This window comes from Uliginosibacterium sp. TH139 (assembly GCF_002855595.1).
In the GTDB taxonomy this organism is placed as follows: Bacteria; Pseudomonadota; Gammaproteobacteria; order Burkholderiales; family Rhodocyclaceae; genus Uliginosibacterium; species Uliginosibacterium aquaticum.
In genome coordinates this window covers 680,119-736,532 of the sequence record NZ_PKRR01000001.1, presented here as the reverse complement: position 1 = coordinate 736,532, position 56,414 = coordinate 680,119, and the positions used below count along the sequence as shown (strand labels likewise).

Annotated in this window: 54 protein-coding genes, 1 other RNA gene and 2 riboswitches (1 of these 57 running past the window's edge); of the genes, 40 read left to right on the top strand and 15 right to left on the bottom strand. The window is 63.2% G+C overall.

Translation table 11 applies throughout. The features are described from left to right. Nucleotides 1-656: the 3' portion of a single-stranded DNA-binding protein gene (locus tag C0V76_RS03420; protein ID WP_101940927.1), read on the top strand. 61 nt of this gene lie to the left of the window's left edge; the window shows 656 of its 717 coding nt (coding positions 62-717); its start codon lies beyond the left edge, outside the window; the stop codon is at nt 654-656. Between the two features lie 6 nt (nt 657-662). On the opposite strand, the gene C0V76_RS03415 is transcribed toward C0V76_RS03420, so the two are convergent. Beyond that, nucleotides 663-854, bottom strand: a complete 192-nt coding sequence (locus tag C0V76_RS03415; protein WP_101940926.1) for a hypothetical protein — start codon at nt 852-854, stop codon at nt 663-665. A 186-nt stretch (nt 855-1,040) separates the two neighbouring features. Here C0V76_RS03415 and C0V76_RS03410 point away from each other — a divergent pair, with 186 nt between their 5' ends. From C0V76_RS03410 to C0V76_RS03400, 3 genes are all read left to right on the top strand, one after another. Next, entirely contained in the window at nt 1,041-2,135 is a 1,095-nt protein-coding gene (locus C0V76_RS03410) for a PleD family two-component system response regulator (RefSeq protein ID WP_101940925.1), read from the top strand. Nucleotides 2,136-2,337: 202 nt separating this feature from the next. Further along, a complete protein-coding gene (locus C0V76_RS03405; protein ID WP_143707337.1) occupies nt 2,338-3,789 on the top strand; it encodes a hypothetical protein in 1,452 nt (483 codons plus the stop codon). An 81-nt stretch (nt 3,790-3,870) separates the two neighbouring features. Then, nucleotides 3,871-5,493, top strand: a complete 1,623-nt coding sequence (locus C0V76_RS03400; protein ID WP_101940923.1) for a methyl-accepting chemotaxis protein — start codon at nt 3,871-3,873, stop codon at nt 5,491-5,493. A gap of 124 nt (nt 5,494-5,617) precedes the next feature. On the opposite strand, the gene thiC is transcribed toward C0V76_RS03400, so the two are convergent. Continuing rightward, entirely contained in the window at nt 5,618-7,543 is a 1,926-nt protein-coding gene (gene thiC / locus C0V76_RS03395) for a phosphomethylpyrimidine synthase ThiC (RefSeq protein ID WP_101940922.1), read from the bottom strand. A 42-nt stretch (nt 7,544-7,585) separates the two neighbouring features. After that, nucleotides 7,586-7,687, bottom strand: a riboswitch (TPP riboswitch). Nucleotides 7,688-7,854: 167 nt separating this feature from the next. Here thiC and C0V76_RS03390 point away from each other — a divergent pair. Further along, nucleotides 7,855-8,361 (top strand): hypothetical protein, encoded by a 507-nt coding sequence (locus tag C0V76_RS03390; protein WP_101940921.1) that lies wholly within the window; start codon nt 7,855-7,857, stop codon nt 8,359-8,361. A 77-nt stretch (nt 8,362-8,438) separates the two neighbouring features. Then, nucleotides 8,439-8,933 carry a flavin reductase family protein gene (locus C0V76_RS03385; RefSeq protein ID WP_101940920.1) on the top strand — a complete coding sequence of 165 codons (495 nt, stop codon included), beginning with the start codon at nt 8,439-8,441 and terminating at the stop codon, nt 8,931-8,933. A 180-nt stretch (nt 8,934-9,113) separates the two neighbouring features. Here C0V76_RS03385 and C0V76_RS03380 read toward each other — a convergent pair whose 3' ends face one another. The 3 genes from C0V76_RS03380 to C0V76_RS19475 all read right to left on the bottom strand — a co-directional run bounded on the left by C0V76_RS03380 (nt 9,114) and on the right by C0V76_RS19475 (nt 11,770). Then, nucleotides 9,114-9,929: a mechanosensitive ion channel family protein gene (locus C0V76_RS03380; RefSeq protein ID WP_101941043.1), complete on the bottom strand. Its 816-nt coding sequence runs from the start codon at nt 9,927-9,929 to the stop codon at nt 9,114-9,116. Nucleotides 9,930-10,061: 132 nt separating this feature from the next. After that, nucleotides 10,062-10,565, bottom strand: a complete 504-nt coding sequence (locus C0V76_RS03375) for a putative toxin-antitoxin system toxin component, PIN family (protein ID WP_101940919.1) — start codon at nt 10,563-10,565, stop codon at nt 10,062-10,064. Nucleotides 10,566-10,603: 38 nt separating this feature from the next. Further along, nucleotides 10,604-11,770: a glycosyltransferase gene (locus tag C0V76_RS19475; protein WP_158239131.1), complete on the bottom strand. Its 1,167-nt coding sequence runs from the start codon at nt 11,768-11,770 to the stop codon at nt 10,604-10,606. 309 nt (nt 11,771-12,079) lie between these two features. On the opposite strand from C0V76_RS19475, the gene C0V76_RS03365 reads away from it, so the two are divergent. From C0V76_RS03365 to C0V76_RS03355, 3 genes are all read left to right on the top strand, one after another. Continuing rightward, a complete protein-coding gene (locus C0V76_RS03365) occupies nt 12,080-13,615 on the top strand; it encodes an ATP-binding protein (RefSeq protein ID WP_158239130.1) in 1,536 nt (511 codons plus the stop codon). Beyond that, nucleotides 13,612-15,165 carry a response regulator gene (locus C0V76_RS03360; RefSeq protein WP_101940917.1) on the top strand — a complete coding sequence of 518 codons (1,554 nt, stop codon included), beginning with the start codon at nt 13,612-13,614 and terminating at the stop codon, nt 15,163-15,165. Before C0V76_RS03365 ends, C0V76_RS03360 begins: the two co-directional genes overlap by 4 nt. A 61-nt stretch (nt 15,166-15,226) precedes the next feature. Beyond that, nucleotides 15,227-15,673: a ribonuclease HI family protein gene (locus tag C0V76_RS03355; RefSeq protein ID WP_101940916.1), complete on the top strand. Its 447-nt coding sequence runs from the start codon at nt 15,227-15,229 to the stop codon at nt 15,671-15,673. Here C0V76_RS03355 and glmU read toward each other — a convergent pair whose 3' ends face one another. Continuing rightward, the gene (glmU, locus tag C0V76_RS03350; RefSeq protein ID WP_101941042.1) at nt 15,674-17,038 is read right to left on the bottom strand and encodes a bifunctional UDP-N-acetylglucosamine diphosphorylase/glucosamine-1-phosphate N-acetyltransferase GlmU; all 1,365 of its coding nucleotides are present in this window, start codon (nt 17,036-17,038) and stop codon (nt 15,674-15,676) included. Nucleotides 17,039-17,207: 169 nt separating this feature from the next. Between glmU and C0V76_RS03345 the strand changes: the two genes are divergently transcribed. The 3 genes from C0V76_RS03345 to C0V76_RS03335 all read left to right on the top strand — a co-directional run bounded on the left by C0V76_RS03345 (nt 17,208) and on the right by C0V76_RS03335 (nt 20,975). Continuing rightward, a complete protein-coding gene (locus C0V76_RS03345; RefSeq protein WP_101940915.1) occupies nt 17,208-18,626 on the top strand; it encodes a bifunctional enoyl-CoA hydratase/phosphate acetyltransferase in 1,419 nt (472 codons plus the stop codon). Nucleotides 18,627-18,642: 16 nt separating this feature from the next. Then, entirely contained in the window at nt 18,643-19,836 is a 1,194-nt protein-coding gene (locus tag C0V76_RS03340) for an acetate/propionate family kinase (RefSeq protein ID WP_101940914.1), read from the top strand. Nucleotides 19,837-19,931: 95 nt separating this feature from the next. Further along, the gene (locus C0V76_RS03335; RefSeq protein WP_101940913.1) at nt 19,932-20,975 is read left to right on the top strand and encodes a sugar kinase; all 1,044 of its coding nucleotides are present in this window, start codon (nt 19,932-19,934) and stop codon (nt 20,973-20,975) included. A 67-nt stretch (nt 20,976-21,042) separates the two neighbouring features. Here C0V76_RS03335 and C0V76_RS03330 read toward each other — a convergent pair whose 3' ends face one another. Beyond that, a complete protein-coding gene (locus C0V76_RS03330) occupies nt 21,043-21,456 on the bottom strand; it encodes a hemerythrin domain-containing protein (RefSeq protein WP_101940912.1) in 414 nt (137 codons plus the stop codon). Nucleotides 21,457-21,657: 201 nt separating this feature from the next. Between C0V76_RS03330 and pepN the strand changes: the two genes are divergently transcribed. Continuing rightward, nucleotides 21,658-24,336, top strand: coding sequence for an aminopeptidase N (pepN, locus tag C0V76_RS03325; protein ID WP_101940911.1), 2,679 nt, complete (start codon nt 21,658-21,660; stop codon nt 24,334-24,336). 11 nt (nt 24,337-24,347) lie between these two features. Continuing rightward, nucleotides 24,348-24,596 (top strand): lipoprotein, encoded by a 249-nt coding sequence (locus C0V76_RS03320; RefSeq protein ID WP_101940910.1) that lies wholly within the window; start codon nt 24,348-24,350, stop codon nt 24,594-24,596. A 13-nt stretch (nt 24,597-24,609) separates the two neighbouring features. On the opposite strand, the gene C0V76_RS03315 is transcribed toward C0V76_RS03320, so the two are convergent. Both C0V76_RS03315 and C0V76_RS03310 read right to left on the bottom strand, forming a co-directional pair. Further along, complete coding sequence (locus C0V76_RS03315; protein WP_101940909.1) at nt 24,610-27,246, bottom strand: EAL domain-containing protein; 2,637 nt, start codon at nt 27,244-27,246, stop codon at nt 24,610-24,612. A gap of 106 nt (nt 27,247-27,352) precedes the next feature. Continuing rightward, nucleotides 27,353-28,276, bottom strand: coding sequence for a LysR family transcriptional regulator (locus C0V76_RS03310; protein ID WP_101940908.1), 924 nt, complete (start codon nt 28,274-28,276; stop codon nt 27,353-27,355). A gap of 293 nt (nt 28,277-28,569) precedes the next feature. Here C0V76_RS03310 and C0V76_RS19845 point away from each other — a divergent pair, with 293 nt between their 5' ends. From C0V76_RS19845 to C0V76_RS03290, 5 genes are all read left to right on the top strand, one after another. After that, on the top strand, nt 28,570-28,725 hold the full coding sequence (locus tag C0V76_RS19845; protein ID WP_158239129.1) for a hypothetical protein: 156 nt from the start codon (nt 28,570-28,572) through the stop codon (nt 28,723-28,725). Nucleotides 28,726-28,913: 188 nt separating this feature from the next. Then, on the top strand, nt 28,914-29,681 hold the full coding sequence (locus C0V76_RS03305) for an ABC transporter substrate-binding protein (protein WP_101940907.1): 768 nt from the start codon (nt 28,914-28,916) through the stop codon (nt 29,679-29,681). Between the two features lie 62 nt (nt 29,682-29,743). After that, the gene (locus C0V76_RS03300; RefSeq protein ID WP_101940906.1) at nt 29,744-30,499 is read left to right on the top strand and encodes an amino acid ABC transporter permease; all 756 of its coding nucleotides are present in this window, start codon (nt 29,744-29,746) and stop codon (nt 30,497-30,499) included. 5 nt (nt 30,500-30,504) lie between these two features. Further along, entirely contained in the window at nt 30,505-31,257 is a 753-nt protein-coding gene (locus C0V76_RS03295; RefSeq protein ID WP_101940905.1) for an amino acid ABC transporter ATP-binding protein, read from the top strand. A 40-nt stretch (nt 31,258-31,297) separates the two neighbouring features. Continuing rightward, complete coding sequence (locus C0V76_RS03290) at nt 31,298-32,602, top strand: DcaP family trimeric outer membrane transporter (RefSeq protein WP_101940904.1); 1,305 nt, start codon at nt 31,298-31,300, stop codon at nt 32,600-32,602. A 131-nt stretch (nt 32,603-32,733) separates the two neighbouring features. Here C0V76_RS03290 and C0V76_RS03285 read toward each other — a convergent pair whose 3' ends face one another. The 5 genes from C0V76_RS03285 to C0V76_RS03265 all read right to left on the bottom strand — a co-directional run bounded on the left by C0V76_RS03285 (nt 32,734) and on the right by C0V76_RS03265 (nt 35,004). Next, on the bottom strand, nt 32,734-32,937 hold the full coding sequence (locus C0V76_RS03285; protein WP_101940903.1) for a hypothetical protein: 204 nt from the start codon (nt 32,935-32,937) through the stop codon (nt 32,734-32,736). A gap of 661 nt (nt 32,938-33,598) precedes the next feature. Further along, a complete protein-coding gene (locus C0V76_RS03280; RefSeq protein ID WP_101940902.1) occupies nt 33,599-34,066 on the bottom strand; it encodes an EVE domain-containing protein in 468 nt (155 codons plus the stop codon). 122 nt (nt 34,067-34,188) lie between these two features. Then, nucleotides 34,189-34,371: non-coding RNA, 6S RNA (ssrS, locus tag C0V76_RS03275), on the bottom strand. Between the two features lie 97 nt (nt 34,372-34,468). Continuing rightward, nucleotides 34,469-34,756 carry a cell division protein ZapA gene (locus C0V76_RS03270; RefSeq protein WP_158239128.1) on the bottom strand — a complete coding sequence of 96 codons (288 nt, stop codon included), beginning with the start codon at nt 34,754-34,756 and terminating at the stop codon, nt 34,469-34,471. A gap of 8 nt (nt 34,757-34,764) precedes the next feature. After that, a complete protein-coding gene (locus C0V76_RS03265; protein WP_216821635.1) occupies nt 34,765-35,004 on the bottom strand; it encodes a hypothetical protein in 240 nt (79 codons plus the stop codon). Nucleotides 35,005-35,027: 23 nt separating this feature from the next. After that, nucleotides 35,028-35,253, top strand: a riboswitch (cobalamin riboswitch). A 109-nt stretch (nt 35,254-35,362) separates the two neighbouring features. On the opposite strand from C0V76_RS03265, the gene btuB reads away from it, so the two are divergent. The 16 genes from btuB to C0V76_RS03185 all read left to right on the top strand — a co-directional run bounded on the left by btuB (nt 35,363) and on the right by C0V76_RS03185 (nt 51,045). After that, on the top strand, nt 35,363-37,180 hold the full coding sequence (btuB, locus tag C0V76_RS03260) for a TonB-dependent vitamin B12 receptor (RefSeq protein ID WP_101940900.1): 1,818 nt from the start codon (nt 35,363-35,365) through the stop codon (nt 37,178-37,180). A gap of 48 nt (nt 37,181-37,228) precedes the next feature. Then, nucleotides 37,229-37,843 (top strand): cob(I)yrinic acid a,c-diamide adenosyltransferase, encoded by a 615-nt coding sequence (gene cobO / locus C0V76_RS03255; protein ID WP_101940899.1) that lies wholly within the window; start codon nt 37,229-37,231, stop codon nt 37,841-37,843. 28 nt (nt 37,844-37,871) lie between these two features. Further along, a complete protein-coding gene (locus C0V76_RS03250; RefSeq protein WP_101940898.1) occupies nt 37,872-39,170 on the top strand; it encodes a cobyrinate a,c-diamide synthase in 1,299 nt (432 codons plus the stop codon). After that, nucleotides 39,167-39,964, top strand: coding sequence for a cobalamin-binding protein (locus C0V76_RS03245; protein WP_101940897.1), 798 nt, complete (start codon nt 39,167-39,169; stop codon nt 39,962-39,964). The genes C0V76_RS03250 and C0V76_RS03245 overlap by 4 nt, the downstream gene beginning before the upstream one ends. Further along, nucleotides 39,961-40,869, top strand: a complete 909-nt coding sequence (cbiB, locus tag C0V76_RS03240) for an adenosylcobinamide-phosphate synthase CbiB (RefSeq protein WP_101940896.1) — start codon at nt 39,961-39,963, stop codon at nt 40,867-40,869. The genes C0V76_RS03245 and cbiB overlap by 4 nt, the downstream gene beginning before the upstream one ends. Continuing rightward, entirely contained in the window at nt 40,853-41,845 is a 993-nt protein-coding gene (gene cobD / locus C0V76_RS03235; RefSeq protein WP_254048179.1) for a threonine-phosphate decarboxylase CobD, read from the top strand. Before cbiB ends, cobD begins: the two co-directional genes overlap by 17 nt. Further along, on the top strand, nt 41,842-42,510 hold the full coding sequence (locus C0V76_RS03230) for an HAD family hydrolase (protein WP_101940894.1): 669 nt from the start codon (nt 41,842-41,844) through the stop codon (nt 42,508-42,510). The genes cobD and C0V76_RS03230 overlap by 4 nt, the downstream gene beginning before the upstream one ends. After that, a complete protein-coding gene (locus tag C0V76_RS03225; RefSeq protein WP_101940893.1) occupies nt 42,497-44,053 on the top strand; it encodes a cobyric acid synthase in 1,557 nt (518 codons plus the stop codon). The genes C0V76_RS03230 and C0V76_RS03225 overlap by 14 nt, the downstream gene beginning before the upstream one ends. Further along, a complete protein-coding gene (locus C0V76_RS03220) occupies nt 44,050-45,024 on the top strand; it encodes an iron ABC transporter permease (RefSeq protein ID WP_101940892.1) in 975 nt (324 codons plus the stop codon). Before C0V76_RS03225 ends, C0V76_RS03220 begins: the two co-directional genes overlap by 4 nt. Next, complete coding sequence (locus C0V76_RS03215) at nt 45,021-45,803, top strand: ABC transporter ATP-binding protein (protein WP_101940891.1); 783 nt, start codon at nt 45,021-45,023, stop codon at nt 45,801-45,803. Before C0V76_RS03220 ends, C0V76_RS03215 begins: the two co-directional genes overlap by 4 nt. 98 nt (nt 45,804-45,901) lie before the next feature. Next, nucleotides 45,902-46,828, top strand: coding sequence for a cobalamin-binding protein (locus C0V76_RS03210; protein ID WP_101940890.1), 927 nt, complete (start codon nt 45,902-45,904; stop codon nt 46,826-46,828). Further along, on the top strand, nt 46,825-47,400 hold the full coding sequence (gene cobU, locus C0V76_RS03205) for a bifunctional adenosylcobinamide kinase/adenosylcobinamide-phosphate guanylyltransferase (RefSeq protein WP_101940889.1): 576 nt from the start codon (nt 46,825-46,827) through the stop codon (nt 47,398-47,400). The genes C0V76_RS03210 and cobU overlap by 4 nt, the downstream gene beginning before the upstream one ends. A 5-nt stretch (nt 47,401-47,405) precedes the next feature. After that, complete coding sequence (locus C0V76_RS03200) at nt 47,406-48,566, top strand: GNAT family N-acetyltransferase (protein WP_143707334.1); 1,161 nt, start codon at nt 47,406-47,408, stop codon at nt 48,564-48,566. A gap of 7 nt (nt 48,567-48,573) precedes the next feature. After that, nucleotides 48,574-49,629: a nicotinate-nucleotide--dimethylbenzimidazole phosphoribosyltransferase gene (gene cobT, locus C0V76_RS03195; RefSeq protein ID WP_254048178.1), complete on the top strand. Its 1,056-nt coding sequence runs from the start codon at nt 48,574-48,576 to the stop codon at nt 49,627-49,629. Nucleotides 49,630-49,684: 55 nt separating this feature from the next. Then, nucleotides 49,685-50,455 carry an adenosylcobinamide-GDP ribazoletransferase gene (locus C0V76_RS03190; RefSeq protein WP_101940886.1) on the top strand — a complete coding sequence of 257 codons (771 nt, stop codon included), beginning with the start codon at nt 49,685-49,687 and terminating at the stop codon, nt 50,453-50,455. Between the two features lie 20 nt (nt 50,456-50,475). After that, the gene (locus tag C0V76_RS03185; RefSeq protein ID WP_101940885.1) at nt 50,476-51,045 is read left to right on the top strand and encodes a histidine phosphatase family protein; all 570 of its coding nucleotides are present in this window, start codon (nt 50,476-50,478) and stop codon (nt 51,043-51,045) included. On the opposite strand, the gene C0V76_RS03180 is transcribed toward C0V76_RS03185, so the two are convergent. Further along, nucleotides 51,046-51,471, bottom strand: coding sequence for a hemerythrin domain-containing protein (locus C0V76_RS03180; protein WP_101940884.1), 426 nt, complete (start codon nt 51,469-51,471; stop codon nt 51,046-51,048). 131 nt (nt 51,472-51,602) lie between these two features. Between C0V76_RS03180 and rfaQ the strand changes: the two genes are divergently transcribed. The 5 genes from rfaQ (at nt 51,603) to C0V76_RS19840 (ending at nt 56,373) form a co-directional block, all read left to right on the top strand. Further along, entirely contained in the window at nt 51,603-52,703 is a 1,101-nt protein-coding gene (gene rfaQ, locus C0V76_RS03175) for a putative lipopolysaccharide heptosyltransferase III (RefSeq protein WP_101941040.1), read from the top strand. After that, complete coding sequence (locus C0V76_RS03170; RefSeq protein ID WP_101940883.1) at nt 52,703-53,890, top strand: glycosyltransferase family 4 protein; 1,188 nt, start codon at nt 52,703-52,705, stop codon at nt 53,888-53,890. Before rfaQ ends, C0V76_RS03170 begins: the two co-directional genes overlap by 1 nt. A gap of 34 nt (nt 53,891-53,924) precedes the next feature. After that, entirely contained in the window at nt 53,925-55,055 is a 1,131-nt protein-coding gene (locus C0V76_RS03165; RefSeq protein ID WP_101940882.1) for a glycosyltransferase family 4 protein, read from the top strand. Beyond that, nucleotides 55,052-56,158 (top strand): glycosyltransferase family 9 protein, encoded by a 1,107-nt coding sequence (locus tag C0V76_RS03160; protein ID WP_101940881.1) that lies wholly within the window; start codon nt 55,052-55,054, stop codon nt 56,156-56,158. Before C0V76_RS03165 ends, C0V76_RS03160 begins: the two co-directional genes overlap by 4 nt. A 68-nt stretch (nt 56,159-56,226) precedes the next feature. Next, entirely contained in the window at nt 56,227-56,373 is a 147-nt protein-coding gene (locus tag C0V76_RS19840) for a hypothetical protein (RefSeq protein WP_158239127.1), read from the top strand. Nucleotides 56,374-56,414: the final 41 nt, after the last annotated feature.

The following is a 56,414-nucleotide window of genomic DNA, read 5'->3' as shown; positions in this document are numbered from 1 at the left end:
ACTTCGCCGCGCCGATCACCCACACCTACAACCCGCTGGACTATGCCTGGGCGCCGCATGAGGAATACCTGCGCAAGTTTGGCGCGGGCAAGAAGAAGATCATCTTCGTCGGCATGAATCCCGGCCCCTTCGGCATGGTGCAAATTGGCGTCCCCTTCGGCGAGATCGCCGCTGCACGTGACTGGATGGGCATTTCCGCTCCAGTCGAAAAACCTGCTGAAGAGACACCGGCCCGACCCATCGAAGGCTGGGAATGTGCGCGCTCAGAAGTCTCAGGCCGCCGCCTGTGGGGTCTCTTCGCCGAGCGCTTCGGCACGGCCGAAGCTTTCTTCAAGGATCACTTCGTCGCCAACTACTGCCCGCTGGCCTTCTTCGAGGGCAAGCGCAACGTCACGCCGGACAAGCTCCCGGCCGCCGAGCAAGTCCCTTTGCTCACCGCCTGCGATGCGCACCTGCGCGCGCTGGTCGAGGCAACTGACGCCGAGTGGGTGATCGGCATCGGCGCCTGGAGCGAGCTGCGCGCTCGCGAAGCCTGTGCTGGCATGGCCGTGCAGTTCGGCCGCGTGCTGCACCCCAGCCCGGCCAGCCCGGCCGCCAATCGCGGCTGGTCTGAAGCCGCAACAAAGCAGCTCACGGCGCTTGGGGTATGGGCCTGAGCCGGCTCAGCCGATAGAGATTTCGCCATGCTCCGGTGGCAACACCGCCGTCTTCGGAGGATGGGGCAAACAGCCCGGTGCATGGGGTACCTCACCGTAGCGCAAACCTTCCGGATTGCTCTCGGTGGCAAACGCATCGTCCTGCCCGAAATCGCCGATCACCTGCGGTACGGGAACTGCCTTGTCGGTCTTGGCCATGATTCACCTCCATCGCCCGCACAAACGCGCCGGCCATGCTGTGTGATAGACCGTAAACGGCGCGCCCTGCCATCAGGGGAAACAAACCCCGGAGGGTCCCATACCCCTTTGCCCGCCAGCGGAGCGCTACAGGACCTCCTTGGCCTGCCGTAAACAGGTTCTGACCATGGTTATCGGAGCGCAGCGATGGACGCCTATGAGGAGCACCGGGCCAGCAGTCAGACCCCTTATGTGCTGGTCGTCGACGATGTAGCGACGACGCGTGCCATGCATTCCCTGATGCTCTCCCGTCAGTTCGAGGTCAAGAATGCCGCTTCAGGCCAGGAGACGCTGCAGCTGTGCACCGAACGCCTGCCTGATCTTGTACTGCTGGATGTTGAGATGCCCGGGCTCAACGGCTTCGATACATGCCGGGCACTGCGCCGGCACTACGACATCCCGATCATCTTTGCCACCTCGCATGAATCACTCGACGAGCATCTCAAAGCCTTTGATGCGGGCGCAAGCGATCTCTGCGTGAAGCCTGTATCGGCGGAGATCCTGCTTCGCAAGGTCCGGCTTGCCATCACGCAGTGGCGCGAACGCGCTGTCCTGCGTGCCGAAAAAGACGCCCTGCAGACCAAGGCCGAGCAGTACCAGTCCAGCATGAGTGAGCGCCGCCTGCTGCTGCAATTTGTCCGCACCAGTCTGAACTGTGAAAACCCTGCCCAGCTTGCCCAGAACTTCCTGCAAGCCTGCCGGCATCTCGGTGTGCAGTGCTGCATCGCCATTCGCCACGAAGGAGGCGAGTCGGCCTGGAGTCTTGAAGGTGAAGCTTCGGCCCTTGAGCGTGCGGTGCTCGCGCGGGTAGCCGGCATGGGGCAACTGGTCCAGTTCAAGAACCGCCTCGCCCTCAGTCATGAACGGCTCAGCGTTGTCGTAAGCAACATGCCGGATGAAGCATCGGAAGAAGCCACCCGCATTCGCGAGAACATGTCTGCTCTTGTGGAGATGGCTGCAGCACTGGCCGACCATCTCGCCCAGCGCAGTGAGCGGCCAGCCGCATCTACTGCAGAGCCGCTGGAGCCCCCCATGGAAGCCCTGCCAGGCAAAATGGCGGCAGACATCCGTCTGCTCCTGCAGGAAATCCTCGACCGCCTCGAATCAGCCTTCGACCTGATGTCCACCGATCACCATCAGGAGGAACGCATCATGCATGCCGTGCGCGATCCGCTCGAACGCATCCTCGTATTGCTGAATCAGTGCAGCGACCAGAGTAGCGCTCCCGTATTGCGCCCCTAGGGCGACTGAGTCCCCGCATAACCTCGATTCAGCCCCCTTCAGGCGCAGCGGCCGGACCATTCATCCTGCATGGCCGCCCGCCCGGCCAGCGACCCCGGCATTCAGCCGCGACCAACGGCGCATCCGCACAGAGCACTCAGCTCATTCGTCACAATTCCGGCCTGATCGCTGCGATACGGCAGCCTTTTACCGGAACAAGACCATGCCTGCCTCTGCTTACCTCCGCGCCCTCGATGTGCGCAACGGTGCCACACTGCTTGTAGCCCTTCTGCTCGCCGCCTGCGGCGGCGGTGGAGGTTCCGGCGCCGGCAACTCAGGCAGCAGCACCAGCGTTACATCCGTCAGCAGCGCCTCGACCGCCAGCTCCGTACGCAGCAGCACCGCCAGCAGCGCTACCCAAAGCAGCTCGACCAGCAAGGCCACCAGCACCAGCAGTCTTTCAAGCAGCAGCACCAGCCAGGCCAGCAGCGGGGCAAGCTGCACAGCACTGTCCGAGCGCATCCGCACCACCCAACCCACCCTGCCGACCCTCTCGGCCCCCAGCGATGAATACACGCCCGTGGTGCTCGCCCCCTATGGTAGCAATGGCAGCCTGATCGCCTGGAAAGAAAAAAATGCCAGCCAGATCCGTGTCGGCACCCTCGCCAGCGACGACAAACAGTTCAGCCCCCTGCTCACCACCGCGGGTGACGAAGTACACAGCATGGTCGGCCACAGCAGTGGCGGCGCCCTGCTGATGGTGGCGGACGACCCGGACATCTACAGCAGCAAGTACTGCAAGAGCGCTGCCACGCCCAGCAACGCGGCCTGCCAGAAAATGTCCCTGCTGCGCTTCGATGGCAAAGGCAGCGTGCTCTCTAGCACCACACTCACCGACAAGGCCAATGTCGATAGCGAAGGCGCACTCTTCATCTGGTGGTACGGCCACACCGGCCGCCTGGCCTGGGACGGCAGCCGCTATGCCGCCTACTTCCGCTCTGCCGGCTCCTACGCCCGCCCCAATGTAGCCGGAGAAATCGATATCCACGCCGGCGATACCCTGCGCATGCTCGACGCCAACGGCAATCGCCTCAGCGGTGGCTGGCAGTGGGGCTGCAGCCATAGCTGGTCCGTGCGCCTGGCCGGCAACAGCAGCGGCTGGAGCGCCTTCTGCCATGGCGACGCCTATCCTAATGCCCTGCGCCTGCAACAGCTCAGCACTACGGGCGTCAGCACAAAAACCACTGAATGGCTCAGCGGCACGAATGCCGACACCCGTGCTCTCGGCGGCGTAGTGGCCGATACCGACGGCTACTGGCTCAGCTACCTGGAAACCACCGGCAGCCTGCGCCTGCATCTGGCCCGCTTTAACAACAACGGCACACAGATCAGCGACCAGATCATCAGCAGCGCCACCGGCATCGACGCCCAATACCCTTTCCGCGCCTATCTGGGCAAGCTCGGCAGCCAACTCCTGCTCGGCTGGAAAAGCGGCGGCAAGCTCATCCTGCAGGCTACCGACGCCAGCGGCACGCTGCTCGGCACGCCTGTCACAAGCGCCGCCGGGGTCTCGAATTTCGACGAATTCGTCAGCCTGGGCAATGGCGATCTGGCCTTCGCCAACGCGACCAGTAGCGGGGCGGTATCGGTCACACGCGTGGCGGCCTGCAACTGAGCAAATAGCCGTGGTGTTCAAGAAAGCAGGATGCCCGTCGTAAACACTTAGACGAGCATCCGCCCCTTCCGAAAGAACTCCATGAAAACAACCATCGCCTTCCGCCTGCTCCTGATCGTCATCTTCTCAGCCATCACCGCACTGACGGTCGGTCTGGTCGGCATGCTGGCCACGGGTTCGCTGACGGACTCCTTGCGCAAGGTCCAGTCGGTCACCGTGCCACAAGTGGACGCCCTGCATCGGATCATCGGCCAGTCGCTGCGCGTGCGCGTTCACGTGTACAACCATGCCCGGGCCGAAACCACCGAGGAGATGGACAAGATCGAGAAGGCCATGACCAAAAGCATGGCTGTGCTGTGGGAAGAGGTGGAAAAGTACGAGAAGCTCGTCTCCGACCCGAAGGACCGGGAGATGCTGGAGGTCGACAAGGAGAGCCTCAAGGTCTTCGAAACCTCTCTGGCTCCGGCCGTTGCACAGAACCGCAAGAACATCCCGAGCGACCCCGACTCAGTAAAACTGATCAATGCCGTCGTGAAAACCTCGGCCGATGCCGCTCGCAGCCTCAACGCTCACTATGAGCAGTTGAAGAAAGACATCGAAGCGGATCGCACCGCAGCCGAAGCTGCGGCGAGCCGCCACCGTAACATCTCGTGGGCCGTCATCATCATCGGCGTGGGCCTGATTGCCACCTTTGGCCTGCTGCTGGTGCGTAGCATTCGCAGCACACTGGAGGGCGTGCAAGGCGCCATCACCCGTATCGAACGCGAGCGCGATTTCCGCATCCGCGTACCGGAAAGCGGTCAGGATGAGCTGAGCCAGATGGGTGCCAGTCTGAATCGTCTGATCGGCTCCATGCAGAACAACCTCCAGCACATCGGCCAGAACGCTGAGGATGTGGCCAGCAAATCACGCCACATGGCGGGCACCGCCCAGCAGGTATCCATGTCCTCCGGCCAGCAGAGCGAATCCGCCTCGGCCATGGCTGCCGCCATCGAAGAGCTGACGGTCAGCATCGGTCACATCGGCGACCGTGCCTCCGAAGCCAACCAGCTCTCGCAGGAATCCGGCCGACATGCTCAGGAAGGGGGCCAGATCATCGGCCAGACCGTGCAGGACATCCACGAGATCGCCAGCACCGTGAATGAAACCAGCTCGCGCATCCGTATCGTCGAAGCCGAGAGCGACAAGATCTCTTCGGTCGTGGCGGTGATCCGCGAAGTGGCCGATCAGACCAATCTGCTCGCCCTGAACGCAGCCATTGAAGCCGCTCGTGCTGGCGAACAAGGCCGCGGTTTCGCGGTTGTGGCTGACGAAGTGCGCAAGCTCGCCGAACGCACCGCCAACTCCACCCGCGAAATCACCACCATGATCGATGGCGTGCGCAACGGCGCCAAGGACGCGGTCAACAGCATGGCGATTGCAGTGGATCGCGTCAGCGTTGGCGTGACCCGCGCTGAAGGCGCCAGCCAGGCCATCGCTCGCATCAGTGAAACCAGCGGCCAGGCAGTGGAGATGGTGCGCGAGATCACCGACGCCATCCGTGAGCAAAGTGCGGCCAGCCACAGCATCGCGCAGCAGGTCGAGCGCATCGCCCAGATGGCTGAAGTCGGCAACGAAGGCGCCGCCCTCAGCGCCAATGCAGCCCACGAGCTCGATGCACTGTCCGCCTCGATGCAGCAGATCGTGCAAACCTACAAGCTCTGACGAGAACGCGCTTCAAAAAAAAGGGCCGCCCAAGTGATTCAGGCGGCCCATTTTATTTCAGCAAAATCCCAGCACCAATGCGGCCAAGACTCAATCGACAAAGTCGGCCCCGCTGGAGCCGGAATCAGAGCTTGTGATAGACCTCAGCGCCCTTCTTCACGAACTCCACCGACTTGGTTTCCATGCCCTTCTTCAAGGCGTCGATCTCGCTGATGCCTTGAGCGGCGGCGAAATCGCGCACATCCTGGGTGATCTTCATCGAGCAGAAGTGCGGGCCGCACATGGAGCAGAAGTGGGCGACCTTGGCGCCTTCGGCGGGCAGGGTTTCGTCGTGGTAGCTGCGCGCGGTGTCCGGGTCGAGGCCGAGATTGAACTGGTCTTCCCAGCGGAATTCGAAGCGCGCCTTGCTCATCGCGTTGTCGCGGATCTGGCTGGCCGGGTGGCCCTTGGCCAAGTCTGCGGCGTGGGCGGCGATCTTGTAGGCAATGATGCCGGCTTTCACGTCGTCCTTGTCCGGCAGGCCGAGGTGTTCCTTCGGCGTCACGTAGCAAAGCATCGCGCAGCCGTACCAACCGATCTGCGCCGCGCCGATGGCGCTGGTGATGTGGTCGTAGCCGGGAGCAATGTCGGTGGTCAGCGGGCCGAGCGTGTAGAACGGGGCTTCGTCGCACCATTTCAGTTGCAGGTCCATGTTCTCTTTGATCAGCTGCTGCGGCACGTGGCCGGGGCCTTCGATCATCACCTGCACGTCGTGCTTCCAGGCGATTTGCGTCAGCTCGCCAAGGGTCTTCAATTCGCCGAGCTGGGCTTCGTCGTTGGCATCCCAGATCGAGCCGGGGCGCAGGCCGTCACCCAGCGAGAAGGCAACGTCGTAGGCCTTCATGATTTCGCAAATCTCTTCGAAGTGCGTGTAGGTGAAGTTTTCCTTGTGGTGCGCGAGGCACCACTTGGCCATGATCGAACCGCCACGCGAGACAATGCCGGTCATGCGGTTCGCGGTCATCGGCACGTATTTGAGTAACACACCGGCATGGATGGTGAAGTAGTCCACGCCTTGCTCGGCTTGCTCGATCAGCGTGTCGCGGAAGATTTCCCAGGTGAGGTCTTCGGCCTTGCCGTTCACCTTTTCCAGCGCCTGATAAATCGGCACGGTGCCGATTGGCACGGGCGAGTTACGCAGAATCCATTCGCGGGTTTCGTGAATGTTTTTGCCGGTGGAGAGATCCATCACCGTGTCGCCGCCCCAGCGGATGCTCCACGTGAGCTTGTCGACCTCTTCCTGAATGCTCGACGACACGGCGCTGTTGCCGATGTTGGCGTTGATCTTGGTGAGGAAGTTGCGGCCGATGATCATCGGCTCGCTCTCGGGGTGGTTGATGTTGTTCGGGATGATGGCGCGGCCACGGGCCACTTCATCACGCACGAACTCGGGCGTGATCACCTCCGGAATCGCCGCACCGAAGCTCTGGCCGGGATGACGGCGGCCCATGAAGGCGGCCATCTTCTCGCCGGTCGGGCCGGTGGCTTTCAAGGATTCGATGTAGGCGGCGCGGTTCAGATTCTCGCGGATCGCGATGTATTCCATCTCCGGCGTGATGATGCCTTTGCGCGCGTAGTGCATCTGGCTCACGTTATGGCCGGGTTTGGCGCGGCGGGGCTTCCTCTGCAGGTTGAAGCGCAGCTCGTCGAGCTTGGGGTCGGCTTCGCGGGCGCGGCCGTATTCGCTCGTCATTCCGTCGAGCTGCTCGGTGTCGTTGCGCTCTTCGATCCATTTGGCGCGCAGCGCGGCGAGGCCCGAACGCACGTCGATCTTGGCGGCGGGGTCGGTGTAGGGGCCGGAGCAGTCGTACACATAGATCGGCGGGTTCTTCTCGCTGGCACCACTGCCGCTATGGCTCATGGAGGTGTCGCTCTGGGTAATCTCGCGCATGGGCACGCGGATGTCTTCACGCGATCCAGTGAAGTAGACCTTGCGGGAATTCGGCAGCGGGGCAATCGCGGCTTCGTCAACCTGAGCCGATGCGGCGACGAATTGTTCTTTGGCGTTCATGGTGCTTCCTCTCAATGGGCAAGGCGAGGAAGCGGGCGCAGCGGGGCGCTGCACTCGCCTTCCCTACGCCGGCATGACCCGGATCAGGTTCCAAGGGTGTTTCTCACCGTCCGCAAAGCATTGGACGGACCCCCGGCGAATCCGGCCACCTTACTGAAAAGGCGCGCGCAGGGCAACCCGGCAGCGCACCGGGGCATTCAAGCCCTCTGGCAACAGCCCCGGCCGGCACCGCCGTTCATCCTGCCGCTTCAAGGCTTTCACCCTGGCTGCCGTTAGCACTGGCTGGACCTGTATATCCGTGAGGACCGGGCATGGCCCCGTTTCGCCTTTCCTGCTCTCTGCTATGTTTGCCTGCCTTGGCCGCTTGCAGCCTGCTGGCCGACAAACCCGAGCCGCCGCCGGCGCCTCCCCCTGCGCCCGCCCCGCAAGTAATCGTCGAGCCGCCCCCACCGCCACCTCCGCCTGCACCCACCAAGCCAGTCACCAAAGCCAAGCCTGCCCCCAAAAGCAGCAAGGTCAGCAGCAAACCGTCAACGCCTGAGGCCGCACCGAGTGCGGTAGCGCCCGCCACCAGCGCCAAAGCCGTCACGCGCAAAGCTGCCGCGCCGATTCAGGGCCCAGACTGGCTGCAATACTGCAGCGCCCGCCAGCAAAGCCCTACCGGAATCCTGTGCGATGCCAACACCCTGCTCGCTCAGCCCTCAGCCAAGGTTCAGGTCTACGTTCGCGAAGCTGCGCTGGTACGCGATACACCTAGCGGCAGGATCCAGCTACGCGAGGGGCTACCGCGCCTGTATCGCTTCTTCGTGATTCCTTGAGAGTCACGCCTCGGTTTGCTTCCGCCCCCAAGTAACGGATAATTCGCGCCCATCTCCGCTGTACCCGGCCTGATCTGATGACTTCTCCCGCCCTTGCTTTCGACTCAAGCACCTTCCGCCGCACCCTGGGCATGTTCGCTACAGGGATCACGGTCATCACCGCACAGGCCAAAGATGGCAGCCTGGTAGGGCTGACCGCAAACTCCTTCAATTCGGTGTCGCTGACCCCGCCCATGATCGTGTGGAGCCTGGGCAACAACAGCGGCGTGCGCGAGGTGCTGGAGCACTGTGAGTATTACGCGGTAAATGTGCTCGCCGACGATCAGGAAGCTTTATCAAATCTCTTCGCCAGCAAGGCGGCAGACCGTTTCGCTGGCGTGGACTGGGAGCCGGGGCTGGGCGGAGCACCAGTACTGGCCGGCTGCGCAGCCGTGTTCGAAGTACGCAACAGCCTGCGCTACCCGGGCGGAGACCATGTGATCTTCATTGGCGAGGTGGCGCGTTGCGATCGTTCTGAGCGGGAGCCCCTGCTGTTCTTCAACGGCCGCTATCGCAAACTTGCTGCGTTGTAGAAGTCAGCCAGCGGCAAAGCAAAGAGCCAGCCCCCTGATGGAAGCTGGCTCTTGTCGTATGAAGTGAGCGGCTTTTCGCACGGGGCTCCTGGCATCGCCGCCTGGCCGGCCCCGCACAGCCGCTCTCATGCTTTTACGGCCCGGATCGGCCCGGCTTGAGGGCAAACCCCGATCAAGCACTCATTTCTGGATCAGTACCTGATGCGGCACTGCAGCGGGCCAGCCGGCCTGCGTAGCAACTTCCAGAATCGCCTTGTTGGTATCGAAATACACCTGCCAGTAATCGTCGGTATGGCAGTAAGGGCGCACCACCAGCTTCACCCCGGCTGGATTGAACTCGAGGATCTCGACATCCGGCGCCGGCTTGTCCATCACATTCGGGATCTGCGCCACCCGAGCCTTGAGCAGGCTGATGGCATTAAGTGGATCAACGCCGTGGGCCAACTGAGCGGTGAGATCAACGCGGCGAAAGTCATTGCTGCTGAAATTCACGATGTTGTCGGCAAACAGCTTGTTGTTGCCCACCACGGTCCGTACGTTGTCCGGTTGATCAATCGTCGTAGCAAACATGCCGATTTCATGCACCGTACCGGTGATGCCGGCGGCGGCAATGAAGTCGCCCACGCGCAGCGGGCGCAGCAGGATCAGGAAGACTCCCGCCGCGAAGTTGGCGAGCAGGCCCGACCAGGCCATCCCGATAGCCACGCCGGCGGCCGCGATGATAGCGGCAAAGGAGGCCGTTTCCACACCGAACAGGCTCAGGATGGCGATCACCAACAGCACGCGCATGCTCATACCGATGGCGGACTCCAGATACTCGATCAGCGTGGCATCAAAACCGCGCGCATCCATGCCGCGCCGGGACAACAGCTTGACGCTCTTGATGATCCAGCCACCGATGACCCACAGCACGACGGCGCCGACGATCTTCCAGGCAAAGGGGACCAGGTTCTGCAGGATGATGGCCGGCAGTTGGGTTAACAGGGTTTCGTCCATGTTCTTCATTCTCCGTGAGGGCAGCAACAGGCTTGCTTGCCGAAACGATACCCGTCCCCCCTGCGGGCTGTCGTTTCCATTTGTGCCCCCAAAACCCTGCACAGCGTTCTAAACGCAGGCAGGAAGGGCTTTTCAGGACTCTCCGCCCGAAAGGGCAAGCGCCTCTGCAGCCAGCAGCTCGCGCTGCCAGAGCTCCGGCGTGAGGATCCTCAGGCGCTCGCGAAAGGGCGATTTGCGGGCGAGCTTGAGCAGCAGCTTGTCGCGCGTCAGAAGCAGGTCAGCCTCACCCAGCCAGGCCAGGGTAAGGAACTTCTGGTCATCGCGGTCCTTGCAGCGCGGCAGTGCGTCGAGCTCTGCCAGACGCGTGTCATCCGGCTCCGGCAGGCAACGGGCTGCCTGAGCGTAAGTCGCGTAAATCTGCGCACGCTGTGCAGGCTCAATGCGGAACTGGACATAAGCCAGCACGCGCGCCAGTTCATCGAGGCAGTCGGCACGCGTGAGCAACTCGACAGCGCTGGTTCCGACCCAGTCAGCCAAGGTGGCAAGAGCCGGATCACGGAAGTGCCACAGGGCCATCACCACGTTGGTATCGATTACCACGCGCAGCCGGTGGGAGGAAGGCAAAGAAAAGGGCATGCCCGGATCTTACTACGCGCTCCGGACAGCCCCTTCAATCAGGCCTCAGCGCAATGCGCCAGATACTGACGGATCGAGTTTTCCGCCGAGAATCGCGCCAGCTCCCTGTCACCCACATGCGGATAGTGAGCAAGCGCTTCATCGATGCGGACGGCCAGCGCCAGGTGATCGTTGCGCGCACACAGGAAAGGCGACAGTCGCCCGGTGAGGATCTCACTCGGCCCGGTCGGACAATCAGTACTCACCACCGGGGTGCCCAGAATCAGGGATTCAATCAAGACGGTGGGCAGGCCTTCACTATCGGAAGACATGGCAAAGAGTGCAGCGTGCTTGATCCACGGGTAAGGATTGGTCTGGAAGCCGGGCAGCAATACCTTGTCCTGCAGGCCCAGACTCGCGACCTGCAGCGCAATCTGCTCACGCCAGTTTTTTTCCGCCTCCGTGTAAGCATCGCCGATCAGCACCAACTTGTGGCGCTGGCAGGCATGGCTGTCGCAAAAGGCGCGCAGGAGCAGATCCTGCCGCTTGCGGGCGGAAAAACGCGCGGCATACACGATGTAGGGACCATCGACGGGTGGCTGGTACTCGCGGGCCAACTGCCGGATCGCCTCAAAATCAAAGGGGTTGTAGATGGTCCGGATCGAGTGCGGGTGCACACCTACTTCATCGACGATATCGCGCTGCAGGGCGTCAGATACCGTGATGATGTCGCGCCCGCCATAGGTCAGATGAAAGCGGATACGCCATTTGAGCGTGCGGAACAGGCGCTTCAGCCCACTCTTGTCGCCGATCTTTCCTCGCAGGTACTCCACCATGGAGTTGCGATAGCGGATATACACATGCGGCAGGCAAGCCAGACGCGAAATCCGGTCGGCATCCTCTGCATTCGAGATGAAGAAATCGAAGCGACGGCCATCTGCCTCGATCTCAGCCACGCAGCGCCGCAAGCGCCAGGCCAGCATGAGTTTTTCCAGCGCCCGGATGGGGTTCAGCCTTCCGGCAGGGGCTAACGCATGCAGCTGGACCCCATCGGGCACGCGATGCTGGATCTGATCATGCGCAAGGATGATATGCACCTCATGCCCTTGCCGGCGAAAGCCTTCTGCCAGGTTCAGCACCACGCGTTCGGCCCCACCACCTATCAGGGAATCGATCAGCAGGCCGATGCGCCGCGAAGGGCCATCCCCGGCAAGTGTTTGATGCACTGCTTGCTGCCGACGGCCGGCTATCTCTGTAGCCCGGCCCGAGTGGCTCTGCTGATGCCGGAAAGTCAGCTGCGGGAAAGAAGGAAGGGTCAACATGATTTTCTCTTTTCGGGGGAGCGGTTTGTGCATCGCACAAACCATGGCAGCGCCATCGGCGCACGCCCTGAATTCTTGAGAAAATTTTCACCATTTTTCGATACCCGTCAGCCCCCCAGATGCCGTGTTCCCGATCCCCATAAAGCCCGCAAGTACAGCTCCAGCACCACACACCGGCGCCGTAGACCTGACAGTCAGCCCGGACTCCCCAACATGCCTCAGCCCCCGGCCTCTTCCGCCCCGCTTCACCCCCCCGCCAGCCTGCGTCAGCTGAGCGTACTGCTGGCCGTCTGGACCTTGCTGGTCGCGGTATCGCTGGCGCTGAGCATCAGCCGCATCCAACAGCACGCGCATGACTTGATGCTGGAAGGCGCACGCAACGTGTTTCGCACCATCGTAGCGGCACGCGCCTGGAACGCCTCAAGCGGAGGCGTATATGTTCCCGCCAGTGAGCAGAATCCGCCCAATCCCTTCCTGTTCAGCCCTAGCCGCGATCTGCACACCGACAAACTGTCGCTCACCCAGATCAACCCTGCCTACATGACTCGCCAGATTGCTCATCAGGCTAGCCTGCAAGGCACGCTGAAAATCCACATGACTTCATTGCGTGTCCTTCGCCCGGAGAACAGCCCGGACAGCTGGGAAAAACAAAGCCTTGCGCGCCTTGAGCAGGGCGAACTTGAAGTCGGGGAGGTCGTAGAACGCGCAAATGAAGGAAAAGAATTCCGGTTCATAGCGCCACTGTTTGTCGATAAAACCTGTCTGGGCTGCCACGCTCACCAAGGCTATGCCATAGGCGATGTGCGCGGCGGCATCAGCATCAGCCAACCTTGGCAGGACTCCGCCACGCGCAACCAGATCATCCACAGCAGCCTGCTGCACGCCCTGGTCTTCCTGCTACTGGCGGGTGGCAGTCTGCTGGCACATCGGTCGCTGGCAAAACGCTGGGCGCAGACCGAACAGGCCATGTCAGGCCTCATGCAGGCCGAAAAAATGGCCTCGATGGGGCGTCTGGTGTCCGGCTTCTCTCATGAGCTGAACACCCCGCTGGGGGTGGCGATCAGCGCCCTCTCGCACCATGAGCATTGCCTCGACGACTTCGGGCACCTGCTCCAGCGGGAGGAGGTGCCGGAGCAGGAGATCCGCGCCCTGCTCACCGACATGCGTGAAAGCGGCCAACTCGCCCAGTCCAACCTGCGCCGGGCCGCCAATCTGGTCAGCGGCTTCAAGCGCTCATCCACCGACATCGAACGTGAAGACATCCGCAGCTTCAAGCTGCGCGAGATCGTTGACGAGGTGCTGCAGACCCTGAGCAACGTATATAAGAAAACCGCCCGCATCGAGCTTGATTGCCCACCAGAACTCGCCATGACCAGTGTCCCGGGCCTGCTCGACCAGATCTTCACCAATCTGATCGTCAATAGCGTCACCCACGCCTTCGGGCCCGAACGAAGCGATGGCCACATCCGCATCGCGATCGACAGCGACGGCGCCGGACAAATCCTCATCAGCTACGCCGACGACGGCAAAGGCATGCCCCCCGCAGTCCAGCGCCGCATCTTCGAGCCCTTCTTCACCACCCGTCAGGCTCAGGGCGGCACCGGTCTCGGTCTCTACATCTGCTACAGCCTGGTCACCGAGCGTCTGGGCGGCAGCATTCGCTGTGACAGCCTGCCCGGCGCCGGCACCCACTTTTTGATCCGCCTGCCCCAGCACACCCCCACCGCACCTTCGGGCGAGACACCATGAGAATCATCAAGGATGCCATCCAGTTCGAAGCCGAACGCGCCACGCCCGCCAGCCCGACAGCCAAGCCGCTCTACACCTGGAAGCTGCTGGTCGTGGATGACGAACCGGACGTACGCGCCGTAACCCGCCTCGGCCTGCGCAATTTCACCTTCGCCGAGCGGCCGCTCGAATTCATCGAAGCCAGCTCTGCCAGTGAGGCCCTGCAGCGCCTCGCCGAACATCCGGACATCGCCGTGGCGCTGGTGGACGTGGTGATGGAAACCGAGGATGCAGGGCTGCGCCTGGTCGAGAAGATCCGCAACGAACTCGGCAACAAGCTCATTCGCCTGGTGATCCGCACCGGCCAGCCCGGAGCCGCCCCCGAACGCTATGTGATCGACCACTACGACATCGACGACTACAAGGACAAGACCGAGCTCACCACCACCCGCCTCTACACCACGGTGCGCAGCGCCCTCAAATCCTATCGCGACCTCTGCGCCATCGACATCAACCGTCTCGGCCTGGAGCGATTGCTACAGGCCGCGCCGGACATCTACCGCCTGGCCAACGTCTCACTGCAGGAGTTCTTCTCCGGCGTGCTGACCCAGGTCGTCGGTCTCTGCCACCTCTCACCGGACTCCTTCATCTCCACCATCGAAGGCGTGATCGCCACGGTGGAAAGCGGCGAGCAGGCGGTGCATGCCGGTACCGCCCCCTTCATCGCCAGCGGGCGCTTCCATGCCATTCATGAACAATGCCGCAAGGCCGTGCTCGCCGGGCAGGATCCCACGGATCTGCCCGGCAACGCCTTCATCATCCCGATCGTGATCCATGGCCAGGCCGAGGGCTACATCTACATCGAACCCACCCTGCCGCTCTCCGATGACGACAAACGCCTGATCCGCCTCACCGCCCAGCAAAGCGCGCAATCGCTCGAAAACCTGCGCCTGCACATCGATCTCGCCAACGCCTTCCGCTACGCCATCGACATGCTGGCCGAAATCGCCGAGTTCAAGGACAAGACCACCGGCCGCCACATCGAACGCATCGCCACCTATACCGAGAAAGTCGCACTGGCGATGGGCTGCTCGCGTGCCGAAGCCGAGCACATGGGCATCTCCAGCCGCCTGCACGATGTCGGCAAGATCGGTATTCCAGACGACATCCTCGGCAAGCCCGGCAAACTCGACCCGGAGGAAGTTCGCATCATGCAGCACCACGCCAGCATCGGCGGCAGCATCCTCGGCCACGACAAGGCACTCGGCCTCGCCCGCAGCATTGCCACCAGTCACCACGAACGCTGGGATGGCTTAGGGTACCCGGCTGGCATTCGCTCTGCTGAGCTACCGCTGGCGGTACGCATCGTCAGCGTGGTCGACGTCTTCGATGCGCTGGTCAGCCATCGCCCCTACAAAACCCCCTGGCCACTGCCAGAAGCCCGCGCCGAGATTCTCGCCGGCCGTGATATCCAGTTCGACCCACAGGTCGTTGATGCCTTCTTAGGCTTGCTCGATCAGGGGGTATTCGCAAACATGATTGCGGAAGCAAGCCACCCGCCAGAAGGATGAGCCCCGCGAGGCAGAACCGCCCAAGTCGCCGCCGCCGGACACAAGCCCGTATCATCCAGCGATGAATGAAGACTTTCTCTGGCAGGCCTGGTGCGATGGCTGCGCCCGCCCCAACCCAGGCCACATCGGCCTCGGCGCCATATTGCTGGGGCCGCAAGGCGGCCGTCATGAACTCTCCGAGCGTAGCCCCCACACCGGCTGCAACAACGAAGCCGAAGCCCGTGCTCTGCTCGCCACCCTCAAACTGGCCCGCGCGCTCGGCGCAGCACATCTGCAAGTGCAGTGCGACAGCGACGTGGTGGTACGCCTCGCTCAGGACGCCGAAACCACCGAAGCGGCACGCCTGGCACCGCTCTTTGCCGAGATCCGGCAGCTTGGCGCCGAGTTCAGCCGCCTGGAATTGCGCTGGCTGCCTCAGCATCGCAACACCGCAGCCGACCAGCTGGCGCGTGCCGCACTGGGCTTGCCGCCACGCGCACCAGCCAAACCGGCGCGCCGCAAGCGCTGATCAGGCCGGCTTCTTCTTCACCGGCCGCACCCAGCCAGTAAAACTCAGCTGGCGGGCGCGACCGATCGTCAGCGCATCCGCAGGAGCGTTCTGGGTCAGGGTGGTGCCCGCTGCAATGGTCGCGCCCTTGCCCACCGTGACCGGCGCCACCAGCTGGCTGTCGGAGCCAATGAAAGCATCGTCCTCGATCACGGTACGGAACTTGTTGGCGCCATCGTAGTTGCAGGTGATCACGCCAGCGCCAATATTCACCCGGCTACCCACCGTCGCATCCCCCACATAGGCCAGATGATTGGCTTTGGAATGCGCGGCAATCTGGCTGTTCTTGATCTCCACGAAGTTGCCGACGTGCACATCCTCTGCCAGCACCGTGCCAGGGCGCAGGCGCGCATAGGGACCGAGCACCCCGGCCGCACCGATCACCGCCTCCTCGAAATGGCAGAAAGGTTTGATGACGCTGCCAGCCCCCACCGTCACGTCCCTCAGCACGCAATGCGCCCCTACGCGCACACCGTCAGCCAGCTCCACGCGGCCTTCGAACACGCAACCCACGTCGATCTCCACATCGCGACCGCACACCAGCTCACCGCGGATGTCGATGCGCGCCGGGTCCAGCAGGGTCACGCCGGCTTCGAGCAGGGCATCGGCCTGATTGCGCTGATGGATGCGCTCCAGCTCCGCGAGCTGGGCCTTGTTGTTCACGCCGAGCACTTCCCACTCGTGCTCGGGTTGCTGGGCAACGACCTCAACGCCATCAGCCACGGCCATGGCAATCACGTCGGTCAGGTAATACTCGCCCTGAGCATTATTATTCTGGAGGCGGCCCAGCCAGCCACGCAGCATGGCGGTGGGCGCACACAGGATGCCGGTATTGACTTCCCTGATGGCCTTTTCGGCCGCAGAGGCATCTTTCTCCTCTACGATGGAAACGACGCGGTCATTCACGTCACGCACGATGCGGCCATAGCCCTTGGGGTTGGCCAGTGTCACCGTCAGCAAGGCCACGCGGGAGCTCCCCGCCGCGTCCACCAACGCCTGCAAGGTGTTGGCCCGGATCAGCGGCACGTCGCCATAGAGCACCAGCACCGCACCTTCGTCGCCCAGCAAGGGCATGGCTTGTTGCACAGCGTGACCGGTGCCCAGTTGCTGCGCCTGCTCTGCCCACAGGATATCGGGCGCAGTCAGCGCAGCCCGTACCTGATCACCGCCATGGCCGTACACCACGCACAGCGCCCGGGGCCCGAGCGAACGCGAGGTCGCCAGCACATGCCCGAGCATGGGCTGGCCGGCAATCGGCTGCAGCACCTTGGGCAAGCGTGAATTCATGCGTTTGCCTTGTCCGGCGGCCAGAATCGTGATTTGCATGGTTCGGAAAGCGCGTGCGCGCAGTAGCGAAATGGAAGGGCGGAATTCTAGCATCGGCCGCTTTGCGCCCTCTTTTGCGGCAGCGCGGCAAGATTCCGCGGACGATTTGATGATCGTCACCAAAAGGGCAGGTCTCGATAGTTAACATTGATGCAAGAGGACGAAGCTCATGGATAGCACCAATACACCGCTCGAAACACTGGAGAACATCACTTACGACGAGATCAAGGTCGGCGACAGCGCCACCCTCTCGCGTACCGTGCGTCGTGAAGACATCCAGCTCTTCGCCATCGTGTCGGGTGACGTGAATCCCTCTCACCTTGACGATCAGTACGCCAAGGACAGCCCCTCCGGCGAAGTGACCGCCCACGGCATGCTCTCCGGCGCCATCATCTCGGCGCTCCTCGGCAACAAGTTCCCGGGGCCAGGCACGGTCTATGTCGGGCAGAACCTGCGTTTCAAGGGCCTGGTGCATATCGGCGACACCCTCACGGTAAAGCTCAGCTGCGCCGAAAAGAATGCGGACAAGAAGCAGCTGATCATCGCCTGCAAGGTCACCAATCAGGATGACGAACTGGTGGTCGAAGGTGAGGCCACGGTAGCCGCCCCCACTCAAAAGATCCGCCGCTCGCGCGCAGCCCTGCCGGAAGTCACCATCACAGACCAGCAGCGCCGCTACGACGAGTTGCTGGCCCAGAGCGCCGGCCTGCCAGCCATCAAGGTGGCGGTGGCCCACCCCTGTGATGCCGAGTCGCTCAAGGGCGCTCTGCAAGCCATGCACGAAGGCCTCATCGTGCCTTGGCTGATCGGCCCGGAAGCCAAGATCCGCAAGGCTGCCGAACAGATCGACCAAAGCTTGGACGGCTGCACGATCATCAATACCGAACACAGCCTGGAGTCGGCCGAGCGCGCCGTTGCTCTGGCGCGGGCCGGCGAAGTCGACGCGCTCATGAAGGGCAGCCTGCATACCGACGAGCTGATGAGCCAGGTGGTCAACAAACTCACCGGCATCCGCACCGCACGCCGTATCAGCCATGTTTTCTTCGCCGACGTCCCGCGCTATCCTCGCCCGCTGCTGATTTCGGATGCCGCCATCAACATCCAGCCCGAGCTGGCCGACATGGTCGACATCGTGCAGAACGTGATCGACGTGGCCCACGCCATCGGGATTGCCAAACCACGCGTAGCCCTGCTCTCTGCCGTGGAAACCATCAACCCGAAGATTCCTTCGACGCTGATCGCCGCCGCCCTGTGCAAGATGGCCGACCGCGGCCAGATCAAGGGCGGCGTGCTCGATGGCCCGCTGGCCTTCGACAATGCCGTGTCACCTTTTGCCGCGCGCACCAAGGGCATCGTCTCGGAAGTCGCAGGCAATGCGGATATCCTCGTGGTGCCCGATCTGGAATCAGGCAACATGCTTGCCAAACAACTCGAATACCTCGCCGGCGCGCTGCTCGCTGGCGTCGTGGTGGGTGCCCGTGTGCCCATCGTCCTGACCAGCCGTGCGGACAAGGCAGAAGCCCGGGCCGCATCCTGTGCCATCGTCAAACGTCTAGTAGCCCACCGCCTCGCGGCGGCAACCCTGTAAGTCGGAGAAAGAAACAATGAAGTCCCTCCTCATCATCAACGCCGGCTCTTCGAGCCTCAAGTTCGCCGTATTCAATCTGCCCCTGGTCAAGGACGCTCCCTCGGTCTTCCGCGGTCAGATCGACGGCATCGGCGCCAACACCCAGTTCGTGGCCAAGGATATCGACGGCAAGACGCTGCTCGACACCATCATCAAGTCGCCGGAAGGTACCGAGCTGGAAGCCCAGCAGGAGCTGGCCCTGACCACCCTGCTCAACTGGGTTGAGGAACAGAAGGTCGAGCTGGCCGCAGTCGGTCACCGCGTACTGCAAGGCGGCGAGAAGTACAGCGCCCCGGTGGTGGTTACCCCGGAAGTGTTCAAGGTCCTCGAAACCTTCATCCCGCTGGGCCCCCTGCATCAGCCGCACAACCTGCGTCCGATCCGTGTACTGGCAGCCAAGTACCCGAACCTGCCGCAAGTGGCCTGTTTCGATACTGCCTTCCACCGCACCCAGCCGTGGCAAGCCCAGACCTACGCGATCCCGCGCAAGATCACGGCCGAAGGCGTCAAGCGCTACGGTTTCCACGGCTCCTCCTACGACTACATCGCCCGCCAGCTGCCGGAAGTGATCGGCGACAAGGCTCACGGCTGTGTGATCGTGGCACACATGGGTAATGGCGCTTCGATGGCGGCCATGCGTGACGGCAAGTGCGTCGCCACCTCGATGGGCTTCACCGCCATCGAAGGCCTGATGATGGGCACCCGCACCGGCTCGATCGACCCGGGCGTGCTGCTGTACATGATGGACCGCCACGGCTACGGCCCGAAGGAAATCTCCAACTTCCTGTACAAGGAATCGGGCCTGCTGGGCGTTTCCGGCATCAGCCAGGACATGCGCACCCTCGAAGCCTCCGATGCACCGGAAGCCAAGGAAGCACTGGAACTGTTCTGCTACCGCGCAGCGCGCGAAATCGGCTCGCTGATGATGGCCGCCGGCGGCCTTGAGGCTCTGGTGTTCACCGGCGGTATCGGTGAGAACTCGCAGTTCGTGCGCAACAAGGTCATCGGCTACCTCGAATGGATGGGTGCCAAGCTGGATCCGGAACTGAACAAGGTCCGTGGCAAGGCGCACTGCATCCACACGGCTGACTCCAAGATTGCCGTCGCCGTGATCCCGACCAACGAAGAATGGATGATCGCGCACCACACCACCTCGCTGCTGGGCCTCTAAGCCCTTGGCAGGATCGAAAAGGCCATCTCCGGATGGCCTTTTTCATTGCAGCACCCGTAGCACCGGCTTTCCCCCTACATAAAAAAAGGCTCACCATGGAACACAAGATCGTGACGTTCGGCGAGGTGCTACTGCGCCTCACCCCACCCGGCTATCTCAAGCTGTCGCAGACCAACATGTTCGCCGCCACCTTCGGCGGCAGCGAAACCAACTGTGCGGTATCACTGGCCCACTTTGGCCTCAAAAGCGAGTTCGTAACCCGTTTCCCGAAAAACGACATCGCTGATGCCTGCCTTGCCGAGTTACGCTCGCACGGCATTGAAACCGCCAACATCGTCTTCGGCGGTGAACGCCTGGGGCTCTACTACTACGAAAACCCGGCCTCCCAGCGCGTCTCGAAAGTGGTGTATGACCGCGCCAACTCCTCCTTCGCCACCCTCCAGCCGGGCATGATCGACTGGCGCAAGGTCTTCCAGGGCGCCACCTGGTTCCACTGGTCCGGCATCGGCCCCGGCCTGAGTCAGGACATTGCGGACGCCACCTTCGAGGCCATCCGCATAGCCAAGGAGCTGGGGCTCACCGTGTCTTGCGACCTGAACTACCGCAAGAACCTGTGGCAGTTCGGCAAATCCGCACAGGACGTCATGCACCCCATGCTCGCGCTGACCGACGTGCTGTTCGGCACGGGCAGCGAATACAAGGTGGTGTATGGCGTTGAGCCAGTGGCTTTCAAGGCGCGCAGCGCCGAGGAGAGTATCGATCTAGACCGCTATCAGCGCTTCTTCGAAGCAACCAGCGCCAAGGCCGGCGCCGACAAGAAGCTGTTCCTTGCGCTGCGCAACACCCTGGATGCCAACCATCACATATTCACCGGCCTGGTCTGGGCCGACGGCAAGATGATCAAGGCCCGCACCCACGCCATCGAACACGTGGTGGATTGCGTCGGCGTGGGCGACGCCTTTGCGGCCGGCATGATCTACGGCTTGATCAACTACCCCGGTGACGATGCCTCGGCGCTGGAGTTCGCCGTCGCTGCCGGCACACTCAAGAACACCATCTATGGCGACTTCAACCTCGTTTCAGCAGAAGAAGTCGTGGCCTTGATGCAAAGCACAGGTGGCGAAAGCATCTCGCGCTAAGCACGCCTCGCCCAACAAAAAGGCCATCCGTGGCGGATGGCCTTTGTCCTTGCAGCCCCTGCCCGGATCAGGGCGTTTCGGCCTTGGCGTTAGCCTGCTTCTCAAGCTCGGCGTCGAGCACGTCCCACACTTCGTTCTCTTCCAGCTCAACATGCTTTTCCAGCATGTGCACGAACTCAACCAGCATCTCGGTGCTCGGATGATCCAGCGCCCGCTCCATGGCCCGCATCTGCTCGTGCTGGGCGAATACCTCGTCGGCCAGCGCCCCGTAGCCTGCCTCACGCAGCATCGGCAGGGCGTAACGCTCCTCCTCGACGAAGTGCGGCTCCAGATCCGACACAAAAACCTGGCGCACACGGCGGGCTATTTCCGGGATGTCCGCCTCGCTCTCAGGACTGGCGCTACGCACCGCGGAAACGAAATGCATCACCGCCTGATGCTCCTGGGCCAGATGCTTGAGGCGAAGGCTAAGCTTTCTCATGAGTCTGTCTCTCTACTCTGCTGATATGGGTATGGGATCTGCCGGCAGGCATTTTTTATCTTCGCAGCTAATCACAACTTGCCTGCAAGCCCGTTGACTCCAGTCAATCCCGTGAAACGCGCAGTCCTGCAAATGCAGCCGCAGGGCACGCACGGAGCTCGGTTACACTCGCCATTCTGCCCTTTCTGCCGCGCCACAACCATGTCTGATACGCCCGCTACGATTTACCTCAAGGACTACACCCCGCCGGCCTTCCTGATCGACACGGTGGCGCTGGATATCGCCATCCACACGGGCTTCACGCGGGTACAGGCCCGCCTCGCCCTGCGTCGCCAGGCGCCAGGCAGTGCCAGCGCGCTGGAACTCGACGGCGAGGAGCTGGAACTCGAGGCACTACGCGTGGACGGCGTGGCGCTGCCGGCCGAATGCTATCGCATCGAGGGCGACAAGCTGTGGATCACTGATCTGCCAGACGTGTGCGTGCTCGAAAGCGTGGTGCGGATCGCGCCGGACCAGAATACCCAGCTTTCCGGCCTGTATCGCTCGAAAGACGGCTACTTCACCCAGTGCGAGGCGCAGGGCTTCCGCCGCATCACCTATTACCCGGACCGCCCGGACGTAATGGCCAAGTTCGTCTGCCGACTCTCTGCCGACAAGACAAGCTTCCCGGTCCTGCTCGCCAACGGCAACCCGGTCGCCAGTGGCGACGAGGAGGGTGGCCGCCACTGGGCCACCTGGGAAGACCCCTTCGCCAAGCCGGCCTATCTGTTCGCCTGCGTGGCCGCCAAGCTCGATGTGCTGGAAGACTTCTACACCACCACCTCCGGCCGCCGCGTGCGCTGCGCCGTGTATGTGGAGCCGGGCAAGCTGGATCAGTGCGATCACGCGATTGCCGCGCTGAAGAAATCGATGAAGTGGGACGAAGACGTGTTCGGTCTGGAGATGGATCTGGACCATTACATGATCGTCGCAGTGGGCGATTTCAATATGGGCGCGATGGAGAACAAGGGCCTCAACATCTTCAACACCAAGTACGTGCTGGCCCGCCCGGACACCGCCACCGACACCGATTACCAGAACATCGACCGCGTGGTCGCCCACGAGTATTTCCACAACTGGACCGGCAACCGCGTGACCTGCCGCGACTGGTTCCAGCTCTCGCTCAAGGAAGGCCTCACCGTTTTCCGCGACCAGCAGTTCGGCATGGACGTACACTCGGCTGGCGTGACGCGCATTCAGGAAGTGCGCACCCTGCGCGCCGCACAGTTCCCGGAAGACGCAGGCCCCATGGCCCACCCGATCCGCCCGGAGAGCTACGCCGAGATCAACAATTTCTACACCGCCACGGTGTATGAAAAAGGCGCGGAAGTGATCCGCATGATCCACACCCTGATCGGCAAGGAAGCCTTTCGCAAGGGCATGGATCTCTACTTCGCTCGCCACGATGGTCAGGCCGTGACTTGCGAGGACTTCGTCGCGGCCATGCAGGATGCTTCCGGGCTGGACCTCGCCCAATTCAAGCGCTGGTACTCGCAGGCCGGCACGCCGCGCCTCATCGTGCGCAGCGAGTTCGATGCCGCTGCGCGCCGCTACACCTTGCATGTCGAGCAGCAATTCGCGCCTACGCCTTACGAAGCCCGCTTGGAGAAGGAAGGCCTCGCCCTGCCGCGCGGGCCTTATCACCTGCCCATCGTGCTGGGCCTGCTGGATGCCGATGGGCACGCCCTGCCGCTGCAACTGGCGGGCGAAGCGGCACCGGCCGGCACCCAACGCACTCTGCAGCTGCGCGACACCAAGCAGAGCTTCGTGTTCGAAAACGTAGCAGCCGAACCCGTGCCCTCACTGCTGCGCGGTTTCTCAGCGCCGGTACTGCTGGACTATCCCTACACCACAGCACAACTGGTGCACCTGATGGCTTATGACGGTGACGCCGTCAATCGCTGGGAAGCTGGCCAGCGCCTCGCCACCGAGATCCTGCTCGCGGGTGCGAAAGCGGTGCAGCAAGGTCACAGCGGCACCGACTGGATCCCGCTGGATTACATCCATGCCATGGCGCGCCTGCTCGGTGCGGCATTTGTCGAAGGCGGCGATCCGGCGCTGGTCGCTGAAGCCCTGATGCTGCCGTCCGAAAACGTGCTCGCTGAACAAATGGAAGTGGTCGATCCGGATGCGCTTCACGCCGCCCGCCTCTCCCTGCGCCACACCCTGGCGCGCGAACTGCGCGAAGCCCTGCTTGCCGCGTATCTGGAGCTGAAGATTGACGCGCCCTACTCACCCGAGGGCGAGCAAGCCGGCAAACGCGCCCTGCGCAACGCCTGCCTCGGCTATCTGGCCGAACTGGACGAGCCGGGCGCGCAGGCGCTGGTGATCGGCCATTTCGAGCAGGCCGGCAACATGACGGACAGCATCGCCGCGCTCGCCGCCGTGGCTAATCTAGACATCCCGGCGCGCCACGTGCTGCTCGACAGCTTTTACTCAAAGTGGCGCGATGAGGCGCTGGTGGTCGACAAATGGCTGCAGGTGCAGGCCACCTCGCGCCTGCCCGGCACCACGCAGGATGTGCGCGCCCTGATGGCCCATGAAGCCTTCGACATCCGCAACCCGAACAAGGTGTACTCGCTGGTGCGCGCCTTCTGCGCCGCCAATCCGAAGCACTTCCACGCCGCTGATGGCAGCGGCTACCAGCTCGCCGCCGACGTGATCCTGCAGCTCGATGCACTCAACCCGCAAGTCGCCTCGCGCATCGCGCGCTGCTTCGATCGCTGGAAGAAGTTCGACGCTCAGCGCCAGCACCAAGCCCGCACCCAGCTCGAACGGGTTCGCGCCCACGACGGCCTGTCCAGCGACGTGGCCGAAGTCGTCGGCAAGGCACTGGAATGAGGAGAATGCACATGAACAGGACACTTTGCCTGCTTGGCGCCATCCTGCTTCTGGCCGCTTGCAGCAAGATCACGGCGGACAATTACGCCAAGCTGCATGCCGGCATGAGCCTCGCCGAGATCAGCACCATCCTCGGCCAGCCCGGCCAGTGCAGCGAAGTCCTGCTGCTGAAGCAGTGCCGCTGGGGCGACGACAAGCACTTCATCGCGGTGAGCTTTGCCGCCGACGCGGCCGTCAGCCTATCCGGCCAGGGGCTGTAGCCAGCGCCTCGGCTCAGGCCACCTTGCCAAGTGGGCGCACTGCGCTGCGCGCATTCAGGGTGTAGTTGCGCGTCCATTCGACCGCGGCCTCCGGCAGCATCGGCGGCGCATGGCAGGCGCCCTGAATGAAATCCACCTCCATGCCCAACAGCATGTCCCGCTGCAACTCGGTTTCCACCCCCTCAGCGACCACGCCATAACCAAAACCACGCGCCATACCGAGAATGGCGCGCAGCATCTGGTCGCCGGTGTGTTCGGAATCGCGCACGAAGCTGCGGTCGATCTTGATCGCATCGATCGGCAAGCGGTAGAGGTAGGACAGCGAGGAGTAGCCCGTACCGAAATCATCGATGGCGATACGGATGCCCATTTCGCGCAAGGCGCCAAGGACACGCGAGATAGCCCCGAAATCGTGTGCAAAAACGCTTTCGGTCAGCTCCAGCTCCAACCGGTGCGGCGGCAGGCCCGTCTCGCGCAAGGCATCGGCCACGTCACCAAGCAATTCGCCGGACATTACCTGCAGCGCCGACACATTCACTGCAATCACCGTATCACCACTCCAGGCCAGCGCTTCGTGGCAGGCGCGGAACAACACCCAGCGCCCGAGCGGGCCGATCAGGCCACCATCCTCGGCCACCGGAATGAATTCGGCCGGTGAAATCACGCCGCGCACCGGATGCTCCCAGCGCAGCAAGGCCTCCATCTTCAGCACATGGCCCGCCACTTCCGGCACCACCGGCTGAAACACCAGACTCAGCGCATCATGCGCCATCGCCTCGCGCAGAGCCTGGCCAAGTTCATGCTGGCGGCGGATGCTGTCGCCCATCGCCGGATCGTAGAGCTGCACGCCGGAGCGTCCCTTGAGCTTGACTTGGTACATCGCCACATCAGCCTGGCGTACCAGCACATCCACATCAGTCCCCTGCTCGGGGAACAGCGAGATGCCGATGCTGGCATCCAGCCGCACTTCGTGATCGCGCACCCGCACCGGCTCCATAATTGCCGCCCGGATGCCGCCAGCATGATTCAGCCCGGCCGGCGCTGGCACCACCACCACGAATTCATCCCCACCCCAGCGTGCCACCACAGCAGCTTCCGGCAGGGTACGGCGCAATCGCTGGGCCAGCTCGATCAGCACCTGATCGCCCACAAAATGGCCCTGCACGTCATTCACGTCCTTGAAGCGGTCCAGGTCGATGAACAGCACCTGCACGCCCATGCCGATACCAGCCGCCCTTGCCAGCACCTCATCCATCCGGCCCGCCAGCGCACGCCGGTTGAGCAGCCCGGTGAGCGGGTCATGCAAGGCCAGCTCCTTGAGCTGATCGGCATAGCTTTCACGTGCATCCATCTCGACTTCGAGCTGAATGGTGCGCTCATGCACCCTATCCTCAAGGGTGCTGTTCAACTGCTCCAGCTCCAGTTGGCGCAACACCGATTCTTCCGCCAGTCGCTTGTTCTCACGGCTCAGCAGCAACGCCGAGAGCGTGGTCTGGCGTGCCGCCATGGCCGAGGCGGCCAGCATTACTAGCAGGCCCATGCTGAGTACCGCCACAGTCACCTCAAGGCGGCTGCCTTCGGCCGCGAACAGCAGCACTTGGGGCAGGAGCATCAGGGACAGATAGAGCAGCGAGATCCGCCGCAAAGGCGCCAGTACCGCCGCACCCGCACCAGCCATGGCGGCAAACACAAAAGCCATGGCGATCCGTTGCAGGGCGCTCGCCTCGGCAAAGAACAGCACCGGGAAACAGCCCCACACCAGTGCCATGGCCAAGGCCCCGGCACTGAAATGGCGAATCGCGGTCGGGCCGTCGAAATCCGTGTCGCGCACCGCGTGCCAGCGCAGGTAAGCCGTGGTGCGCGCCGTCAGAACGCCGAGCGATACGGCCCACCAGCAATACAGCATGATGCGTTCAGGATGGCCCAGGAAGACCGTCACCAGCGCCGCCGAAGTCACCAGCGAGGCCGGCACCACGCTGCCGGTGTAGCCATACAGCACCGCAGCGATTTCGCGCGACAGCAACACATCGTGACCGGCCGGCACCAGTACCGCCACCGGCGGCGCCAGCAACATCCACAGCCCGAGCCCAAGACAGAGACTGGCAATGCTGTAGGCAAGCAACTTGAAGCCGCCGAGGCTAAGGCTCTTGGCCACCGCCTTCTGCTGCGCCTGAACCTCACGCCGGATCTCGTCGATATAGGCCTGCAACTGGCGTTCGGCCGGAATCAAGCTGCTATACACAAGGGCATTGGCAGCATCGCGCTGGCCAGTCATGGCCACCATGGCCGTCCTGCCGGCGGCTTGCTGATAGGCCTCGGTGACTTCATCAAGTGCCGGGCTGCTCATGCCCAAACCACGCAGGGCCGCCAGCCCGCCTTGCAGGTGCAGCAGATCGCGCTCATAGCGCTCCCGGAAGGCTTCACGCTCTCCCGCGTCAGGCTCCTGCGCCATCCCCTGCAGCACGGCGCGCAATTCACGGTAGTCGGTGCTGATGTCAGTCACCGCGATCAGCGCCGGCACCGCGCGCTGATTCATGCCGTCCACATCAGTGCGTACGCCGGACCAGGCCACCCAGCCCCCCAGGCTGAGCAGCAGGAAGCCGGCGATAGCGAGAATCAGGAGGGCACTGCGATTGAGTTTTCCGGGCATGGGAAGAGCGGCTCAATTTGGAGTCAGGGCGAACAATAACCGATCCCGTCGGGCGCCCCCTGCGCAGCGCAACAATGCGGTCAGGCCGCCACACAGGCCGTGGGGTTCAGGCAACACCGCCCCCCTTCAAGGCGGGGCTCAGCACCATGTCGAGAAATTTCAGAAAGGCCCGCACCGGCGCCGAGTTCTGATGCCCCCCCGGATACAGGGCCAGCACCGCAGGACCGGGGCGGCGCCAGTCCGGCAACACACGCACCAACTTTCCCTCCTGCAGGTGCGGGCGCAGCAGGAAATCGAAGTCCTCATAGATGCCCAGCCCAGCCAGGGCGCAAGTCAGGCCAGCACGTGCGTTATCCACCGCCAGGTCACCATCGGCCGTCACACTGATTTCCTCACGCCCCTTCACCAGCACGTAATCGATGGCTCGCCCGGCATCGGCATCGAAGAAATCGATAGTCTGGTGACGCAACAAGTCGTTCGGATGGCGCGGCACACCAAAGCGCGCCAGATAGGCCGGACTCGCCGCCATCACGAAACTCACCTGGCCGAAACGCTTGTAACGATAGGCCGAGTCCTTGTTATCCGAGAGGCGCAGGGCCACGTCAATGCCTTCAGCCGCCAGATCCGGCGCGCGTTCGGAGAGTGAGATGCGCAGCGCGAGATCCGGATAGGCACGCAGGAACTCCGCCATCCGCGGCAGCACCAAGGTATTGGCAATCGACTCGGTCATCTGCACATGCAGGCGCCCGGCGACCCTCCCTGCCCGCTGCGAGAACTCCGCAGTCAATTCCTCCAGCCCGCTCACCAGCACCCCGGCACGTGCCGCGTAACGCTCACCATCGGCCGTCAGCGAAACATGCCGTGTGGTGCGGTGAAACAGCGCCAGCCCCAGGGCCCGCTCCAGCGCCTGCACCTGGGTACTGACGGTCGAACGGGCTAGTCCGAGTCGCTTGGCCGCCGCCGAAAAGGACCCCAGCTCAGCTACCGCCAGAAAGGTCTGCAATTCAGAAAAATGCTTGAGAGCCTGCATTATTCAATATTTCCGAACAATGAATTAAGCCCATTCGACCAGATCAGCACCTATAGTTCAAGCACTTGAACGAGGTGACCCCATGTCAAACCGCATTTCCAGCGGGACAAACGCAAGGCGCCCGGCTGCTTTCCGCTGTCTCCTTGCGAGCCCTCCCCGCAGCTCAGGCCGTCGCGCCCGAGCCATGTGCCCCGAGCCGTCGCGCTGACGCGCGACTCGCCCGTACGGCCCATTCATGCGCCATCTTGCCCCTGCAGGCAAGCCCGCGCACGCCCGAATTCAAGGAGATCACCATGAAACTCGCCCATCCTGTCCACATCCCGCATGGACTGCACTTCACCCTTTCGGACCGCAGCCGCAAGATCCTTGTGGCCATCCTGAGCACGCTGGCACCGTATGCGCTGGCCGCTCTGGGCGTGTTCGTCTACCACGAACAATATGGCCTTTAGGCGGCATGCTCGATACTGTGGCCCCAAGCGTCGACCGCCCCTCCGGGCGGGATTTTTTATGTGTTTTTTGACATACCCGGTATAGAACCAAGGTATTAGTTTCACGCATGGACAGCGTTCTGCGTTTTCCATACCATTGCGTACACCCTTGGTTCGTCTTTTCAACTATTCCGGAGTAAGAAAAGCTCATGCGCGCGATCCACACCTTCGCCTTGGCCCTCGGCCTCGTCTGTGCCGCCACCGGCGTGCAAGCCCGCGACTGGGCAGCCGTCAAACAATCCGGCACGCTGATCGCCGCCAGTGAAGGCGCTTACCCTCCGTTCAATTATTTCCAGGGCTCGCGTCTCACCGGTTATGAAATCGATGTGATGGAAGCCGTCGCCAAGAAGCTGGGCCTCAAGCTTGAATGGCGCGCTCTGGCTTTCGACGCCCTGATCGCCAGCATTCGCCAGGATCGCTTCGATGTCGCCATCGCCAGCCACGGCTACACCGAAGAGCGCGCCAAGTCGGTCGACTTCACCACACCGCACTACTGCTCCGGTGGCCAGATCGTGGCCAAGGCCGGCGGCCCGTTGAAGGCCACTGAACTCACTGGCAAGACCCTTGGCGTGCAACTCGCTACGACCTACGCTGAAGCCGCCAAGAAGGTTTCCGGCGCCAAGGAGGTCAAGACCTATCCGAAGGACACCGACGCACTTCAAGCCCTGCTGGGTGGTCGCGTGGATGCCTGGATCACCGATCGCTTCGTTGCCAAGAACGCACTCGCCAAGAATGCTGCTGAAGGCATCAAGGGCGGCGACATGGTCTTCGTCGAACGCGTCTCGATGATTCACCGCAAGGGCAATAACGAACTGCACGAGCAACTCAACAAGGGTCTGGCTGCGATCAAGGCTGACGGCACGCTGAAAGCGATCTCGGAAAAGTACTTCCAAGAAGACATCAGCTGCACGAACTAAACTTCGCGCACTTTCGCTGACACCGCGGGCATCCTTGCGATGCCCGCCGACTTGTTGAGAACATGATCCATAAACTCAAAGATCGCGACTCGCTGATCCTTGCCGGCTCCGTTATCGGTCTCGGCCTCATCCTGTGGCTGATGGCCCTGCCACTGGCCGCCTTGCCGGACCCCATCGGCCCGGCCGCGACCCAGTTCGCTGAAGGCGCCCTGACCACCATCCAGCTCACCCTGTGGGCCTGCTTCTTCGGCATTGTGCTGGGCGTACTCACGGCACTTGGCAAACGCTCGCACCTTCCCCCACTGCGCTGGATTGCCGACCTTTATGTCTGGATCATCCGCGGCACACCCTTGCTGCTGCAGATCCTGTTCTTCTTCCTCGCCCTACCCGCAATTGCGCCGCAGCTCCAGCTGTCGGAATTCTGGACGGCCGTCATTGCGCTTTCGTTAAACGTCGGCGCCTACAACGCCGAGGTTATTCGCGCCGGGATCAATGCCGTTCCGAATGGTCAGGTAGAAGCCGCCCGTTCCCTGGGTCTGAGTGCGCTGTACACCTTCTGGGACATCGTGCTGCCACAGGCCGTGCGCATCTCACTGCCCCCCTTGGCCAACAACATGGTGGCCCTGCTCAAGGATTCCTCGCTGGCTTATGCCATCGGCGTGGTGGAACTCTCGATGGTCAGCTCGCGCGTCCAGGCCGAGAGCTTTCAGCCCGTCCCTGTATTCATCACCGTGGCAGCCATCTACCTGTTACTCACCACCACCTTCACCCAGTTCGCCGCGGCGCTCGAGCGCAAGCTGGCTGTCGGAAAACGCTAAGCACCATGCGCAACGGCAAACCGATCATCGAAGTCGAAAACGTCCGCAAGAGCTGGGGCAGCTTCACAGCCCTCAATGACGTCTCGGTCACCTTCCGCGAAGGTGAAGTGGTCTGCATCATCGGCCCCTCAGGCTCCGGCAAATCCACCCTGCTCCGCAGCATCAATCATCTGGAGAAGCACGATGCCGGCCGCATCACGGTCGACGGCATCCTGCTTGACGACGACCTCAAGCACATCGACGCCGTGCGTACGGAAGTCGGCATGGTTTTCCAGAGCTTCAACCTGTTCAGCCACATGACCGTACTGGACAACATCACCCTGGCGCCACGCCGGGTGCGCAAATGGAGTCGCGCCAAAGCCGAGCAAGTGGCACTGGAATTGCTTGAGCGGGTAGGCCTCTCAGCGCATGCTCATAAATATCCGAGCCAGCTTTCGGGCGGTCAGCAGCAGCGTGTCGCAATTGCCCGCGCACTCGCCATGCAACCCAAGGTGATGCTCTTCGACGAACCTACTTCGGCGCTGGACCCGGAAATGGTTAACGAAGTGCTGCTGGTCATGCGGGATCTCGCGAAAAGTGGCATGACCATGCTGATCGTGACCCACGAAATGGGCTTTGCCCGAGAAGTAGCTGACCGTGTGATTTTTTTCGATCACGGCCAGATCGTAGAAGAAAGTACAGACCCGCAACAGTTCTTTTCTGCCCCGAATCACCCGCGTGCCCAGGCTTTCCTGAAGCAGATCAAGCACGCAGCATGAGCTTTGCCCGTCCTTTCAACCATCAAGTGAGTGTGAATCCATGAAAAAACGCATCCTTGTCGGCGCCGTCGCCGCAGCACTGAGCCTTCCTTCCTTCGCCGCCGATACCAAGCTTGATCTGCTCGAAAAGCAGATCGCTGAACTGCAGAAGCAGATCGCTGATCTCAAGACCAGCCAGGCTGCCGAAGCCAAGCAGCGCCAGGATCTGGCCAATCAGGTCGAAGCTCAGAGCAAGGAAGTGGTCATGAAGGGCGACATCCCCGGCTCGACGCGTCGTGCCGGCGAAGAGACTTCGGTGCGCCTGTACGGCTTTGCCCGCCTCGATGCGGTGCATAACTTCGGTGGCCGTAACAACCGCAGCAACGGCGGCGACTACGCAGCCTATCAGCCCAACATCGCCCTGAACGGCACGGCGGACGCTGCCCGCAAGAACGAAACCTATATGTTCGCCAACGTTTCGCGCCTGGGCTTCGAAGCCTTCACGCCGACCGCGCTGGGCTCGCTCACAACCAAGGTTGAAGGCGACTTCTACACCGACTCCAACACCATGCGCCTGCGTCACGCCTACGGCCAAGTGGGTGGCTGGCTGCTCGGCCAGACCTGGTCCACCTTCATGGACCTGGATTCCAGCCCGGATGTGGTGGACTTCAACGGCCCGACCGGCAACACCTCGCTGCGTCAGCCGCAAATCCGCTACACCTACGCCACCGCTGGCGCTGGCAACTTCATCGCCGCACTCGAAACCAAGGGTACAGGCAAGGACAGCGGCGACAACATCTCGCGCACGCCGGATCTGGTCCTGCGCTGGGATCGTGCCTTCGACTGGGGCCACATCGCCGTGCGCGGCCTGACCACTGACAACGCCATCAAGAGCGATGTCACCAGCGCCGCCAAGCGCGGCTACGGCCTCGGTCTCGGCAACTCGTTCAAGATCACCGACAGCACCGCCTTCCTGACCAGCTTCAGCTACGGCGAAGGCATGGGCCGCTTCTTCAACGAATCCGTTGGTGCTATCGCCGACTCGGCCACCAGCAAGGTTTACCTGCCGCGCGAACTGGGCATGGTCTTTTCGCTGCAACACAAATTCAGCGATACCCTGCGCTCGACGCTCGCTTACGGTCAGCAACGTACCTACAACGGTAACTATGTTGAGTACGCCAACCAAAACGGCAAGGGCACCCTTAACCGCTCAATCCGCAGCGGCAGCATCGGCCTGCTGTGGAACCCGGTGGCCAACATCGAGCTGGGCAGTGAGTTCATGCTCTCCCACCGCGATACGCTGGACGGCCAGAGCGGTACCGAACCGCGCCTGAACCTCGCTGCGACCTACAGCTTCGGCAACTAATCCTGGCGGGGCCACTCACCGGCCCACAGCAAGGGAAAAGCCCCCGGATTCCGGGGGCTTTTCTTTTTCAGGGCCAGCGCGATGCCAAGAACGGTAACCACAAACCCTAAATCCTGCATAGAACAGACGGTTCAGATCATGCCGCCCTTGAGCAACAGCTTCATGCCTTCTTCCTCGGCGCGCCCATGCTCGCCCACAATCAGGTCTTCCAGAATCCTTCCACGATCGAAGTCCGGCGCGAGCTCAGCCTCCAAACCATCGTGTTCGCGATCATTGTCACTATGAAAAGTCTCGTGTTTCAGCACCGGCAGCGGAGCGCTTGCAATGGCAGCCATGATGAACCTCCTGTAGTTGAAGCGGAAAACCGGCCTTGCTTCATCCTATGCAGGAGATGAGGAAAAATTTATCAGGGTTTGCGAATAGGGGTTTCTGCAGGTCTCGGCATAACACTTCCTGGCACGCCGCAAGATGCACATAAAAAAACGGGAAGTCACGCCGTGACTTCCCGTCCCAAATTGAGGAAATCCGAATCGCGGATTTCCCTCCCCCTTCTTGTGACCCCCCTCGGTCACCTGCCCCAAGCTCAGCTGAGCTAAGGGCCAAATTCGTCTGACCGGGCAAACCGGGCCCCCCGGGGCCCGGCTGCTCGCTGCTACCAGGAGCAGCTGCCCGTGGCGCGCTCCATATAAGGCATTCTCTGACGGAACGCCCTGTCTCCTCACTCTCCCCGGTGTGCCCTGGCGCCTTGCGGTCGCGGAGCTGACTCCGTGGTGAGAGGAATTCTTACACATCATTGCGACTTATGGGTGTATCAAAATACTTTTTTAGCTTAAAACTTTTTTATCGTCGCGCCGTAACAACACCAATAGAATCAAATAGATAAGGGAAAACCCTTACACCCAAGGGTGTAAGCCCCTGTTCCCGTTTAAAACACTCTGCACACCCTTTGCTAGGCACTTGGCCCAAGGGGCTTTCCATCATCAAACGGACTCGTGCTCAGGCGTCCCGCGTCAGTGCCGCCAGAATGAATTGCCACTCCTCAGGGGCAACTGGCGTGATCGACAAACGACTGGCGGGTTGAAGCAGACGCATTTTTTCCAGCTCCGGATGACGGCGCAACTCAACCAGCGGAATCAGTTCAAGCTTGCGCTCAAAACGCATATCAACATTGAGCCAGCGCGGCCGCTCGGGCACAGACTTCGGATCAAAGAAACGACTGGCCGGATCAAACTGGCTGGCATCCGGATAGGCCAGACTCGCCACCTGCGCAATGCCAGCGATCCCGGGCCGGGGGCAGGATGAATGGTAGAAGAAGGCCAGATCACCAGGGCGCATGGTGTCGCGCATGAAGTTGCGCGCCTGATAGTTGCGTACGCCGTGCCACGCCACCGTCTGTTGCGGCATGGCGGCCAGATCGTCGATGCTGCAATCGTCCGGCTCGCTCTTCATCAACCAGTAGCGCATGCTTCCCTCGGCAAGAAACCTGATTCACGCATTGTGCCGCCAGCCGGTCCAGAGAGGCCAGTCACCCGGCGGCGGCCCGGAAAAATGAAAAGGCGCGAAGCCGGAAGCTTCGCGCCTTTGTTGGGTCCCCCGCATGTGCCGTCGAGCCGTATTCCTGAACCTGGGTTCAGGGGGTCATCTACCCGGCCGCTTCAGGTGCGCCCGGCATAAGGGGCGCTCACAACAGCGGCTTGGTGGGCCGACAACCATGTCGCGTAGACATTGGTTCAAGGAGCTTAAGGCTCAAACGAACACCGCAGGGGAAAACTTGCCGGACCGCCTTTGTTTCGGCCGTCCTTGAATTCTTTATCGGCCAGGATCAGTCACTGCGCTGTGAGGACATATCCTGACTACACAAACCGCTCAGAAAAGCTTCTCCTGTTTCATTGAAGCCTGATCGATCTGGCGGATCATGGCCTCGATTCTACGCTGATAGGAAGGCATGTCCAAGCCTGCCGTGCGCTGAGCCACCACGGCCTCATGCGCAATCATCAGGGCACACATCACGGCAGTGGATTCGCTGCCCGATGAGTTCTTGCCGAGCAGTTGCTGAAGCTTCGCGTTGACCATTTCCACCGCCGCCTGCAGCGTTTCACGCTCATCTGGCTTGACCGATACCTGGTACTCACGGCCCATAATCTGGATCTTCACGGCTTCGCTCATTTTTCATCCTCGACCGGCAGACGTTTGAGCAGCGCTTCAACGCGTTCCGTTGCCACCGCCACCTTCTCGCCGAGGCGTTTGTTTTCGGCTTGCAGAGTGGCCACGCGAGTAGTCAGTTCGCGGTTTTCGAGGTGCAGGCCTTTGTACTCGGCGAGCAGCGTGGCGAGACGGGTTTCGAGACTGGTGAGTTCGGCATCCATCTGCTGATGGTAGTGCTGCGCAGCAAAACCGGTCAACGCAAAGCACCTGCCGTTCGGCTAAAATGCGCGCTGCTTCAGGTGTCCGCCCCATGCCCTTGGTGCGGATTAAACGGGAAGCCGGTGCGCCGTATCCACAGGATATTGCCATTCCGGCACTGCCCCCGCAACGGTAAGCGAGTCAAGACGCAGCAGGCAGCCACTGTGCTTTTGCACGGGAAGGCGTTGTGTCGGAAGAGTTTTCTTCACTCGCGAGTCCGGAGACCGGCCCGAAGCGTATTCGAGGCGCATCGCGGAGGGCGGTGACCGGAACCGCTCCCTCACGTTCCGCGTTTTCTCCTTCCCGACGCCCCGCCCCTGTCTATGATCCGTGCGGGCGGCACGGAAGGAGTCTGTCTTGAATTTCACTCACAAAACCCTGCCGGCGGCCTTGCTGCTGGCCCTCTCCCATCCTGTGCTGGCTCAGGAAACCGAACTCGCGCCAGTGGTGATCACCGCCAACCGCGTGGCGCGCAGCGCCGAGGAAACCCTCACTTCGGTCAGCGTCATCACCCGCAAGGAGATCGAGCAGCAACAGGCCCGCTCGGTGCCGGATCTGCTGCGCGGTCTGCCCGGCGTGCAGTTCGCCAATAACGGCGGCCCCGGCAAGACGACCTCCTTGTTCCTCCGCGGCACCAACTCGGATCACACCCTGGTGTTGATCGATGGCGTGAAAGTCGGCTCGGCCACCAGTGGCGGCACCGCACTGCAAGATCTGCCGATCGAACAAATCGAGCGCATCGAACTCGTACGCGGCCCGCGCGCCAGCCTGTATGGCTCGGAAGCCATCGGCGGCGTGATCCAGATCTTCACCAAAAAGGGCGTGCAACCCACCAGCCTGAGCCTCACTGGCGGTTCGCGCCACAGTTTCGAGGGCTCGGCTGCCGGCGGCTTCGGCTCGCCGGACGCCTGGCTTAACCTCGGCGCATCAGGCCTTACCACGCGCGGCATCAACGTCAAGGATGGCGGCAGCGCACCCGAATCGGATCGTGACGGCTACACACGCAGCACAGTGAATGTGCGCGGCGGCGGCCGCATCGGTGAAAACCTGAGTTACGACGCCCAGGCCCTGCACACCGAGGGTCGCAATGAATATGACGGCAATCCGAACGTTACCGATCTGCAACAGGATCTCTACGCTGGCAATCTGCGCTGGGCGGCCAGTGAGCGCTACACCACGTCCTTCAAGCTGGCTCAGACCCTGGATGCCTCCAAGAATTTCAAGGATGACAAGTTCTCCTCGCGCTTCGACACACGCCGCAGCCAAGCCAGCTGGCAGAACGATTTCACCCTGGCCGAAGGCCACCAGCTGGTCGGCGGCTACGACTACCTGTATGACGAAGCGCTGAGCAGTACCAGCTACGCGCTGGATAGCCGCGTCAATCAGGCCGTGTTCGGGCAGTATCTGGCCGACATCGGCCGTTTCGATCTGCAAGTTGCCGGGCGTCACGACAAGAACGAACAGTATGGCCATCACAATACCGGCAGCCTCGCGCTGGGTTACACCTTCACCCCCGCCCTGCGACTGCGTGCCAGTTATGGCACGGCCTTCAAGGCACCGAGCTTCAATGACCTGTACTACCCGGGTGCCGGCAATCCGGATCTGCAACCCGAGAAATCACGCAGCAGCGAACTTGGTGCTTCCGGCAAGACCGGCGGCTTCAGCTGGGAAGCCAGCCTGTTCCGCACGGAGGTCAGCAACCTGATTGCCTGGGCACCGATCAGCACCGGCTCGGCTATCTGGATCCCGAGCAATGTCTCCAAGGCCCGCATCACCGGGTTGGAGCTGGGCGCCAAGCAGCACTTCGGCAACACCACGCTGGCCGCCAGTGCCACCTTGCAGAATCCGCAGGATCAATCCGGCAGCAGTACCGATGGCAATCTGCTGGTGCGCCGAGCCCGCCAGTTCGGCCGTCTTGACGCAGACCACCAGCTCGGCGCCTGGAGCATCGGCGCCAGCCTGAACGGTGTCGGCTCGCGTTATGACGATGCTGCCAACAAGGTCAAGCTGGGTGGCTATGCCACCACCGATCTGCGTGCCGAATACGCACTCAACAAGGACTGGCGCGCCCAGACCCGCCTCGAGAACGTGTTCGACAAGAACTACCAGACGGCGTATGGCTATAACCAGGCGGGTACCAGTGCCTGGCTGACCCTGCGCTATCAACCCAAGTAAAGTGCTTACCCGCAGCCGGCACCCGCCGGCTGCGCCCGAGGAGAGAACATGAGCGAAGCCGCCCACAACGAACGCGAAGCCCGCCACCTGGCGCGCATGGCCCGCAAGAAAGCCATCATCGACGCGAATATCGCAGCTGCCGATGAAGAGCGCGGCCTGCTGCTGGTCAATACCGGCAACGGCAAGGGCAAGAGCAGTGCAGCCTTCGGCGTACTCGCCCGTGCGCTCGGACACGGCATGAACTGTGCCGTCGTGCAGTTCATCAAGAGCCGCTCGGATACCGGCGAGGAAGCCTTCTTCCGCGAGCATCCGAGCGTCAAATGGCATGTAATGGGCGATGGCTTCACCTGGGACACCCAGAACGATGCGCAGGACAAAGCCACCGCCCGCGCAGCCTGGCAACAGGTCGTGACTTATCTGCGCGACCCGGCAATCGATCTCTTGATCCTCGACGAATTCACCTACACCCTCAAATACGGCTGGCTGCCGCTGGACGAAATCAGCCGCGAACTCATGAGCCGGCCGGACATGCAGCATGTGATCATCACCGGTCGGGCTGCGCCGGAGGGCCTGATCGAGATAGCCGACACCGTCACCACCATGGACCTCACCAAACACGCCTATCACGCCGGCGTGAAGGCCATGCCGGGGGTGGAATGGTGATGAATCCTTACTCGACGGAACACGCTAGATGACTTGCCGCGCCTTCCTGATTGCTGCGCCGGCTTCCGGCCAGGGCAAGACCACCGTTACCGCTGCCCTGGCTCGTCAGGCGCGTAGCCGGGGCGAGCGCGTACGGGTGTTCAAGACCGGGCCGGACTTTCTCGACCCGATGATTCACCAGGTCGCCAGCGGCGCGCCCTGTTACCAGCTGGATCTCTTCATGGGTGGCCTTGAGCATTGCCGCGCCCAGCTCGCGCAGGCTGCACAGGAAGCTGACCTGATCCTGGTTGAAGGCGTGATGGGCCTCTTCGATGGCAAGCCCTCCAGCGCCGATCTGGCACGCGCGTTCAATCTGCCGATTGTGGCCGTGATTGACGGCAGCGCCATGGCCCAGACCTTCGGCGCACTGGCCCATGGCCTCGCCAGCTTCCAGCCGGATCTGGAATTTGCCGGCGTGATTGCCAACCGTGTCGGCAGCGAACGCCATGCCGGCATGCTCTTCGAATCACTACCGCCGCACATTCCTGGGCTGGGCTGGCTGCCGCGCGAAGCCTCGATCACCCTGCCGGAACGCCATCTGGGCCTACTGCCCGCTGCCGAGCTGGCTGATCTGGATGCCAAGCTGGACCACGCCGCCGCTGCGCTGCGTTTCGATCCCTCGCTACTGCTGGAATGGGATGCGGCGGAAGCGTCCGCAGGTGCGACTTCAATCGCACTTGGCGGACTGAAGCCCGCCCTACAGAACAAGCGCATCGCCATCGCCCGCGACGAAGCCTTCTGCTTCACCTACCCCGCCAACCTCGACACCTTGCGTGCGCTCGGCGCGGAGCTCAGCTTCTTCTCGCCGCTGCATGATGAAGCGCTACCGGACTGCGATGCCGTGTGGCTGCCCGGCGGCTACCCGGAGCTGCACGCGGCGAAAATCGCTGCCAACACCACCATGCAGCTTGCATTACTCGCTCACAGCACGGCCGGCAAACCTCTGCTCGCCGAATGCGGCGGCATGATGAGCCTATTCGAGACTCTGGTGACCAGCGATGGCGCCATGTACGCCGGCTTCGGCCTGCTCGAAGGCGCCGCGCTGATGCAGAAAAAACTCGCCGCATTGGGCCTGCAGGGCGTGGAGCTGCCCGAAGGCAGCCTGCGCGGCCACAGCTTCCACTACTCCCGCAGCGAAACACCACTGACGCCGATTGCCACCGGCACGAATCCAAATGGCGGGCCGACAACGGAGGCCGTCTATCGCGTCGGCCGTACCACCGCCAGCTACATCCACTTCTACTTCCCCTCCAATCCGGAGGCGGTCGCAGCGCTGTTTTCGGCATGAGCGGCGCGCAACGCATCGTTTGTCTGACGGAAGAAACCACCGAGACGCTCTATCTACTTGGCGAGGAGGCCCGTATCGTCGGCATCTCCGGCTACACCGTGCGGCCCGAGCGGGCTCGCAAGGAGAAGCCCAAAGTCTCGGCCTTTACCAGCGCGAAGATCGACAAGATTCTCGCCCTGGAGCCAGATCTGGTCATCGGCTTCTCCGACCTGCAAGCTGACATTGCTTCGCAGCTGATCCGCAGCGGCGTGAACGTGCTGATCACCAATCAGCGCAGCATCGAGGAAATTCTCGCCACGATCTACACCGTGGGCGCGCTGGCTGGCGTGCCGGACAAAGCCGCGGCGCTGGTAGCCGAGTTACGTGCGGGGCTGGATAGGATCGCACAGGAAACCGCCCGCCTGCCGCGCCAGCCGCGCGTGTATTTCGAGGAATGGAACGAGCCACTGATCTCCGGCATCCGCTGGGTCGCCGAGCTGATCGTACTGGCCGGTGGCGAAGAATGCTTCCCGGAGCTCAAGCAGCACAAGTCAGCGAAGCAGCGCATCATTGCCGACCCACTCGAAGTGGTCCGCCGTGCGCCGGATATTCTGATCGCCTCCTGGTGTGGCAAGAAATTCCAGCCCGAGCAGGTGCTGGGGCGCCCCGGCTGGAACGCCGTGCCCGCTGTACGCAACGGCCAGCTGCACGAGATCAGATCCTGCGACATCCTGCAGCCCGGCCCGGCTGCGCTCACCGATGGTCTGCACCAGCTCGCCACCATCATCCGGCGCTGGGCGGAGCGCCACGCATGAGCATCAGCCTGTCCATCTTGCTCGGCGTGCTGCTCGACCGCCTCTTCGGCGAAGTGCCGCGCTGGCATCCGCTGGTGGGCTTCGGCAACGCGGCAGCCTGGCTCGAAAAGCGCCTCAACAGTGGCCGCGCGCGCATCCTGCGCGGTGCGCTGGGCTGGGCACTGCTCGTCGCACCCCTCACGCTGGTAGCCGCGTGGCTGAACAAAACCCCGTATGGCTGGATCATGGACGGCATCGCACTCTACTTCGCGCTGGGCGCCCGCGCCCTCACCGAGCATGGCAGCGATGTAGCACAGGCGCTGCAGCACGGCGACCTGGAAGAAGCACGCCGCCGCACCGGCTATCTGGTGAGCCGCGAAACCGCGCAGATGAACGAAGAGCAGATCGCCCGTGCCACCACCGAATCCCTGCTCGAAAATGGCAACGACGCCATCTTCGGCGCGATCTTCTGGTGCGCCATCGCCGGCGCGCCCGGCGTGATCCTGTTCCGCCTTGCCAATACGCTGGACGCCATGTGGGGCTATCGCAATGCGCGCTTCGAACGCTTCGGCAAAGTGGCCGCGCGTATCGATGATGGGCTCAACCTGATTCCCGCACGCCTCACCGCATTGACTTACTCCCTGCTCGGCCAGACTCGCCGCGCGCTTGCCAGCTGGCGCGCCCAGGCCGGCTCATGGAGCAGCCCTAACGCCGGCCCGGTGATGGCCGCCGGCGCAGGCAGCCTGGGCCTGCAGCTGGGTGGCAGCGCCATCTACGAGGGCATCATCGAAGAGCGCCCAGCACTCGGCGTGGGCCGGCCTGCCGAGGGGCGCGACATCCCGCGCGCACTGGACCTGATTGCACGCAGCCTATGGCTCTGGATGCTGGTGATAGGCTTGGGGGATGCTCTTGCTCACTTCCTCTAAGCTTACGCATGGCGGCCGCCTGCGCACCGCCGCGCATGACTTCCGCATTCCGCTGCAACACTGGCTGGATCTCTCCACTGGCATCAACCCGGTTGGCTGGCCAGTACCGCCCCTGCCTGCCGAAGTATGGCGCCGCCTTCCAGAGGAGGATGACGGCCTCGCCATGGCCAGCCTCGCCTATTTCGGCGGTCAGCGCGTGCTGCCACTGGCCGGTTCGCAAGCTGCGATCCAGACTCTGCCGCAGCTGTTCACGCCGCGTCGCGTCGGCATCCTTTCGCCCTGCTACGCCGAGCACTTCAAGGCCTGGCATGGCGCCGGGCATCAGGTCGAACTCATCGACTATGCCGATGCCGCGCAGGCCATCGAACGACTCGACGTGCTGCTGCTCACCAACCCGAACAATCCCACCGGCCGCATCGTGCCACCCACCACGCTGCGCGAATGGCATTCACGCCTCGCCGCTCGCGGTGGCCTGCTGGTGGTGGATGAAGCCTTCATCGATGCCACGCCCGAAATCAGCGTGCTGAGCGACACACGTCAGCCAGGGCTGATCGTGTTGCGCTCACTGGGCAAATTCTGGGGCCTCGCCGGCATCCGCTGCGGCTTCATCGCCGCCGAAGATCGCTTGCTGGATGAGCTGGCCGAACGCCTCGGCCCGTGGACCGTCAGCGGCCCGGCGCGCTGGGTAGCCCAACGCGCGCTGGCCGACCGCGCCTGGCATGCCGAGCAATCAGCACAGCTCGCTGCCGCCAGCGCACGCCTCGCCGCCCTGCTGAGTGCGCACGGCCTGCACAGCCCCTCAGGGTGCGCGCTGTTCCGCTGGGTACCCACGCCGCTGGCCGGCGAACTCTTCACTGCCTTCGCCCAAGGCGCCGTACTGGTTCGCGCCTTCGATGGTGGTCTGCGTTTCGGCCTGCCAGGGGATGAAACGCAGTGGCAGAAGCTTGAAACCGTACTCAATGAGGTCATGCCATGAGCGTGTCCAGCCGCGGAGCCGTATTCTTCGATCTGGACGAAACGCTCGTCGATCGTCAGGCCGGCTTGCGTCAATTTGCAGCGCAGCTCTGGCAAGAGGGCCTGGTGCGAAAACTCGGCATGACTGAGTTCATCGAACACTTCATCCTGATCGATGACAATGGCCGCGCCCCTGGCCCGGAGCGCTTCACATCCCTCTGCGCCGAACATCTCCCGGGCATCAGCCCGCAAGACCTGATCACCCGCATCCGCAGTGAAGCCTGGCGTGCACCCCAGCTCTTCCCGGACGCCGTCCAGACACTCGATACGCTGGCCGCACGCGGCTTCCGCGTCGGCATCGTCAGCAACGGATCCTCGATCAGCCAGCGCGCCAAGCTTCACAACACTGCGCTACGCCCGTGGAACGATGTCGCGGTGATTTCCGGCGAACTCGGCTGCAAGAAACCCGACGCGCAGATCTACCAGCATGCCATGGCAATGCTGGGCGTCAGCGCCACTGAAAGCTGGTTCATCGGCGACAGCCCGGTCAACGATGTGCTCGGCCCGGCAGCGCTCGGCATGAAGCCGATCTGGATCGAACGGCATGTCAGTTGGCCGCCGCAGCACGCCCCGGCCTACGTCGCACGCGTCACCCGACTCACCGAGGTGCTCGATGTCATCCAGTAAGCCCACAGCCCACAGCCTGATGGTGCAAGGCTGCACCTCGGACGCCGGCAAGAGCACCGTGGTCGCCGCGATCTGCCGCTGGCTCGTACGCAAAGGCGTACGCGTCGCACCCTTCAAGCCGCAGAACATGGCGCTCAATTCTGCCGTCACGGCGGATGGCGGCGAGATCGGCCGCGCCCAGGCCGCCCAAGCCATGGCCTGCCGCATTGCGCCGACCACCGACATGAACCCGGTGTTGCTCAAGCCGAATACCGATGTCGGCGCGCAGGTGATCATTCAGGGCCATGCCATTGGCAACATGGATGCACTGGATTACCACGCCTACAAAGCCACCGCGCAAGCTGCCGTACTCGACTCCTTTGCCCGCCTGTGCAGCCAGTACGAGGCGGTGATCGTAGAAGGCGCCGGCTCGCCCGCCGAGATCAATCTGCGCGCGAATGACATCGCCAACATGGGCTTCGCCGAGGCGGTGGATTGCCCGGTGATTATCGTGGCGGATATCGACCGTGGCGGCGTGTTCGCGCATCTGGTCGGCACCCTCGATCTGCTCTCCACAACCGAGCAAGCTCGCGTGAAGGGCTTCGTGATCAACCGCTTCCGGGGCGACATCGCCCTGCTGCAGAGTGGTCTGGACTGGCTGGAAGAGCGCACCGGCAAGCCCGTGCTCGGCGTGCTGCCCTATCTGCACGGCCTGCAGCTGGAAGCCGAAGACGCGATTGCGCGCGATGTCGTCGCTCCGACTGGCGCAGGTCAGCGCCTGCGCGTGATTGTGCCGGTTACGCCGCGTATCTCGAACCACACCGATTTCGACGCGCTACGCCTGCACCCGCAAATCGACTTCCGCTTCATTGGCCCGGATGAAACCATCCCGTCCGCCGATCTGATTGTCCTGCCCGGCTCCAAGGCCGTACGTGCGGACCTCGAATTCCTGCGCGCACAAGGTTGGGACACGGCGATTGCCAAACACCTGCGCTACGGCGGCAAAGTGATCGGCATCTGTGGCGGCTTTCAGATGCTTGGCACCGAGATCACCGATCCGGAAGGTCTGGAAGGCTTGCCGGGCGTAGCTTCCGGACTGGGCTATCTGGAAATGCGCACCACGCTTGCACCGCAGAAGCAGCTACGCAATGTGCAAGGCTCGCTGAGCCTTGGCAATGAGCCGGTGCGCGGCTACGAAATCCACGCCGGTGTCACGACCGGTCCGGCACTTGAACGCCCAGCCTGCCGTGTAGCCCGGATGGAGGCCGAAGGCCGGAATCCGGGATCGGACGCAGGAGAAACCCCTGATTCCGCTGCGCGGCATCCAGGCTACATGCCGGACGGCGCCATCTCGGATGACAATCAGATTCTCGGCACTTACCTGCACGGCCTCTTCGATTCGCCATCCGCCTGCGATGCACTCCTCGCCTGGGCGGGCCTGAGTGAAGCGAAGTCGCCGGACATTGCGGCACTGCGTGATGCAAGCATCGAACGGCTAGCAGACACGATTGAGGAATTCATGGACACAGACAAGCTGATGGCGCTTCTGGAGCGCCGCGCATGACCCTCAAGCCGCCACCGCTGACCCTCGCCCTGCTGCTCGCCACCGTAGGCGTGCCGGCCGCGCTGCTGCTGGGCTTGCTCTCGGGCTCCTCCGGCTGGGGCTGGCCAAGCGAGGAGATCTTGTGGCTGATCCGCGTGCCGCGCGTACTGGCCGCTTTCGGCACCGGCGCGGCCCTGGCGCTGGCGGGCGCGCTGATCCAGCTGGTGACGCGCAATCCGCTCGGCGACCCGCATGTGCTGGGCGTGACCAGCGGTGCTTCGGTCGGCGCGCTGCTGATGCTGCTGCTCGCCCCGGCCGGCATGCTGCTGGCGCCGGAAATCGGCGCGGTGCTCGGCGCGCTCGGCGCCATGACACTGGTCTTCGCGCTGGCCTGGCGCAGCATGGGTCGCGGCCTCGCCCCCAGCGCCCAGCCCGGCACGGTGATCGTACTGCTGGTGGGCGTGATGATCGGCGCGGCCTGCGGCGCAATGGTGTCTTTCATGCTCTCGATGGCGAATGACATCCAACTGCGCAACATCGTGTTCTGGCTGCTCGGCGATCTGAATGGCGCCGCGCTGTGGTGGCCAGTGTGGGCCGCTATAGGCATCGCCCTGCTGCTGGCCTGGCCACGGGCGCAGGAGCTGGACTGGATCGCACGCGGCGATGCCTGGGCGTGGACGCTGGGCGTGCCGGTCGCCAAGCGCCGCCGCACCGCCATCTTCGCGGCTTGCCTCGCCACCGGCGCGGCGGTCGCCACGGCGGGCAGCATTGGCTTCGTCGGGCTGGTTGCGCCGCACATCGTGCGCCTCACCGGCCTGCGCCATGCCAAGGTCCTGCTGCCTTTCTCAGCCTTGTTCGGCGGCGTGTTTCTGGTGCTCGCCGACACCATGGCACGCACCGTGATCGCCCCAGCCCAGCTGCCGGTGGGCGTAATCTCGGCCAGCGTGGGCGTGCCGCTGTTCCTGATGCTGCTCTTGCGGAGGCGTGCATGAGTCTGCATTTGGAAAAACTACGCCTGAATGCCGGCGGCAAGCCGGATGGCCGCGTGCTGATCGGCGACCTTTCCCTGTCGATGAACCCGGGTGAGCGCTGGGTACTGCTGGGGCCGAACGGTGCAGGCAAGTCCACCCTGCTCGTCGCGCTGGCCGGGCTGCTGCCACCCAATGCTGGCAGCATCCTCTTGCAGGGCAAGCCGCTGGCCGACTGGCCGGGTGAGGCGCTGGCGAAACAACGCGCCTGGTGCCCGCAGTTCTGGCTCGATCCCTTCCCGGTGAGTGCCTGGGAAACCGTGGCCTGTGCGCTCTTCGCGCTGCAACCCGAGCAATCCGCCAGTGCGGTGGAAAGCAGGGCACGCCACTGGCTCACCGAGTTCGACGTCAGCCATCTGGCCGATACCGATGTGCGCATGCTCTCCGGCGGAGAGCGTCAGCGTGTGGCGCTGGCTACCGCCTGCGCGCAGGGCGCGCCGCTGCTGCTGCTGGATGAGCCCAGCTCGCATCTGGACTGGTCGCACCAAGCCCTGCTGCAGGCGCGCCTCAAGACCTGGGCCGCAGAGGGCGGCATGGTGCTAGCCGCTGTGCATGATCTGAATCTGGCCTGGACACTCGCCACCCACGCCCTGCTGCTCGATGGTAAGGGCGGTGCGGTGCATGGGCGGCGCGAGGACGTGCTGACTACCGAACAATTGAGCGCCGCCTACGGTGTGCCGGTGAGTCTGCGCGAAGAAAATGATGCGCGCTGGTTCCGCGTCGACCTGGAAAATTCCGTATGAATATTTTGAAGCGCGTGCTGGTTCTCTTAGGGTGGGTTAGCGGCTTTTTGCGTAACCCACCGCTTGTAAGTATGCGGCCGCAAGGCGAACGGAAAATAATGGATCGGCGGGTTACGGCCTGCGGCCTAATCCGCCCTACGATCACTCTTCTGTGCCTTTTCGCTGGCCTCGCCCACGCCGCCCCGATCACAGTGAAGGACGATGCGGGCAAGGCGCTCACCCTGCAGGCGCCCGCCCAGCGGGTAATCTCGCTGGCGCCCAGCCTCACCGAAATGCTTTACGAGGCGGGTGGTGGCGACAAGCTGGTCGGCGCGGTGGAGTACAGCGATTTCCCGCCGCAGGCCTTGAAGGTGCCGCGCATCGGCAGCAACCAGAAGCTCGATCTGGAACGCATCGCCACGCTGAAGCCTGATCTGGTGCTGGTCTGGTTTCACGGCAATGCGCAGCGCGAAGTCGAGCGTCTCACCGCCCTGAACATCCCGATGGCCTACTTCGAGCCGCACGGCATCGCCGACATTCCTGGCGTGCTGGAACGCATCGGCCAGCTGATGGGGAGCGAGCGCGTGGCCAGCGCGGCGGCGACGAAATTCCGCGCCCGCCATGCCACGCTGCAGAAGGAAAACGCCGGACGCACACCTGTCCGCGTGTTCTACCAGATCGCGCAGAAGCCCCTGCTGACGATCAACGATCAGCAGATCATCTCCGATGTGATCCGCCTGTGTGGCGGCGTTAACGTGTTCGGCAAGGAGCCGATGCTGGTGCCGCATCTGTCTACCGAGAGTGTGGTTGCCACCAACCCGGACGTCATTCTCACCGCGCGTATGGGCGGCCATGGCGATGGCCCTCAGCGCGCCATGGACGAAGCCTCACTCGCCGGCTGGCTGAAGTTCGGCTCGCTGACTGCAGTGAAGAACAGACAACTGTGGCTGATCCCGGGAGACACCATCAGCCGCCACGGACCGCGCATCCTCGATGGCGCGCAATCTGTTTGTGCGGCGCTGGACGACACAAGGAAGACGAAATGAGTCGTCACCTCGTCATCGGCGGCGCCCGCTCCGGCAAAAGCAGCTTTGCCCAAGCCATGGCTGAAGCGCACACGGGCGACGTGCAGCTGATCGTTACCGCCGAAATTCTCGACGAGGAAATGCGCGAACGCGTCGCCAAGCATCGCGCCGAGCGGCCAATCCATTGGCATGTCACCGAAGCGCCCGTCGACTTGCCCGAAGCCATCGAACGCTTGAACTTAGGGTGCGCATTGCGCACCGATCTGGCCGATGCACAAGGGCACCCGGTGCGCAATGCGCACCCTACGTTCGTGCTCGTAGATTGCCTCACCTTGTGGCTCTCCAACATCCTGTGCACTCAGCCTGAGACCTTAAGCGAACGTATCGATGCTCTATGTTCGGCGATCAAGTCAGCTCAGGGCCAACTGGTGCTGGTCTCCAACGAGGTGGGCTGGAGCATCGTTCCCGAGAACAAACTCGCACGCCTGTTCCGCGACGAGCAGGGCAGGCTGAATCAGCGCGTGGCGGCACTGTGTGATGAGGTCACGCTGGTGGCGGCGGGACTGCCGCTGAAGCTAAAGGAAATTCAGTGAGCGGCATGCTACAAACTCCGCACCTGCTCCTGCAGCCGCTGACACCGGATGACGCGGCACAAGTGCTGGCTTACGAGACGCGGAACCACCCACTGCACGCACCGCACGGTCCCGTTCGCACGGCTATTCATTTCACGCTGAAGGCTTGTGCTCAAAGAGTCGCCGTACAGCTTGAAGAGGTCGCACGAGGTCAGGCCTGTCGCTGGACGCTGCGCTTGCACACCCAACCCGAATCCATCATCGGCCACATTGCCGTCACCTCGATACAGAAAGGCGTACGCCATGCCGGCATACTGGGCTATGGTTTGGATCACGAACATGCGAGTCAGGGCCTCATGACTGAGGCGATCGCAACCGCCATCCAGTACGCTTTTAGCGCACTGAACCTGCACCGGATCGAGGCCAACCATCGCCCCGACAATCTCGCCAGTGCCCGCGTGCTCGCCAAGCTCGGTTTCGAACGTGAAGGCCTCGCTCGTCAGTACATCCGCCTGAACGGCGAATGGACGGATGTGGTGTTGAACGGCCTGCGCAACCCCGCCTGGCGAGAGCCGCTGACGCTGCAAGTGATGGACGCCCCCGAAGCCTACCTCGCGCCCTGCGCGATCATCGACTTCGAGCACCCCGCCATTGCCGCCAAAGCCGCTGAGTTGCGCGCCACCCATACCGACACGCTGAGTCTGGCGCGCGCCAGTTTCGAATTCGTACGCGATGAAATCGCCCACAGTTGGGATGCGCGTCAGGGGCCGGTCACGCTCAAGGCATCCGAGGTGCTGCTGACAGGCTTCGGCTACTGCTACGCCAAGAGCCATCTGCTCGCTGCACTCCTGCGCGCCAATGGCATTGCCGCCGGGCTGTGCTATCAGCGCCTGTCAGTCGGCGACAGCGGTGTGCCGTATTGCCTGCACGGGCTCAACGCCGTGCTGTTGCCTGAGCATGGCTGGTATCGCTGCGACCCGCGCGGCAACAAGCCGGGCGTGAATGCCGTGTTCAAACCGCCTCTCGAACAGCTGGCCTTCCCGATCAAGGAGGCCTCTGAACACGATTTCGCGCAGATCTTCGGCTCGCCCCTGCCTGAGGTAATCAGCGCACTGCAAGCCGCGCCGGACATCTTCTGGCTACACGCGCACCTGCCCGATGTTTCCCCGAATTCTTCTCTCGCCTGATCCCGCCATGACCCAAGTCTTCAACATCCAGCCTCTCTCCCGCTCCCTCGCCAGCGCCCTTCAGCAGCGCATCGACACCCGCACCAAGCCGCTCGGCAGCCTCGGCAAGCTTGAAGCCATCGCCCTGCAGATCGGCCTGCTCCAGCAGAGCCTGCATCCGGAAATCCGTCAGCCGCGCATCGCCGTGTTTGCCGGTGACCACGGCGCGGCCAAAGCCGGTGTGGGCGCCTATCCGCAGGAAGTCACCGCCCAGATGGTGCTGAACTTCCTCGCCGGTGGCGCCGCCATCAATGTGCTGGCACGCCAGGCGGGGCTGGAAGTTTCGGTGATCGACTGCGGCGTGGCGAGCAAGGTGGCCGGAGCCAGTCGACCCGGCGTGGAGTACGTCATTGCCAAACAAGGGCTGGGCACCGCCAACTACCTTGAGCAAGCGGCGATGACGCCCGCCCAGCGCGATGCGGCAATCGCCAAGGGCGCCGAACTGGTACGCGGTTGGCATGCAGCGGGCAGCAATGCCATCGGCTTCGGCGAGATGGGCATCGGCAACACCTCCACCGCCAGCCTGCTGACCCACTTCGTCACCGGCGCGGATCTCGATGCAGTGATCGGCCGTGGCGCCGGGCTGGACGATGCGGGGTTGGCGCGCAAGCGCGGCCTGCTCGCTCAAGCAGCGGCCCGTGTGGGCGAGCGCAAGCTGAACGCACTGGAGGCTCTGGCCGAGTTCGGCGGTTTCGAAGTCGCCACTATGGTCGGTGCCTATCTGGCTGCGGCCGAGGCGCGCATGCTGATCGTGGTGGACGGCTTCATCGTCACCAGCGCACTACTGGTCGCCCATGCCATCAACCCGGCAGTACTGGATTACTGCGTATTCGCCCATGGCAGCGCCGAGCCGGGGCATGTCGCACAACTCGCCCACCTCGGCGCCGAGCCGCTACTGCAACTGGGGATGCGTCTGGGTGAGGGCACGGGCGCCGCCAGTGCCTTCCCGTTGATCCGCGCCGCCATCGCCTGCATGAACGAGATGGCCGGGTTTGAAGATGCGGGGGTCAGCGAAGCCCATTGATGCAGGGGCGACGCCACCAGGCGCTCCTGCGATACCACTCCCGACGCTCGAAACCATGACTGAACTCCGCCGCCTCCTGATCGCACTGGGCTATTTCACCCGCCTGCCCATCCCGGCCTGGGTGGGCTGGTCGTCCAGCGAACTGAACCGTGCCACGCGTTACTTCCCACTGGTGGGCCTGCTGGTGGGCCTGATCAGCGCGGCAGCGCTGTGGGCGGCGCAGCAGTTCTGGCCCGGCCCCGTCGCGGTGCTGTTGGCCATGCTGCTCGGCCTGCTGCTGACAGGTGCTTTCCATGAGGACGGTCTGGCCGATTCAGCCGACGGTTTCGGTGGCGGCTGGGAGACGGCCAAGGTGCTGTCGATCATGAAGGATTCGCGTATCGGCACTTACGGCGCCATCGCGCTGGTGAGTGCTCTACTGCTCAAGTACACCACGCTGACGACGCTGGGCGCCAGCGCCCTACTGGCCCTGCCACTTGTGCACGCGCTCTCGCGCATACCACCGCTGCTGATCATGGCCAGCATGACTTACGTGCGCGAAGACGACAGCACGCGCGCCAAGCCGGTTGCGGAAGGGCTTGGCCCGGTCGAATGGCTGGGCGGCAGCCTGCTTGGGCTGGCGCCCCTGGCCGCGGCCGTGGCCCTGGGCCTGCTCTCGCCCGTGCGCGGGCTGGCCCTACTGCTCGCCCTGACCTGCGCCGGGCTGATCTGCGCACGCTATTTCAAGGGCCGCATCGGCGGCTATACCGGCGATGCGCTGGGCGCTGCGCAGCAGGTCTGCGAACTGACGGGTTATCTGGTGCTGTGCGCTCACGGGGCCGGATAACAAGGAACAAACTTCCCTCCATGAATTCCGATCACGCCGCCCCCTCCTCCGCACCACTTTCGCAAGACGCCACCAGCATCTACCTGATCCGCCACCCCTCTGTCGCGGTGCCGCCGGGCGTTTGCTATGGCCAGAGCGATGTGGCGCTGGCCGAACCGGTCGACGCGCTGGCGGCCGGACTGCGCGCGCAGCTGCCCGCCGAATTCGCGCTCATTTCCAGCCCGCTGACGCGTTGCCGGCAGCTGGCCGAAGCACTGGGCCAGCCTATATTCGATGCACGTCTGATGGAAATCGATTTCGGCCGCTGGGAGCTACGGGCCTGGGATCAGATCGAGCTCAGCCTGATTGATGCCTGGGCTGCCGATCCGCTGCACTTTTGCGGGCATGGCGGCGAGAGCGTACTGCAGATGGCGGCGCGGGCACAGGCGGCACTGGCGGCAGCACTGAGTGGTGACACCCGTGCGCTGGTAATCGTTGCCCATGGCGGCCCGCTGCGAGCCATCGCCGGCCAGCTGCTGGGCCTTAAGGAAGAGGAATGGATGCAGCTCCGTTTTGCGTGCGGCGAGCTGCAGTTGATCACCAGGGGCTGATCAGCCTATCGAAGGAATACTCTCCGGCGGCTGACTGCGCGCAAACTGCTGCATCTGGAAGGCAAGTGCCGCATCCATGGTCGAGGAGTGATGCTGGAACCAGTCTCCCAATGATTCGGTGAGCTCACGCCCGGCGCCATGCTGACCACGCTTCAAGTCGCTCAGGGCGCTCTGCAGCAGGCTCACCACACCTTCGTGATCGCGCTGATGGTTTTCCGCCCCGACGATGCCGGACTCCCGCATCCAGAACTCTTCCTGCGCAAAGTGGGCCTCGCAGTGTGCCAGCAACTGCTGCAGGCTGCGGATCTCATCCTCGTCATCGGAAGCGGCAAGGATGTTCGTCAGCGTCAGGAACTCCTGATGGGCATCATCCATCGGGCCTGAAGCCAGGGCGTGCCGGGCCGGATTCCAGTCGAGCTTGCTCATGTGTCTCATCTCCATGTTTCTAGATTTCTGGCCACTTTGACAAGCAGCTTCTCTTGTTAGTGCCAGCGTAGCAGTTCGGAGCGCCCACGTCGCCTGCGATGCAACATGGCGCGCTCCGCTACAATCCGCCCATGCTCAACCCGCCCGCCACCACCTATCTGGCTGATGCCATCGATCCCGCGCAGCTGCGCCGGGCACTGGTGATCAAACTGCGCCATCACGGCGACGTGCTGCTCAGTTCGCCCGTGCTCTCCAGCCTCAAGGCCGCTGCGCCGGCCTGCGAAATAGATGCCCTGGTCTTCGCCGATACCCGTGCGATGCTCGAGGGCCACCCGGATCTCGCCCGCCTGCACAGCATTGGCCGCCACTGGAAGAAACTGGGCCCGCTGGCTCAGCTGCGTCATGAATGGACGCTGCTCAAGGCCCTGCGTGCCCGCCAATACGATCTGGTCATCCACCTCACCGATCATCCGCGCGGCGCCTGGCTCACCCGCCTGCTCGCACCACGCTGGGCAGTCGCCCCGCAACGCGCGGGCAAGGCCAAGTGGTGGAAAAACTCCTTCAGCCACCTGTACCGCACGGTCGGCGGCGGGCGCCGCCATACCGTCGACACCCATCTGGATGCGCTGCGCCGCCTTGGCATCCAGCCCGCCCCGGAGGCGCGCCGACTACAGATGGTGCCGGGCGCCGAAGCCGAAGCGAAGATCGCTGCGCTGCTGGCCGACCATGACCTCACGGCCGGCCGTTTCATCCAGCTGCACCCGGCCTCACGCTGGTTCTTCAAGTGCTGGCCGGCCAGCCTTAACGCTCAGCTGCTGCAGGCCCTGGCTGCACGCGGCGAGAAGATCGTGATCACTGCCGCACCCGATCCGCGCGAGCAGCAAATGGTGGAGGAAATCATTGCGGCAGCTAAGGTGCCGGTGGTGAATCTCGCCGGCCAGTTCAGTCTGCGCGAACTCGCTGCGCTGACGGCCCGCGCCAGATTGTTCATCGGTGTGGATTCCGCCCCGATGCACATCGCAGCCGCCGTCGGCACGCCTTGCGTGGCCCTCTTCGGGCCCTCCGGCGACAAGGAATGGGGGCCATGGATGGTGGCGAGCGAGATTGTCAGCAGCCAGCACAGCTGCCGCCCCTGCGGTCAGGATGGCTGTGGCGGCGGCAAGCTGTCAGAATGCCTGTATGCCATCGGCGTGCAGCAGGTGCTGGATGCCATCGACCGGGTTGCCCCCTGATGAAAGAAAGCCACGACGCTGCCGCTCCGCTGCACCTGGCCCTTGTACGCCAGGCCTACAACCCTTACGGCGGCGCCGAACGCTTCATTGAGCGCGCACTGAAGGCGCTCGGCGAAGACGCCGTACAGATCACCCTGATCACGCGCAACTGGGGCGGCGAGCACAAACCGGGTGTCAAGGTGAAGCTGCTCGGAGCCCCGCGCCTGGGCCGCCTGCTGCGCGACATCACTTTCACGCGCAGCGTGCGCTCGCTGATCAAGACCCAAGTCTTCGATCTGGTGCAGAGCCACGAGCGCATTCCTGGCTGCGACATCTTCCGCGCCGGTGACGGCGTACATGCCAGCTGGCTCGAGCAGCGTGCCCGCACGCTGGGCCCGCTGGGCCGCCTCGCCCAGAGCCTGTCGCCCTGGCATCGCTACATCCTGCGCATGGAAGACCGCATGTTCCGCGATGCCAAGCTGCGCGCGGTGATCTGCAACTCCGAGATGGTGCGGCAGGACATTGCCCACCGTTATCCCCAGCTCGCCAGCAAGCTCCACGTGATCCACAACGGTGTGGATCACGTTCATTTCCACCCGGGCCTGCGCGAACTGCATCGCGAGAAGGTCCGTGAACAGCTGGGAGTGCCCGAGTCCACCCGTGTGCTGCTCTTCGTCGGCTCCGGCTTCGAACGCAAGGGGGTGCCGCAGCTGATCGAGGCGCTGGCCCAGCCGGCGCTGGCGCAGGCCGAACTGTGGGTAATCGGCAAGGACAGGCATGCCCGCCGCCTCCAGAAGCGCGCCGAGCGCCTGGGCGTGGCCAGCCGGGTGCGCTTCCTTGGTCCGAAGAAGGACGTTGCTCCCTACCTCGGCGCAGCCGACGTGTTCGCCCTGCCCACGCTCTACGATCCGATGCCCAATGCGGCCATCGAGGCTCTTGCCAGCGGTCTGCCGGTTCTGACCTCGACCAGCTCCGGCGCAGCCGAACTGGTGCGTCTCGGCGAGAACGGCGAGCGCGTCGATGCCCTGGACATCCCCGGCATGGCCGCCGCCGCTCACCGCCTGCTCGAAGCCATGCACGATCCGCTGCGCTGCAGCACCTTCCGCAACGCCTCCAGAGCCAGTGTGGACACCCTCAGCAACGAAGCGATGGCCGCTCAATTGGTGGCGCTTTACCGGCAACTGCTCGGCGGAGCCAGCCAGCTATAATCCACCCTTACTTTCTTCGGCACCTGCACCCATCATGGCGCAATACAACACCCTGCTATCCGTACGCTCGCTGCATATCGTGCACACCGAGTCCTCCTGCGGCTGGGGCGGTCAGGAAATCCGCATCCTCGAAGAATCGCGCGGCATGATGGAGCGCGGCCACCGCGTGACCATCCTCTGCCCGGTGGAATCCACCCTCTACGCGCGTGCCCGCGACTGGGGCGTAAAAACCGTCTCACTGCCGATCCGCGAAAAGCGCTGGCCGGACTTCAAGGCCATGCGCGCCTGGATCGTCGCCAATCGTGGCGAGATCGACGTCATCAACACCCACAGCTCGACCGATTCCTGGCTCGTCGCGCTGGCCAACCTCTCGCTCGGCAAGAAATCCGTGCCAGTGCTGCGCACCCGCCACATTTCGGCGCCGGTGGCCAACACCTTCGCCAACCGCTGGCTCTACGGCAAGGCCGCCTCGCACATCATCACCACCGGCGAAGGCCTGCGCCATGAGCTGATCGACGGCCTGGGCCTGCCGGCCTACCGTGTGCAGTCCGTATTCACCGGCATCAACACCAAGCGCTTCGTGCCCGGCAACAAGGTCGAAGCGCGCGAAAAGCTGGGGCTGGACGTGAATGCCGTATGGATCGGCATCATCGCCACCCTGCGCTCCTGGAAGGGCCACAAGTTCCTGCTCAAGGCCGTCGCCGAACTCAACGATCCGCGCATCCGCCTGGTGATCGTGGGTGATGGCCCGCAGCGCGACAAGCTCAACCGCCTCACCGTGGAGCTGGGCCTCACCCGTGTGGTGCGCTTCGCCGGCCAGCAGCGCGACGTGGTGCCCTGGCTGCAGGCGCTGGATGTGTTCGCCCTGCCTTCCTTCGCCAACGAAGGCGTGTCTCAGGCCGTGATGCAGGCCATGTCGGTCGGCCTGCCGGTGATCACCACCCCGATCGGCAGCTCGGCCGACGTGGTCAAGGCCGGCCTCACCGGCGTGCTGGTGCCGCCCAAGGACAGCAAGGCCCTGGCCAGCGCAATCCGCAAGCTGCTCGACAATCCGCAGGACGCCGACAAGCTCGGTGCAGCTGCACGCGAGTTCGCCGTCGAAAACTGTGGTCTTGAGCGCATGATCACGCGCATGGAAGCAGCCTTCCAGCGCGTGGCCGGATGAGTCGGGCCCGCGCGCGGCTGAGCATTTTCGGCCGCCTCGCTCGTCAGCTTCTCAATCCCAGCGCCTGGCGGCGCCGCAAGCCCGAGGCGCCGCAAAGCATCCTCGTCCTGCACCATCTGCTGCTGGGCGACACCCTGATGCTCACGCCCTTGCTGGCCCGCATCGCCGCCCGCTACCCGCAGGCCAGGCGTAGTCTGAGCTGCCCGACCGCACTGGCGCCACTCTACGCCGGGCAGCCCTTCGGCTTCACCGCCCTGCCCTGGAACCCGCGCCAGGGCGACATTGCCAGCATATTGGCAGCGGCCCCTTTCGATCTGGTGGTCATCCCGACAGAGAATCGCTACAGCCCGCTGGCCCGTGCCCTGAGCCAATGGGTGCTCGGTTTTGCCGACGACACACCGCGCTGGAAGAACTGGCTGCTCGACGAAGCACGTCCCTTCCCGGACGCACCTGCTGCTTTCGGTGACTTTTGCGCCGATCTGGTCGAAGGGCCGGCGCAACACTATCAACCAACAGACTGGCCCTTGCCTGCGGCAGCGCCTTTCAGCACTCCCCCCACGCCCTATGTAGTGCTCCATCTGGGCGCTTCCTCCCCCCTCAAATACTGGCCAAGCGAACGCTGGGCCGCGCTGGCCGACTGGCTCGCGGCGCAAGGTAGCACCCCGGTATGGAGCGCCGGAGCCAGGGAAACCGCGCTGGTCACGGCAGCCGATCCCAAAGGACGGTTTGCCAGCTATGCCGGTCAGCTCGACCTCGCCCAGCTCGCCCAGCTGTTTTACGGCGCAAATCTGATCGTCTGCCCGGACACGGGTGTGGCACACCTGGCCCGCATCGTCGGCACCTCCACCGTGGCGCTGTTCGGTCCCGGTTCGAGCCTCATCAGCGGCGCCGGCAAGTACTGGGCGACCAGCCCCTTCACCGCAGTGTCGATCGAGATCGCCTGCCGCAACCAGACCAACACCTTCCGCCGCCATCGCGACTGGATCCAGCGCTGCTCACGCAGCTTCGGTGAGCAGCCCGCTCAGTGCGCAGAGGCGCGATGCATGCAGGGCATTACGCTGGAGCAGGTAAAAACCGCCTGCTCTGCCTATCTCGCGCGCTGAACGTCGTGCCATTAGGAAGTATCGCGGAAGCGCTCATCGGAGGGGTAGCCGAATTTGTGGGCGAAATCGTGCTCCGCTGGCCTGGCCAAAAACTCTGTCAGCGCTTCCGGCGCGATACCGAGCTGGAGAGCCCATGGGCTTTCTGGGCTGGATTGGGATTCTGGCTCGCCACGATGGGTAGCACCTGGCTGATCCACGCCCTGCTCTGGCGCTGAACCAAACAAAACGGCCGCATCAGCGGCCGTTTTTCATTCAA

Bases quoted from the DNA above. Each gene is read 5' to 3' on its own strand.
- C0V76_RS03300 (WP_101940906.1), top strand. From the start codon at position 29,744: ATGATCCATAAACTCAAAGATCGCGACTCGCTGATCCTTGCCGGCTCC.
- C0V76_RS03380 (WP_101941043.1), bottom strand. From the start codon at position 9,929: ATGGACGAAACCCTGTTAACCCAACTGCCGGCCATCATCCTGCAGAAC.
- C0V76_RS03310 (WP_101940908.1), bottom strand. From the start codon at position 28,276: ATGCAGGCTCTCAAGCATTTTTCTGAATTGCAGACCTTTCTGGCGGTA.
- C0V76_RS03160 (WP_101940881.1), top strand. From the start codon at position 55,052: ATGAGTCGGGCCCGCGCGCGGCTGAGCATTTTCGGCCGCCTCGCTCGT.
- C0V76_RS03385 (WP_101940920.1), top strand. From the start codon at position 8,439: ATGACTTCTCCCGCCCTTGCTTTCGACTCAAGCACCTTCCGCCGCACC.
- C0V76_RS03415 (WP_101940926.1), bottom strand. From the start codon at position 854: ATGGCCAAGACCGACAAGGCAGTTCCCGTACCGCAGGTGATCGGCGAT.
- C0V76_RS03280 (WP_101940902.1), bottom strand. From the start codon at position 34,066: ATGCGCTACTGGTTGATGAAGAGCGAGCCGGACGATTGCAGCATCGAC.
- C0V76_RS03320 (WP_101940910.1), top strand. From the start codon at position 24,348: ATGAACAGGACACTTTGCCTGCTTGGCGCCATCCTGCTTCTGGCCGCT.
- rfaQ (WP_101941040.1), top strand. From the start codon at position 51,603: ATGCTCAACCCGCCCGCCACCACCTATCTGGCTGATGCCATCGATCCC.
- C0V76_RS03200 (WP_143707334.1), top strand. From the start codon at position 47,406: ATGCTACAAACTCCGCACCTGCTCCTGCAGCCGCTGACACCGGATGAC.
- C0V76_RS03225 (WP_101940893.1), top strand. From the start codon at position 42,497: ATGTCATCCAGTAAGCCCACAGCCCACAGCCTGATGGTGCAAGGCTGC.
- C0V76_RS03165 (WP_101940882.1), top strand. From the start codon at position 53,925: ATGGCGCAATACAACACCCTGCTATCCGTACGCTCGCTGCATATCGTG.
- C0V76_RS03345 (WP_101940915.1), top strand. From the start codon at position 17,208: ATGGATAGCACCAATACACCGCTCGAAACACTGGAGAACATCACTTAC.
- cobU (WP_101940889.1), top strand. From the start codon at position 46,825: ATGAGTCGTCACCTCGTCATCGGCGGCGCCCGCTCCGGCAAAAGCAGC.
- C0V76_RS03220 (WP_101940892.1), top strand. From the start codon at position 44,050: ATGACCCTCAAGCCGCCACCGCTGACCCTCGCCCTGCTGCTCGCCACC.
- thiC (WP_101940922.1), bottom strand. From the start codon at position 7,543: ATGAACGCCAAAGAACAATTCGTCGCCGCATCGGCTCAGGTTGACGAA.
- C0V76_RS03400 (WP_101940923.1), top strand. From the start codon at position 3,871: ATGAAAACAACCATCGCCTTCCGCCTGCTCCTGATCGTCATCTTCTCA.
- C0V76_RS03215 (WP_101940891.1), top strand. From the start codon at position 45,021: ATGAGTCTGCATTTGGAAAAACTACGCCTGAATGCCGGCGGCAAGCCG.
- C0V76_RS03180 (WP_101940884.1), bottom strand. From the start codon at position 51,471: ATGAGCAAGCTCGACTGGAATCCGGCCCGGCACGCCCTGGCTTCAGGC.
- pepN (WP_101940911.1), top strand. From the start codon at position 21,658: ATGTCTGATACGCCCGCTACGATTTACCTCAAGGACTACACCCCGCCG.
- C0V76_RS03390 (WP_101940921.1), top strand. From the start codon at position 7,855: ATGGCCCCGTTTCGCCTTTCCTGCTCTCTGCTATGTTTGCCTGCCTTG.
- cbiB (WP_101940896.1), top strand. From the start codon at position 39,961: ATGAGCATCAGCCTGTCCATCTTGCTCGGCGTGCTGCTCGACCGCCTC.
- C0V76_RS03355 (WP_101940916.1), top strand. From the start codon at position 15,227: ATGAATGAAGACTTTCTCTGGCAGGCCTGGTGCGATGGCTGCGCCCGC.
- C0V76_RS03190 (WP_101940886.1), top strand. From the start codon at position 49,685: ATGACTGAACTCCGCCGCCTCCTGATCGCACTGGGCTATTTCACCCGC.
- C0V76_RS03410 (WP_101940925.1), top strand. From the start codon at position 1,041: ATGGACGCCTATGAGGAGCACCGGGCCAGCAGTCAGACCCCTTATGTG.
- C0V76_RS03285 (WP_101940903.1), bottom strand. From the start codon at position 32,937: ATGGCTGCCATTGCAAGCGCTCCGCTGCCGGTGCTGAAACACGAGACT.
- C0V76_RS03305 (WP_101940907.1), top strand. From the start codon at position 28,914: ATGCGCGCGATCCACACCTTCGCCTTGGCCCTCGGCCTCGTCTGTGCC.
- C0V76_RS03185 (WP_101940885.1), top strand. From the start codon at position 50,476: ATGAATTCCGATCACGCCGCCCCCTCCTCCGCACCACTTTCGCAAGAC.
- C0V76_RS03290 (WP_101940904.1), top strand. From the start codon at position 31,298: ATGAAAAAACGCATCCTTGTCGGCGCCGTCGCCGCAGCACTGAGCCTT.
- C0V76_RS03250 (WP_101940898.1), top strand. From the start codon at position 37,872: ATGACTTGCCGCGCCTTCCTGATTGCTGCGCCGGCTTCCGGCCAGGGC.
- C0V76_RS03340 (WP_101940914.1), top strand. From the start codon at position 18,643: ATGAAGTCCCTCCTCATCATCAACGCCGGCTCTTCGAGCCTCAAGTTC.
- C0V76_RS03170 (WP_101940883.1), top strand. From the start codon at position 52,703: ATGAAAGAAAGCCACGACGCTGCCGCTCCGCTGCACCTGGCCCTTGTA.
- C0V76_RS03315 (WP_101940909.1), bottom strand. From the start codon at position 27,246: ATGCCCGGAAAACTCAATCGCAGTGCCCTCCTGATTCTCGCTATCGCC.
- C0V76_RS03295 (WP_101940905.1), top strand. From the start codon at position 30,505: ATGCGCAACGGCAAACCGATCATCGAAGTCGAAAACGTCCGCAAGAGC.
- C0V76_RS03375 (WP_101940919.1), bottom strand. From the start codon at position 10,565: ATGCCCTTTTCTTTGCCTTCCTCCCACCGGCTGCGCGTGGTAATCGAT.
- C0V76_RS03360 (WP_101940917.1), top strand. From the start codon at position 13,612: ATGAGAATCATCAAGGATGCCATCCAGTTCGAAGCCGAACGCGCCACG.
- C0V76_RS03230 (WP_101940894.1), top strand. From the start codon at position 41,842: ATGAGCGTGTCCAGCCGCGGAGCCGTATTCTTCGATCTGGACGAAACG.
- C0V76_RS03210 (WP_101940890.1), top strand. From the start codon at position 45,902: ATGGATCGGCGGGTTACGGCCTGCGGCCTAATCCGCCCTACGATCACT.
- C0V76_RS19845 (WP_158239129.1), top strand. From the start codon at position 28,570: ATGAAACTCGCCCATCCTGTCCACATCCCGCATGGACTGCACTTCACC.
- C0V76_RS03365 (WP_158239130.1), top strand. From the start codon at position 12,080: ATGCCTCAGCCCCCGGCCTCTTCCGCCCCGCTTCACCCCCCCGCCAGC.
- C0V76_RS03245 (WP_101940897.1), top strand. From the start codon at position 39,167: ATGAGCGGCGCGCAACGCATCGTTTGTCTGACGGAAGAAACCACCGAG.
- cobO (WP_101940899.1), top strand. From the start codon at position 37,229: ATGAGCGAAGCCGCCCACAACGAACGCGAAGCCCGCCACCTGGCGCGC.
- C0V76_RS03335 (WP_101940913.1), top strand. From the start codon at position 19,932: ATGGAACACAAGATCGTGACGTTCGGCGAGGTGCTACTGCGCCTCACC.
- cobT (WP_254048178.1), top strand. From the start codon at position 48,574: ATGACCCAAGTCTTCAACATCCAGCCTCTCTCCCGCTCCCTCGCCAGC.
- glmU (WP_101941042.1), bottom strand. From the start codon at position 17,038: ATGCAAATCACGATTCTGGCCGCCGGACAAGGCAAACGCATGAATTCA.
- C0V76_RS03405 (WP_143707337.1), top strand. From the start codon at position 2,338: ATGCCTGCCTCTGCTTACCTCCGCGCCCTCGATGTGCGCAACGGTGCC.
- C0V76_RS03330 (WP_101940912.1), bottom strand. From the start codon at position 21,456: ATGAGAAAGCTTAGCCTTCGCCTCAAGCATCTGGCCCAGGAGCATCAG.